The organism is Aliivibrio sp. S3MY1 (assembly GCF_028765575.1).
In the GTDB taxonomy this organism is placed as follows: Bacteria; Pseudomonadota; Gammaproteobacteria; order Enterobacterales; family Vibrionaceae; genus Aliivibrio.
This window is the reverse complement of the sequence record NZ_JARACO010000004.1, coordinates 57,444-115,114: the sequence shown is the minus strand read 5'-3', so window position 1 is coordinate 115,114 and position 57,671 is coordinate 57,444. Positions and strand designations below refer to the sequence as shown.

Genomic DNA, 57,671 nt, shown 5'->3' with positions numbered 1-57,671 from the left:
CTTTTAGTAGTTCACTGCCGCACAGGCAGCTTAGAAATACTGAGAAAATGTAGTGTATTGCTCCGTTCCGTTCACTGCCGCACAGGCAGCTTAGAAAACTCAACCAGGTATAACTAAAAAACTACTTGAGTTCACTGCCGCACAGGCAGCTTAGAAAATACTGTCGAATCATCGCATTCATTAACCAGTGTTCACTGCCGCACAGGCAGCTTAGAAAGTTCTCAAAGAAAAACTTCGCTTTTTTAACAAGTTCACTGCCGCACAGGCAGCTTAGAAACTATTGCTATCTGTTCATGCCGCACTGTCTAAGTTCACTGCCGCACAGGCAGCTTAGAAAATCGGCCCCAAAGTCCTGAAGACGGACCGCACGTTCACTGCCGCACAGGCAGCTTAGAAAAACAACGTGGTCCAAGGTGATTTTACCAATGAGTTCACTGCCGCACAGGCAGCTTAGAAAAAGAAAATTAACACCCTGATTTACATTTGTTAGTTCACTGCCGCACAGGCAGCTTAGAAATACCTCAACCGGAGTGTTTACGCCTTGCACTTGTTCACTGCCGCACAGGCAGCTTAGAAACAACGCTCATGCAGTTGTTAAGCGAAGTAACCGTTCACTGCCGCACAGGCAGCTTAGAAATTTATTCAGGTAAATTCAATCGCGCCATAGACGTTCACTGCCGCACAGGCAGCTTAGAAAGTGAATTTAAAGATCTTCAAAAGACCGTTAAAGTTCACTGCCGCACAGGCAGCTTAGAAATTGATGTATTCCGATTTCTCAGAGTATGTGAAGTTCACTGCCGCACAGGCAGCTTAGAAATGATGGAAGCAGACTTAATTCGCTTTTATACAGTTCACTGCCGCACAGGCAGCTTAGAAAACCTGAAATACCAAGCGCAGCGTTCATTAGATGTTCACTGCCGCACAGGCAGCTTAGAAAGTTGCGAGAGTGACAGTAAATCGTGAGCTAATGTTCACTGCCGCACAGGCAGCTTAGAAAACTTGAAACACTTGCAAAAGCAACACGCGCAAGTTCACTGCCGCACAGGCAGCTTAGAAAAAACAATGCATTAGTACCCGGTGTTTATATTGGTTCACTGCCGCACAGGCAGCTTAGAAAATTTGGCGTAACATTAAATTTTTCAGTTACATGTTCACTGCCGCACAGGCAGCTTAGAAAATACCTCGCGAAAACTCTGGACACCACGCCGGGTTCACTGCCGCACAGGCAGCTTAGAAAAAACGGGCGCGGTCGTGGTTGTGGTGCGTGTCGTTCACTGCCGCACAGGCAGCTTAGAAAGTGACGAACCCGAATTGCCCACCAAGCACCCCGTTCACTGCCGCACAGGCAGCTTAGAAATTGTCTCCTGCAAAATTCACAACCTCTGATGCGTTCACTGCCGCACAGGCAGCTTAGAAAAGTGGTAGCCAATGAATAAGGCGCGATAGAGTGTTCACTGCCGCACAGGCAGCTTAGAAAAATGCGTAGTTTGATTAAACGCACCATTATTTGTTCACTGCCGCACAGGCAGCTTAGAAATAACATTTCAGCTTGAGCTTCTAACTCATCACGTTCACTGCCGCACAGGCAGCTTAGAAAACGGCAACGAAGCCGAAATTCAAAACCTACCAGTTCACTGCCGCACAGGCAGCTTAGAAAAAGAGTATCGAGCTGATGCATGGGTTGATATTGTTCACTGCCGCACAGGCAGCTTAGAAATCAACAATGGAATACATCAGTAGTAAACGACAGTTCACTGCCGCACAGGCAGCTTAGAAACTTACCTGCACCAGCTGGTATTTCCTGATAGTGTTCACTGCCGCACAGGCAGCTTAGAAATAACATTTCAGCTTGAGCTTCTAACTCATCACGTTCACTGCCGCACAGGCAGCTTAGAAAAAACCAAGAACTATCCCCTATCGATGAAACACGTTCACTGCCGCACAGGCAGCTTAGAAAAACCGCCGACGTTGTGCGGAATCACCGCTTCCGTTCACTGCCGCACAGGCAGCTTAGAAATGGAGATAAGCTTCCACTTCCAGTGTGTAAGGGTTCACTGCCGCACAGGCAGCTTAGAAAAATTGTGGAGAGCTTTTTCTTCTAAGGTTAAAGTTCACTGCCGCACAGGCAGCTTAGAAAAATTCCATTTGATAGGCTTGGAGTTCAATTACGTTCACTGCCGCACAGGCAGCTTAGAAATCTTCGCGCTGAAGCTATCGACGAAGCGTTACGTTCACTGCCGCACAGGCAGCTTAGAAAATCCAACGCTTTACTTCTTCTGGCTTATCTAAGTTCACTGCCGCACAGGCAGCTTAGAAAATCCAGCGTCTACTTTGGTTTCTTTCTCAATCGTTCACTGCCGCACAGGCAGCTTAGAAAACGGGTACGCCAGGTTCATAAGGTAAGTCACGGTTCACTGCCGCACAGGCAGCTTAGAAAAGTACGCGCCATTTGGTAGGAAAATTCTTGCTGTTCACTGCCGCACAGGCAGCTTAGAAAAGCTCGAATGCTTGAATAATTAACTTGCGTTAGTTCACTGCCGCACAGGCAGCTTAGAAATCCAGAACTACCGCCTCCAGTATCTCCTCCTCGTTCACTGCCGCACAGGCAGCTTAGAAACCCAATGTTTATATCCTAATATTCAGCATTATGTTCACTGCCGCACAGGCAGCTTAGAAAACCGCCCGCAACCAATACACCAACGCCGCCACGTTCACTGCCGCACAGGCAGCTTAGAAATAATGATGAGCAACAAGTGGAAGCGGCTTAATGTTCACTGCCGCACAGGCAGCTTAGAAATGCTTAGGGTATGAAAACGCTTCAGGAGTTTTGTTCACTGCCGCACAGGCAGCTTAGAAATTGAATATCACCTACTATCCTAACCCCAACATGTTCACTGCCGCACAGGCAGCTTAGAAATACGCGTTTTAATGCTAAATAACCTTTACCAAGTTCACTGCCGCACAGGCAGCTTAGAAACATAACGAACATACGACCGTCATTTATTACATGTTCACTGCCGCACAGGCAGCTTAGAAAGTAAGCACCTTTGTGTTTTACGTCACCGTTTTGTTCACTGCCGCACAGGCAGCTTAGAAATTTAAACGTATTTCATGGGGTCGAGCCTATCAGTTCACTGCCGCACAGGCAGCTTAGAAAACAACGACTCCAGCTAGAGCAGTCCGCCAATAGTTCACTGCCGCACAGGCAGCTTAGAAATTGAAGCGAATATTGAGCTGATATCAAAGTCGGTTCACTGCCGCACAGGCAGCTTAGAAAAGGATGATTGTCGTGCGCGTTATAGAGCTCTCGTTCACTGCCGCACAGGCAGCTTAGAAAACGGCTTAACTCTCGCTCCTCCCATTTGGTTAGTTCACTGCCGCACAGGCAGCTTAGAAAAGAAACGTACAGCTTTAAATGTGAAGCATATTGTTCACTGCCGCACAGGCAGCTTAGAAAACAGCCTTTGATAATGCAAAGAATGTCTTTCCGTTCACTGCCGCACAGGCAGCTTAGAAATGATACGGTCATTATCCAGCGTATCGCTAAACGTTCACTGCCGCACAGGCAGCTTAGAAATGCACGAATGCCATAAACCGAACTGCTGAACGGTTCACTGCCGCACAGGCAGCTTAGAAAAAAAGGTGAATGGGTTGCAGTAACATCAGTAAGTTCACTGCCGCACAGGCAGCTTAGAAAGCAGAACGAAGCACAAGCAACGACAAAAGCAAGTTCACTGCCGCACAGGCAGCTTAGAAAAATAGCTCTAGCGTCATTGCCTGATATGTTTTGTTCACTGCCGCACAGGCAGCTTAGAAAATACAGAATAAAAGAGTTAACAGGTTTTGACGGTTCACTGCCGCACAGGGAGCTTAGAAAGTAATCAGAAAACCCAATAGCTTGATCGTGTAGTTCACTGCCGCACAGGCAGCTTAGAAAAAACGTAGTCCATCAACCAAGTGATTATCAAGGTTCACTGCCGCACAGGCAGCTTAGAAAGAAATTTGCTCTTTTGTATAAGTACGCTCATTGTTCACTGCCGCACAGGCAGCTTAGAAAATTACCGCCTGTTCTAATTGTGATCATCGGCTGTTCACTGCCGCACAGGCAGCTTAGAAAACGGCTCGTTGTTCCAGTTCGACGCGCGAGAAGTTCACTGCCGCACAGGCAGCGTATTTGTATCTAAAAGCACCTCTTTGAACGCAATAAACCTTACATTAAGTACGCCTTTACAATCTTTACTTTTTTATTCTGGTGAATACGAATCGTTTTCATTATAGTGGCTTTTAAATACGAACAATTATCACTTGAGTGTAAAGAAGATGAAAAAAAATATCGCTATAATGTTATTTGGTTTACTGGTTTCTGCATCAAGTTATGCTGAAACTATTACCGTTTCTCACCAATTAGGTAAAACAACGCTTGAAACAAAACCTCAACGTGTTGTTGTTATCGGAACGGGAACTTTAGACGCCATTGACTATTTTGGTATCAAACCAGTAGCGGTTACTCAAGCAACCACAATGCCTCCATATCTATTAAAATATAAAGCAAAAGAGTTTGCTTCTTCTGGTAGTTTAAGTGAGCCAGACTTTGAAACCATTTATATGCAAAAACCGGATGTGATCATTATTGGTTCTCGTGCAGTTAAAGCGTATAAAGAGTTATCTGAAATCGCACCAACAATCGTATTTACTGCGGATTCAAAAAGCTATTGGCAGAGTACACAGCAACAATGGCGTATGCTAGGTAATGTATTTGAAATTCAAGATAAAGTTGAAGAGAAAATAGCGAGTGTAGATGCAGAGTTTAAAGCGATTGCTGAGCACAACAAAGAAAACAAAATTGCGGCACTAACAGTAATGAGTGCTGGTGGTAATATCACGACGTTTGGTGCTCACTCACGCTTTTCTTCTATTTATAAAGATTTCGGATTTCAAGAAGCGGTTGACGGAATTAAAGAATCTCGCCATGGCGATTTAGTTTCGTATGAATTTATTCGTGACGTAAACCCATCAAACCTTCTTATTGTTGATAAAGATAAGTTAATTAACAAAGATAAAAGTCGCACACGTGAAGAGTTTGCTAACCCATTAGTGAAAGCTACCGATGCTTATAAGAACGACAGTTTAACTTATCTTGATATTAATGCATGGTATTTAGCTATTGCTGGTGTTACCGCAACAGACCAAATGATTGCTGATGTAAAACAGTCTATTCATCTTTAAGTTTGATCATTATTTATTTTTAATTCCACTGTAGAGCGTGCTATTTCTTTGAGATAGCACGCTTTGTGCAGGCTGAGGTTAGCTTTGAAAAAGTTATTGCTTGTTCTTATTGTGTTGAGCTTTGCTTCGGTATTTATCGGTGTGGCTGACTTATCTTTGTCCGCTATTTTTCGAGGAGATACAGAAGCTCTAGAACTCCTTGTTGTCAGTCGTCTCCCACGTTTATTGGCTATTTTATTATCTGGTGCTGGCCTGAGTATTGCAGGCTTAATCATGCAACAGATCAGCCAAAACCGATTTGCAGCCCCATCAACTTCTGGCACCATCGAGTGTGCAATGTTGGGTTATGTCTTGAGCTTAGTGATCTTTGGGCATGGCGATAACTTATTGCTAATTTTTGCAATGGCGATTGGCGGCACACTTCTTTTTATTCAATTCATTCATCGTATTCAATTTAAAAATGCTATCTATGTGCCATTAATTGGTATTATTTTTGGTAACGTTGTCTCTTCTGCAGCAACGTTCGTGGCTTATAAATATGATGCAGTACAGAACCTTTCGGCATGGACGGTCGCGAATTTCGCCAATATTCTGCAAGGTAACTATGAGTTGCTATATATTGCGGTGCCAATTTCTGTGATCAGCTATTGGTACGCGACTCGCTTATCTGCGGTTGGCATGGGGAAAGATTTTGCGACCAATATTGGGTTGAAGTACAAGAAAATTCTATTTTTAGGCATTATTTTAGTCTCTGTTATGTCAGCAACGGTAGTGATGATTGTTGGTCAATTGCCTTTTCTTGGTTTAATCGTACCAAACTTAGTTGCTCAGTTTTATGGTGATAACTTACGCAGAAACATCCCTCTAACGGCGATTGTTGGCGCGATATTAATTCTTGTGTGTGACGTTGTAGGACGTGTGATTATTTTCCCTTATGAAATCCCAATCTCTATGATCATTAGTATTCTTGGTGGAATGGTGTTTATTTTCTTTATCGTTAAAGGTAAGCAGAATGTCTGATTCAATTAAACTAACGGCATTGGCTTTCATAACCGTTTTATTCACCTTTTTGTTTATTGGTATTGGGCTTGATGCCTCCAATTATGAATACTTTCTATCGCGTCGTGTGCCTAAAGTCTTAGCGATGATCTTAGCCAGTATTGCGATTGCACAGTCATCTTTGGTATTTCAAACCATTACACATAACCGTATTTTAACGCCAAGTATTATGGGGTTTGATGCCTTGTATTTGCTTACTCAAGTATTGGTTGTGGTTATTTTTGGCAGCTTTAGTGTTTTCTTATTAAACCCTTTTGTAAACTTTGCTATGTCAGTGGTGATAATGGTCGGGTTTTCTCTGTTGTTATTTGGTTTTTATTTTAAAAAGAACAACAGTAATGTGATTACTTTATTATTGCTTGGTGTGATCTTTGGTCAGCTTTTTTCAAACGTATCTTCATCTTTTATGATGCTGATTGACCCAAACGACTTTGCTTCGATCCAATCAAGTATGTTTGCTAGTTTTAATAATATTAACAAAGACTTAGTTTATTTTTGTGTTGTCCCATTATTGCTAATTAGTGCTGTGCTATTTCGGATGTCGAACGTGCTTGATGTATTCTGGCTTGATAACGATAACGCGACCAGTCTAGGCGTTGATGTGGGTAAAATAACCAAGCAGGTGCTTATTTTAGTGGCTATCTTAATTTCAGTATCTACTGCGTTAGTTGGCCCTGTGATGTTCTTTGGTTTATTAGTGGCGAATTTAGCAAAAGAGTTTTTCCATACCTATCGTCACCGAACTTTGCTACTGGGAAGCAGCTTAATGGCGATGTCGATGCTGCTTTCAGGGCAATGGGCAATTGAGAATATCTTTAAGTTTGAAACGACATTAAGCGTAGTGATTAATTTTATCGGTGGTTTGTACTTCTTATCGCTGTTAGTTAGACAAAAAATTCAATAGAGAAACGTATGATTTCATTATCTCAACTATCAAAATCATTTGGTCAGCAAAAAGTGGTTGATCAAGCTTCTGCTTCTTTTATTAAAGGTGAAGTGACGTCGATCATTGGGCCTAATGGTGCAGGTAAAAGTACCGTGTTGTCTATGGCAAGCCGTTTATTAACCAAAGACAGTGGCAGTGTGCTCATTGAAAACCAAGAAGTGGTGGATTGGGACACAAAAGCGTTAGCAAAAAAATTAGCAGTACTTCGACAATCAAATAATTTAAACATGCGCTTTACGGTGCGTGAGCTTGTTGCTTTTGGTCGTTTTCCTTATAGCCAAGGTAAGCTAACAAAGCACGATAATGAAGTGATGGATAAGGCAATTCGCTATTTAGATCTTGAGCCTATTCAGAATAAATATTTAGACCAATTAAGTGGCGGCCAGCGTCAATTGGCATTCATTGCCATGGTGGTTGCACAAGATACGGACTATGTCTTTTTAGATGAGCCGTTAAATAACTTAGATATTAAACATTCATTACAGATCATGAAAAACATTAAAACGCTGGCTCATGAACTAGGTAAAGCGGTTGTTATTGTTATTCACGATATTAACTTCGCATCATGTTATTCAGACAATATTGTGGCGCTTAAAAAAGGCAAGGTGGTAGCCAATGGCACCGTTGCTGAAGTGATCAGAAAAGACGTATTATCAGAAATATACGAAACTGAATTTGATATCCATGAAGTTAATGGCCAACGTATTTGTATGTATTACGGACAATAAAGGATTAAGTTATGAGTAATAAACCCTCACCACGAGTATTGACTGTTTTAAAGAGTGTGCAATTTACTTCTAATATGCAGCGTATTACGTTTAAAGCGGATGACTTGTCTGATTTTACGATGGAAACAGAAGGAGGCTACATTAAGCTTCTGTTTAATGAAAATGGCGGAACCGATCTTTCTGAAATAGCAGAAGGGGCTCGTCCAATGATGCGCACTTATACTGTGCGTAATTTGAGAAAAGAGCAGAATGAACTGGATGTGGATTTTGTTCGCCATCACCATGCGAATACAGTGATGAGTGCTGAAACCGGCGGCTTTGCTTCGGCTTGGGCTCAAAATGCCGTTAGTGGTGATACGATCTCAATTGCAGGTCCAGGAAGTATTAAAGGGCTTAATCATAATGCGGATTGGTTCTTTCTAGTGGCAGATATGACAGCGTTACCTGCTTTGTCTGCGAAACTTGAAGTACTCCCTACGACAGCGGTAGGGTATGCCGTTATTGAAATTAACCATCAATCAGATAAACAGGCTTTAGTTAAACCACAAGGCATTGAGTTAGTGTGGGTACTTAAATCGGATGATCAAGATTTAACAGAGACAGTTCGAGCGCAAGAGTGGAAAGCGGGTCGAGTTTCGGCTTGGAGTGCGTGTGAGTTTAATCAAATGAGAGCGCTTCGTACGTATTTCCGTAACGAAAAAGAAATAGATAAAGACGATCTTTATATCAGTAGTTATTGGAAAGAGGGTTGTACTGAAGATGGACATAAAGTAGCGAAGCATGAAGATCAACTCGCTGAGGGCTAATTTCTTGCAGAAAATCCGTGATTAATTTTGTGTGATACGGCACATTTCTTTTGATAGATTGCTCTTATACTGAAGATAATCTGATAGAAAAGGAAGTGCCAATGCTAAATGAAAACCATGCTTTTATCTTAGATTTTCCAGAGCTTAAATTAGACATTGTTCATCTAAATCATGATGATCCTGCATTCAAAGCTGAACTTCAAAAATATCATAAATTGGATTATGACATTCGACAGTTAGAGATTTCTGGTAGCCCAATTGATGATGAGAATATGAATACACTTAAGCATCAGCGTATGGCATTAAAAGACATCCTGTATAAGCAGTTGATTAAGCACCATGAGATGGTGAGTAACTAATCATCATTTAATTATTCAGTAACAACGAACGAATAGCCACAAAAAAGCCGACGTATAAACCGTCGGCTTTCTTATATCATTTTACTATCACGATAATTACGCTTTGATAAGTAAACTTGCTTCTTGCTTGGCTTTTTTTGTTTTCACTTGAGCCAATATAACACCAGAGATGACCATTACTCCTCCCATCAAATGATAGATCTCAATCTTCTCACCTAATAAAACGGCCGCAAGAGAAACTGCGACGACAGGCATTAAATTCATGAACATGGCGCTAGATTCAGCACCAATCACATCAATCGCTTTTACCCACATCCAAGGTGCAGCAATAGAGGCAGCAATAGAGGCATACATAATTAGAGGGATAGAATCTTTTGTTGGTAATAAATTGTCACTGGTTAGCCATAGTGGTGTTAGCATGGCAACGGCAAAGATACCTTGCATGTAAATCATTTGCCAGTTAGTGATTGGCATTTTCCAACGCTTCAGTAATACACAATAGGCAGCATAAGTGATTGCCGCGATTACGATTAAGCCATCACCTTGGGTTATTGGTTGATGCATAAAGAAGGTCATATCACCATGGCCTAACATGAATGTTAAGCCTACTAACGAAATCACAGCGCCAACAATGCTTACTGCTGAGATGCGTTTTCCTAGCAATGGAACACTAAGAAAAACACTGATTAGGGGCACTAAAGAAATAATTAACGACATATTCGAAGCGGTGGTGGTTAACCCTGCGTAGTAACCTAATGATTGATTTATCACCATGCCAAGCAAGGCTAATAATGCGAGTTTAGCTAAATAAGGTCGAATAATATGGCGTGTTCTAATGACCGAAGGCAAACAAAATGGAGTCAATAAAAGCATCGCAAATGCCCAACGATAAAAACTCATCGCACTTGGCTCGATAGCGGAAGCCGCCATCTTATTGATAATTGAATTGCCGCCCCAAATAAGTACGGTGAATAGCGGTAATAGATAATACATGTGATCTGCATCTCGTTAGGGGTTAAGGAGATGCAGTTTGACAGCTACAATTAATTATATATATCTCTAATCGGACACTTTGATTTAGTGGAAAGACATTATGCTACTAAACCAGATCACGGCTACATTTTGTGTTTCATTCCTGCCATTACTTTTTTCACCGGCGCTTTAAATTGCTCTTTATCACCATTGGCAAAATTTAGGGTGACATCAATAAACTCTTCTTCTTTTAGTGGGCCTGTTAATTCAAAAAGCATAATGTGTAATCCACCCGGTTTTAGCTCGGTGTCTGCATTTTTTTTAATGGTCATTGATTCGACTTGACGCATTTTCATCATACCATCTGTTTTTATTACGGTATGAAGCTCAACTTTATTTGCGGCTGAGGTAGTGGCAGATACCAGTGTTTGATCGTTATCGCCGCCATTTTTTATGATCATGAAAATCGCGCTATTTACCGCATTGGGTGGCGTTGCACGTGCGTATGGATTTTCAATGATTAAATTGCTTTGAGCAAAAGCGCTAGCGCTAAGTAAAAGGGCACTTAGAGCAAAGGTGGTTTTTTTCATCGGATATTCCTTTAAGAAGTAATGGTCCCTTAGGGACACGAGTTATTTTTATTGTGAAAGAGATAGCATCGCTCTCACTATTGGATCAGGTGTTACGCTATGAGGCACTTTGGTGATTAATGTTCCATCTGGTTTTAAAAAGTAAAAATAAGAGGAGTGATCAATCGTATACTCTAATGCAGAGTTTTTGAGTTCGGTTTTATGGAAGGTGACGTCGTAACGCTCAGCTAACATATTGACCGTTTGCAATGAACCAGAGCTGCCTTCTATCTTTTTATGAAAGTAATGTGCGTATTCAGCAGCGTGCTCTGGTGAGTCTCTTTGTGGATCAAGCGTGATAAAAACAGGACGAAATTGAGATAATGTGGTGTCGTCTAGTTGGTTGAATGCGCCTGAGAGCATGGCTAATGAGGTCGGGCAAACATCAGGACAATGAGTAAAGCCAAAATAGACAATGCGAATACGTGGATCGTTCAGATCAAACAGAGTAATGGCATTATTGCTTTCACCATAAAGAGACACATCGTCAGTGACGTTTGCTAAGTAGAGCTGTTTTAATGTAAACCCTGAAAATACGATCGCGATAATGAGTAAGAATTTTTTCATTGCTGAGCCTTTAATGAAATAGTGACGTCTAAATTTCCATCAGTCAGGGTTCCTGTCCACATCATGGTATCTTGAGTACAAATAGGTAATAGGATCTCGCCTTCAAACGTATTGTCGTTGGTTTTGGTGAGTTGAAAAATAGGATCCCCCATTTCCATATCAACCGCTTGGAGAGAAATAAGGAGCTTTTCTGAGTGTGTATTTGGCCATTTAACAGTAATAGAGCTAGGTTCTAAAGGCGTAAGAATGTCTTTTTGGAGACGAATATCAACCCCATGTTGTGTGCAAGTCTGGCTGGACAGTTGGCAAGTATCTTCAATCGCAATGCTTGACTTCATTTGGTTTTTGACAATATTCGTCATGTCAGAGAAAAAGAAGCCGATAAGCAATAAGGCAGCAACAAATAATATGTTGAATACAATAGAAAGTATTTTCATACAGACAGCCAGCCATTCAGGAAAAAGTGCGCAAATGGTAGCATAATGATTATATGGAATAGAATACTAGTTGCGGTAGTGTGAGCTTAGTTAACTTGTCTGAGCCAAGAGGTTGTAATTATGAGTAAAAAACGTTGTGATTGGGCAGAGGTTTCTGATTTAGATAGGGATTATCATGACAATGAATGGGGTGTACCAGTTTATTCTGATGATGAATTATTTGAGTATTTAACTTTAGAAGGTGCGCAAGCTGGATTAAGCTGGTCGACTATTTTAAAAAAGCGAGAAGGGTATCGTCTTCTATTTGATCAATTTGATATTGAAAAAATCAGTCAATACGATCAAGACAAAGTAGAAGCCTTAATGTTGGATGCACGAATTATACGCAACCGACTTAAAATTAACTCTACAATTACTAACGCTCATGCTTTTATTGGCATACAAAAAGAGTTCGGCAGTTTTTCTCATTATCTATGGGGTTATGTCAATAAAACACCGATCAACAATCATTGGCAAAGTATGTCTGAGGTGCCTGCAACAACGGAGCTATCAGATAAGCTAAGTAAAGATTTAAAGAAACGTGGTTTTAAGTTTGTTGGTTCAACTATTTGCTATGCCTTTTTGCAAGCAACTGGGGTTGTTAATGATCATTTGGTTAGTTGCCCTTGTTATAATAAACAACAGTAAGGAAAAGTAATGAATAAGAAATCATTGCCTGATGTAGAAGAAAACATTATCGAAACCGTGGATGTTGACGGAACGTATCAAGAAGAGTTACGTAATAAAAAGGAACGTCGAAATTACCCTTCTAAGTCTGTTCTATATGAGAGACGGTTTAAACAAGATCGTCGTCATAAAGATAAGATAGACATCAAAATTTAAATCTTATATTTACTTAATGAGCGTGAACCATGTCACATTTTGTATTTTTTGGAAATAGTTGTAAATTTTCTCAATTTTAATGCTTTCAGACCAGAAAATTGCTTGTACTCGCTACAAAATAGGAGGATTATCCGACATTCCTATTCACTTGTATCAAAATGTTTCTATTATGAACCAGTTCGACTCTTTATTACCGCCACAAATGGCTGAACGCGCTGCTGAAGTTGGCGTAGCAAAAGCAACTAAAGACCCATTCAAATCATTTTTATTAGCGATCACTGCTGGTATTCACATCGGTATTGCTTTTATTTTTTATACCACAGTAACGACGGGTGCTGAGTCAATGCCTTGGGGTATGTCTCATTTTATTGGGGGCCTTGCCTTTAGTCTTGGTCTTATTTTGGTTGTCGTTACTGGTGGTGAACTATTTACGAGTTCAGTATTAACATTGGTTGCCCGTGCAAGTGGTAAAATTAGCTGGAAAAACCTGTGTGCTAACTGGGCTGTTGTTTATGTTGGTAACTTTATTGGTGCTATGCTACTGGTTGGTATCATGCTAGTTGCAAAGCAATACATGAATGATGGTGGCGCGGTTGGTATTAATACCATGAAGATTGCTCAGCATAAACTTCATCACGGCTTTTGGCAGGCGATTGCGCTAGGTCTTATGTGTAATGTTTTAGTGTGTGTTGGTGTGTGGATGACATTCTCTGGCCGTACATTAACAGATAAGATCTTAGTGATGATCCTTCCGGTTGCTATGTTTGTTTCTGCGGGCTTTGAGCACTGTATTGCAAACATGTTCCAAATTCCAATGGCTGTCGGTATTAAAACATTTGCATCTCCTGAGTTCTGGGCGGCAAGTGGTTATTCTGCGTTAGATTTTGCTGACTTAACATTAAGTAATTTTGTTATTAATAACCTTATCCCGGTGACGATTGGTAACATCATTGGTGGTGGTATTTTTGTTGGTATGGGTTACTGGATCATCTATCTACGTGAGCCAAACAATCATTAATTTGATGCGTTAAATTGCTTATGTAAATTTTAGATAGATATTAGATAAAGAAAAGGAGCGTATTGAACGCTCCTTTTTTGTGCCTGTTACTCAGTAGTTTTAACTAGTTACTTATCTTGATCCTAAAGAACATCGCATAAAAGAGTGGGATAACCACTAATGTCAGTATGGTTGCGAACAACAAACCAAACATAATAGTCACTGCCATGCTTTTAAAGAATGGGTCGATAAGTAGGGGAGCAACACCAAGTATGGTTGTTAGTGCTCCGAGTAATACTGGTCTTGCACGACTTAATGAGGCATCAATAATTGCATTATAAGGGGGCTTACCATTTGCTACTTCGACATCCGCTTGGTCAACAAGTACGATAGCATTTTTTACCATCATACCAATAAGACTTAAGAACCCAAGTATTGCCATAAACTCAAACGGTGTTTGGAATATGACTAATCCTATTGATACACCAATGATCGCAAGTGGTGCTGTTAACCAAATAACCAACGGTTGACGTAGCGCGTTGAACATGAAAATAACCGCTAAGATCATCGCTGCAAAACCATAAGGTGCAGAGGTAACTAATCCTTCATTGGCGTCTTTAGAGGCTTTATATTCCCCGTACCAAATTAACTCATACCCTGATGGCAGTTCGATAGCTTCAATTTTGTCTCTTACTTGTTTAAAGGCATCTGCTGTCAGTACGCCCGGAGCTGGGTCCGCTTGTACTAAAATTGTCGGCATTCTATCAATACGGCGTAGAATGGCATCTTCCCAAACTAAGTTTGATGATTCAATCAGCTGGCTTACTGAGATAAAGCTGCCAGTTGTCGGGCTAAAGACCTCTGTATTTTCTATCGCACGTTGATGATTACGCTCTGTTTCTGGTGAGCGAGCCACAATTGGAATTAAGTCATTACCTTCACGATAAACGCCAACGTTTCGTCCAGATAATGTTTGAGCGATGGCTTTATTTATCTCTTGTGTGGTTAATCCAAATTGTTGTGCTTTTTCTTCTGAAAACTGAGGGCGCAACACTGGCACTTGTTGACGCCAATCGTCTTGCACAGCAATCAATTGTGGGTCATTAAGCATAATTGCTTTTGCTTGCTCTGCTAATTGGCGCAGTACATGGCTATCTGGGCCTTTAAATCCGGCTTCAATTTTCTTACCGCCGCCGCGACCTAGCATGAATTTCCATACTTTAATCGATGCATTGGTGTATTTTGTATCCAACTCGGTTTGAAGTTCAACCAACAACGGAGCAATGTTTTTATAGTCATCAATATCAATCAGTAGCTGACCATAACTTGGGTTACGCGCTTCTGGTGAGTAAGTCAACATGAAGCGTAAGCCGCCACCGCCGACAAAACTAGTGATATTGGTGATGCCTTGTTTTTGTTTTACATCTTGCTCTATGGCCGCAATAGTTTGCTCTGTGCGTTTAATGTCTGAACCTTGTGGTAAATAAACATCAACCACAAACTGAGCACGTTGAGACTCTGGCATAAAGCCCGGTGGAATATAACGAACACCATAAATAGAAGTAAATAAAACAACCAGTAAAAGACCTACGCTAATACCGCGATGCGCTAATACCCACGTTAACAATTGACGGTATTGTTGACTAATACGGCTTGGTGGCGCTTGGTTATCGATTGGTTTTACGGTTAGAAAATCGTGGCATAGCATTGGTGTGATGGTAATCGCAAATACCCAACTTAATAGCATTGAGTATAAAATCACCCAAAATAGAGACCCTGCGTATTCGCCCATGTCTGATGGAGAAAGACCGATAGCACTGAAGGCACAAATACCTACAACCGTGCCGCCTAGAAGGGGCCACTTAGTCGCATTAACGATATCTGAAACAATCTTCTCACGGCTGTCATTTGGTGTGGTTTGTAAACGCACTAAAATACCGTCAGTGACCACAATCGCATTGTCTACTAGCATACCCAATGCGATGATCAAGGCACCCAGAGAGATCCTTTGCATTGCGATGTCTTGGATTAACATGATGCATAACGTACCTGCAACCGTCAGTAATAAAACAAAGCCAATGATGATGCCTGAGCGTAGCCCCATAAACAGCAGTAATACGATAAATACAATCACAACAGCGGCAATGAGGTTATCAATAAAGTTAGTTACTGATGCTCGAACCGAATCCGATTGCATAGAGATAACGTTAAGCTCTATCCCTAATGGACGTTGACCTTCTAGCTCTGCAATACGCGCTTTTACGGCATCACCCATATCAACCACGTTACCGCCTGATACGTTTGAAATACCAAAACCGACGGCGCGCTCACCATTGTAACGAACCAGCATAGACGTCGGTTCTTGGTAGCCACGAGTAACCGTTGCAATATCACCTAAACGAAGGACGGTATGATTATTCCCAAGGCTTACTTGCAGGTTATTTAAGTCATCAATTGAGTTAATTCCTGAATTTGGGATCACAGGAATACGCATGGCATCCGTTTCAATACTTCCGGCAACCGTTACGATGTTTTGCTTTTGTAGCACCTGATACACTTTTTCTGCAGACACGCCAAATTGCGCCATGCGCTCGCTCGACATTTCAACGAAAATAGTTTCTTGGCGTTCGCCTAGTGTTGCTGTTTTTGCAACACCAGGGACAAGCACAAGTTCGCGACGCAAATCATCCACATAATCTTGCAGTTGTTTGTCACTAAAGCCTTCGCCTGTTACGGCAAAAAATAGCGAGTACACATCAGAAAAGTCATCATTAACAATCGATGCGCTTGCCCCCGGTGGTAATAGGCGTTGTGCATCCCCAATTTTACGGCGCAGTTTATCCCACACTTGTTGCAAAGCGGCTTGGCCTTGAGCAAATTCAAGTTTGATTTCAACCGTAACTTCAGACATGCCTTGTTTAGAGACGGATTTCACTTCTTTTACTTCTTGAAGTGATTGAACGGCACCTTCAATAATGTCGGTTACTTCATCAGAGACTTCTTGAGCGGTTGCGCCAGAATAAGGGGTGTTGATGACTGCTTGGCGAATGACAAATTCAGGATCTTCAAAACGACCTAGCTTTAAATAGCTTAAGTAACCACCAAATAAGATCAGAGTGATGAGCACCCACACTGAGGTACGCTTAGTAATGGTATAACGTGCAATGTCCATTTCTATTCCCCGTGACTCAGTGCTGATTGTTCAGAATAGGGTTTTACTATCATGTCGGTTTTAATGCTGGTGACACCGGCAATGATAACGCGCTCACTCATTTGCAAACCTTGAGTAATAACCACTCGGTTTGCCAATAATTCACCGCTATTAACCGCGCGTTGCTGTACTTGGTTTTGAGCATCAACCACCCATACAAATTGTCCGCCTTTATTATCAGGAACGATAGCGGTTAAAGGCACGGTAATAAGTGTGTTTTCGTCTGCTGAATCTTTTGGATACACAGGCGTTACTTTTACTGTCATGCCAGGTAATACATTAAAGCCGCTTAATTCTTTAAACGTTAGTACTACTGGGTAGGTTTGAGTTATTGGATCCGCTTGGGTGCCATAAGTACTTAACACAAGAGGGAAGCGCTCATTAGGTACTGCGCTAATTTGAGCTATCGCTTCTGAGCCTTTTAATTCACCTAACATGACACTGTCTGGAATATTGATAAGCACTTCTAAGTTATCAAGATCATGAATGGTGAATACTGGGCTATTAGCTTGTATTTGCATATGATTGTCGATCATCTTACGGCCAACAATGCCATCAAAAGGGGCGGTTAATCGGGTGTACTCTAATTGACGTTTTGCCTCTTCTAGTCGATTTTTAGCTAGGTTATAGCGAGTGCTTAGTGTGTCTAAATCACTTTTAGCAATGGCTTGGCTTTTTTCATAAATCGCTTTGCCACGGTTGTATTCTGCTTGGCTATTTTTATATTCAACGCGGGCTGACTCTAGTGCTGTTTTTACATCACGAGGATCTAATTGCGCCAGTAATTGTCCTTTTGTTACCTGTTGGCCTTCTTCTACAAGCACGTTAATAACACGTCCATTCATTCTAAAAGCCAAATCAGCACGCTCGGCAGATCGTACAACACCGTTAAAACGTAATTGCGCATTAATACTTGGGCGAACTACTTCAATAAGTGCGGGGCGAATAGTGTCGACTTTTGTTGCTTCTAATTGTGTATCGTTTGAATCACACCCAGAAATCATGAGTGTGCCAATCGCAAGGCTTACAGCCAATACGGTTTTCTTCATTAACATAACAGTCGAAATACGTGAGCTCATTGACTCATTCCTCATGAAAAGAGTGGTTGGTTGAAGATAAAATAGTCGAGAAAATCATTTTTTAATTACAAAGTTAACTCGTAAATTTATTTTATGTGTAAAGTTTCATAAAGTAAACTCGCGAGTGTACATTTTTATTTTGAACGAGTAGAATGGCCTAAATTTAGTGATGGAGGGACTATGAAAAAACTGACACGCTCACAGCAAAAGCACCTTGATATTATCAATGCGGCGAAAGAAGAATTTATTGAGAATGGTTTCCTTGCTGCGAATATGGATAGAATTACCTCATCGGCTGAAGTGTCTAAGCGTACCCTTTATCGTCATTTTGAAAGTAAAGAAGTGTTATTTGAATCGGTATTAACGATTATTAATGACTCAGTTAATGAAAATGTTTCTTATCTATTTGATAAAGAGAAAAGTACCGAAGAGCAATTGAATGATATCGCTTATAAAGAGATAGAAATACTTTATCAAACCTATGGTATTTCTCTTGCTCGTACCATCGTAATGGAATTTTTACGCCAGCCGGATATGGCTAAACATTTAATTAAAAATATTTACAGTATTCGAGCGATAACGCAGTGGTTTAATGCGGCTATTGAGGCTGGTCGATTAAAGAATGTCGATTCCAAATTAATGACGGATGTGTATGTGAGTTTGTTTCAAGGGCTGCTATTTTGGCCGCAGGTAATGAATTTAGATACTGAACCGACAAGCGACGCGGTGAAGAGTAAGGTGGATACCGTAACGTCTATTTTTATTCAATCTTATGGCATTAACTAAGTGTTTCCAATTTAGAGGAACCACGAAACAGATAGCCAATAAAAATGGCGGTGAAGATAAGGCGTATTCCCTTTTCTTTCACCGCCATTTTTGTCTCTATAGTTTGTTCAAAAATACGTATTACTTGTTGTTTTTGTTTGCGTACATTTCTAAACCAACCACTAAACCGATACCCAAAACCACCCCAACAACAGCAAAACCAATAAGCGCAGGTTGTTGTGTTACTTGCTCATAGTCAAATGGAGATAGGTTGTGCTCAATTAAAGGGGTTTGTTCACCTTTTGAGTTCACGCGCCATTCAATCACCTCTTTCCAAGGCCAAATTTTACCTAGCGTACCGACCATTAACCCCGTTAAAAAGATTAAGGTAATATCACGGAATTTTCTTAATAAGAAAGATAAAACATGAGAAAAACTTAATAGACCAATGACACAACCTGAGGCAAATAGACCCATTGTGCCTAAATCAAGAGATTTTACTGCATCAAGGACAGGGCTATACATACCAATAAGCAGAAGAATGAAGCTGCCTGAAATCCCCGGTAGAATCATGGCACAAATGGCTATTGAGCCAGCAAGGATATAAGTAAAGGTTGATGGTGTCATTGTCATTGGGTTTAGTACCGTAATGCTATAAGCAAACGCGGCCCCTGCCAATAACATAACAAAGCGATCTAATGACCATTTCTCAATTTGTTTTGCGATATGAATGATTGAGATGATGATCAAACCAAAGAAGAAAGACCACAGTGGAATAGGGTGCGTGTGCAGCATCCATGTGATGAATTTTGCGAGTGTTAAGATGCTCGTCAAAATGCCAGCAAAAAGAGAAATAAGGAAAAAACCATTAATGTGTGCAAATGCTGCTTTAAATCCTTCACGTTTCCATAACCCTAAAATAGAAGGATTAATGCGACGAATGCTTTCTAAAAGCGTGTCATAAATACCAGTAATAAAGGCAATCGTACCACCAGATACACCAGGAACAACATCAGCTGCACCCATTGCCATCCCTTTAAAAAATGTCGTTAAATAGTTCATTTTAGCTCTATATAGATGAAAAAAAACTTATGCATAATGCACGAAGGTACGTGATTATACATAAGTTTTGTATAAAAAATGATTATCGTAAGATCATTAATGAGATAATAGTTAGAGTCATTTATTATTTCATCATACTGACTAGCTCATCTGCCATGGCAATCGCCGCTTTTCTATTCGCTAAATTTAGCTTTTGGTATAAATTGCGAATGTGGGTTTTGATTGTTGTTGGTGCCACATCAAACTCTGCGGCAATTTGCTCATTACTGAAACCTGAGTAAATTAATCCTAATACTTGCCATTCTCTATGAGTAAGAGGGCTTGCTTTGATCAGCTCTGGGATCTCTGGATTATTAATCACTTTTTCAATAAAAGTTTCGTCAAAATGGGCGGAGCGAGAGCGTTCATTATTTGATAATGCTTTTTGTAATTGCTCAATACGATGCTTTTCAAGTTCGGTGATATGTCCTTTTTGTAGCAATTTGGCTAAGGGTTTTAGAATGTCTTTACCCGCCATTAAAAAACTACCAATAATACCCGTTTGATTTGATTGCTTTATCGCAAGATGCATGGCTTCGATTGACTCATTAATTTGCTTATTTTCATAAAGTAAAACGGATTCTATTACGGCATTACGGTTAATATCGGTAATCAATTTATGTTGTTGTGCAACGGTCTGTGACTCTTGTAAGGTGATAATCGCGGCATCTATCTCACCTAAGTGATACTGGGCTCTTGCTATGTTACGCCATTGCAGTTGAGTAAAGTGGTTACAACGGGTCTCTGGCTTTTCTGTCTGAGTTAGCCAATAACGGATAGCATCGATATTGCCTTTGGCTTGCCAATAGAAAAGCTGGGCAGAAGACGCGTTGGCTTTCCAATCGATATGGTAATCAGCTTGGCTCAATAGTTGTTGGCATTTTTCTAGATAGCGCTTCGCTTTGTCTAGTTCACCGCGAGCGACGGCTAATCGAGCTAACATTGAATACCCATGCAGGTGTTTGGTTTCATCAAAGGGGGAAAGAACGTCTAATCCTTTCCAGGTGTATTGCTCTGCTTCATCAAAACGAAACCAGAACCAGTAGATCTGCGCACGTGAACGTAATAAAAATTCATGCAAAGGTAGCTGGCCTAAATCTTGGTCTTCAATCAGCTTGAAACCATTATCCTGTAAATCAAAAGCCGCTTGCATAAAGCCCTGCGCCATTAATATTTCACTTTGTTGTAAAATAGCCCAGAGTGCTTGGTGATAAATACCATAAGTCATGGCCATTTTTTCAGTTTGCTGCATTAAAGCAAGCGCTTGTGCAAGGTTACCTGAAACGTGATGGTATTCGCCAATCACGGATGTGGCGACAATACGGCTGCGGTACTTATTGGTATCTAACTCTTCGAGGGCTTTTTCTGCAAAGACAAGAGCGGCTTCAGGCTCATTTTTGTTGATAGCAACTTGAGCGCGTAAAGCATCGAGTTCACCCTGCATCTGTCTATCTAACGCAATATTACGTGCAGACATCTCTTTTTGCCCTTCAGACAGTAGATCATCTACTTGTAAGTAATTGTGCTGGCTTTGTGCTAACCATGCACGGATGATGACTAATCGTGGAGAAGTAAATAACACCTCGGGATCTAATTGCGTAATCGTTGATTCAAGTAACGTAAGCTCGCCATTATTGAATAGGTGCCAGCCATACTGCGTTAAGATCTCTGCGACTAATTGGTCATCTTTAGCATTTTTAGCGTGGCGAAGTGCGTGATAAATATTCTTTTGTGATAACCAAGCGTGTGCGGCTTTCTGCTGCAGTAGCACTTCTTCCTGTGCTAAGTAGTTTTGGCGTTGATGTGTTAAAAATTCGGCAAATAAATTATGAAATTTATACCAGTCTTCTTTATCACTATCACTATCACTATTAATAAATAGACCGAATCGATTTAGATTTTCAATGAGTAGCTGTGCATCGTTTCGGCCTGTCACACTGACAAGTAACTGAGTACTAAAGTGTTCAAATACCGCACAACGCATTAAAAATTGTTGGGTTTCTTTATCTAAATGATCAAATACTTCTTCAGCAAGATAATCCCATAAATGGGCATGATTAAGTTGAGCCATCGCCTGTGTTGAATTACTTAAAGGCTGATTATGTTGAATACTATGTAGGGCTATGAGCTGCAAGGCTGATGGCCACCCTTCAACGTGTTTACGAATATTGGTAATTGATTCTTGGTCAATTTCACCGTTAAGACGTTGGTTAAAGAAAAGAGAGGTTTCTGATTGATCAAACGCTAAGCTTTGATTATCAATTTCAATTAATAGATCTCGAACTCGCAAATTGGCCGTGTTTAGTGGTGGCTGAGAGCGACTGGTAATAACCAGAGTGAGATTATCAGGCAAGTGCTTAAGGAAGAACTTTAACCCAAGATGAATCGCTTCATTGGTGATTAAGTGATAGTCATCGAGTACGAAATAGGCTTCTTCTTGAAATGGGATCAGTTCAGTAAATACTTGAGAAAATAGACTGGATAAAGAGGCAAATTGACGTTTATCTGTTAATGCTTTGGAGTGAGGAAGATCCAGTCCGGTTGCATTACTAATGGTTTGAATAAAGTACTTAGCAAATTTAAATTCATCATTGTCGCCGTCATCTAGGCTGTACCAACCTGTTGTTTTTTTATCAGAAAGCCACTGTGCAGCCATGGTTGTTTTGCCATAGCCAGCTGGAGATCGAAATAAGACCAGTTTGTAGTGAATGGCATCTGCAAGTGTATTAAGTACACGCTGTCTTATGATGGCGTTATGCAAACGTCTAGGAAAATGTAACTTCGATGGTATTAACATAATTATTGTTCTTCTTAAAAATACTGAGAAGATTATCCATAATATTAGAAAAGAATGTCTCATCTACGCCCCATTAGTGTGATCTATGTTTCTTTTTAGTTACTGTTTGTTTTGTAAATCAATTGGTTCTATTGCGTTGTATGATGTAATTTTTGAAATGTTCTAAATTGTGATCTTGTTATCATTTTGCATTTAATACCGCAAAATTGTGTCAGTTATCACGTCAAACTAGCCTGTCAGCCTACAAAGTTTGAGTTATATCACGCTAAATTATGGTCGTTTTTACTACGCCTTTCTTGATTTTAGTCTCCACCCCCAAAGAGGAGGATGCGCTATTATCTGAAACAGGCAGGATTACTCACAGTTGATTTATGAACCTTTGTGAGAGAGACAAGATGAAAACGAATAACGTCAAAGATTTTGATAAAGTGGCATTTAAAGCTTCTGTAACGCAGCATTTAGTAACAACATTTGGTGCTGATGAAAAAACGGCCACTTCTAAGGTATGGTACTTAGCGATGGGTAAAGCCTTGGCTGAACTGACCACATTTGACCTTGTTGGCACTGAAAATGATGAGAAAATTAAGAACGCACGTAGTGTGAACTACTTATCTTTAGAGTTCTTAATTGGCCGCCTAACCGGTAACAACCTTATTAGTATGGGACTTTACGAAGACATTACCGCTGCTATGGGTGAGTTAGGGCATAACTTAACGGATTTATTAGAAGAAGAACGAGATCCTGCATTAGGCAATGGTGGCCTTGGTCGTCTAGCCGCATGTTTTATGGATTCATTAGCAGCGCAAGAGTTCCCTGCGATTGGTTATGGCCTACATTATGAATATGGCCTGTTCCGTCAATCTTTTGATGATTGTCGCCAACAAGAAGCTCCTGATGCATGGCGTGGAGTAGAAGGTTACCCGTGGGAGATTGCTCGTCCTGATTTTGCACAAAACGTTGGTTTTTACGGTAAAGTTGAAACGTACACTGACAACGGTGAAGAGAAGCGTCGTTGGGTTCCGAGCATGTCAGTTGAAGGTATGCCTTGGGATTTACCAATTGTTGGTTATGAAAGTGAGACGGTTTATCCACTACGCTTGTGGGAATGTCGTGCAAAAGCACCGTTCAGCTTAGCTAGCTTTAACAATGGCGATTACTTTGAAGCGCAGCATGCTCTGATTGATGCGGGTAACGTAACGAAAGTCTTGTACCCTAATGATAACCATGAGAAAGGTAAAACACTGCGTTTAATGCAGCAGTACTTCCACTGTGCATGTTCGATTGCGGATATTTTGCGTCGTCATGATGCGGCGGGGCATAAGATTGACGATCTGCCAAAATACGAAACAATCCAACTAAACGACACACACCCAACGATTGGTATCCCTGAATTAATGCGTATTCTAGTTGATGAGCGTGGCTTAACATGGGATGCAGCGTGGGCCATTTGTTCAAAGACATTTGCTTACACTAATCACACATTACTTCCAGAAGCTCTAGAAACATGGAGCGAATCGTTAATTTCTCGTTTGCTTCCTAGACATATGGAAATCATTTATCAGATTAACTATCTATTCTTAGAAGGCGTAAAACTGAAATGGCCGGGTGATGTAGATAAACTACGTAAGCTATCAATCATCCAAGAAGGTACTCACCGTATGGTGCGCATGGCAAACTTATGTGTGGTTTCTTCTTATGCGGTAAATGGCGTAGCGGCACTTCACTCTGAGTTAGTTAAGCGTGATTTATTCCCTGAGTTTAATGAATATTTTCCGGGCAAATTAACCAATGTGACGAATGGTGTAACACCTCGCCGTTGGTTGAAGTTCTGTAATCCAGGGCTTTCAAATTTAATTTCTGAAAAAATTGGAAACGAGTGGCCAGCAGATTTAGACCAGTTACGTGATATTGCAAAATTTGCCGATGACGCGAAGTTCCAAAAAGACTTTATGGCGGTTAAGAAGCAAAACAAACAACGTCTTGCGGATTGGGTTCAAGAGAACATGGGTATTGAACTCAATACTGATGCGATCTTTGATGTGCAGATTAAACGTCTGCATGAATACAAACGTCAGCATTTAGATCTGTTGAATATTCTTTCTTTATACCACCGTATTTTGAATGAACCTGGTTTTGATATGCACCCACGTGTGTTCTTCTTTGCTGCAAAAGCGGCGCCGGGTTACCACTTAGCAAAAGAGATCATCTTTGCTATTAACAAAGTGGCTGAGAAAGTAAATAACGACCCTCGTGTATCTGACTTCTTAAAAGTGGTTTTCATTCCTGATTACCGTGTAAGTATGGCTGAAATCATCATTCCAGCAGCTGACGTTTCTGAGCAAATATCTACCGCAGGTAAAGAGGCATCAGGTACGGGTAACATGAAGATGGCCCTAAACGGTGCGTTGACTGTCGGTACAATGGATGGCGCAAACGTTGAGATCCGTGAAGAAGTTGGCGACGAAAACATCTTTATCTTCGGTCTTGATGTTGATGAAGTTGAAGCGCTAAAAGCCTCTGGTTACAACCCATATAAATATTATGAAGCCGATTCATTACTGCAAGCGTCATTAGACCTATTGGCAGGTGATGAGTTTACTCCGGGCAAAGTAGGTCTGTTATCTGCGACGCGTGACAACCTGCTTTATGGCGGTGACCCGTACCTAGTACTGGCTGACTTTGCAGATTATGTTCGTGCTCAAAATGACATTGACGCGGCATATCGTGATCAAAAACAGTGGGCGAAAATGGCTATTTTAAACACTGCTCTTGTAGGCAAATTCAGCTCTGACCGTAGTATCCGAGATTATGTAAATAACATCTGGAAACTAGAAGCAGTAAACCGTTAATTAAAAATATAATAATGAGGGCAGTGTTATGCTGCCCTTGGAGATAAGCGATGAAAGATAATAATAATGTACTACATCAGGTCGCAAAGCAGGCTGGGCTAGCAAATAGTTACGTAAGTGCTTGGGGCAATGAAGAAAAAGTCAGTGATGATACCTTAATTCGTTTACTGGCTTCTTTGGGTCATGATACGAAGAATGAAGAAACATTGCAGCGTTCTTCTGAAAAAATGCAGAAGCAAGACGTGTTAGCTCCTGTGTCTGTTATTCGTGATAACGAGCCACTCCAAGTTTCTATGCAGTTAGGTAAAAGTGCTCGCATTAGTGAGTTCAGTTGGAAAGTAACGACTGAAAATGGCGAGATCCTTGAAGGTTATCTGCAATCTCAAATTGTAGCAGATGAGCGTGAAAATGGCGGGGTATTACTATTTTCGTTACCGACTCTACCTTGGGGTTACCACACATTAGAAGTGATTCGTAAGCGTCGTAAAGCACCTTATGTAATGACATTGATCGTGACACCTCAAGCGTGTTTTAAACAAGACGCGATCACTCAAGGCAAAAAAATGTGGGGCCCAAGTGTTCAGCTTTACACGTTAAGAACCGCGCATAACTGGGGTATCGGTGATTTTGGTGATCTTAAGCAATTAGTCGGTGATATTGCAAACCGTGGTGGTGACTTTGTAGGTTTAAACCCGATTCACTCACTATTTCCTGCTAACCCTGAAGGAGCGAGTCCGTATAGCCCATCTTCTCGTCGTTGGTTAAATATTCTTTATATTGACGTGTGTTCAGTACCAGAATTTGCATTGTGTAATCAAGCGCAAGAGTTGGTTGGCAGTGCGGAGTTCCAACAGCGTTTAGTTGAAGCTCGCCAGTCTCATTGGGTAAATTATACTGAAGTCTCTGCGCTAAAAATGAGTGTCCTTCCTTCGTTGTTTGCTGAGTTTAAAACACGTCATTTAGATAAAAACAGCGCTCGCTCTGATGCGTTTCTTGCATTTGTCGAAGAGGGCGGTGAAAGTTTACTTCATCAAGCGGCCTTTGATGCGCTGCATCATTCACTCTATACCAAAGATCAAAGCATTTGGGGCTGGCCTGTATTCCCAAGAGAATTACAGCATTTTGATAATAAGCAGGTGCAGCAATTCATTAAAGATAATCGCGATCAAGTTGATTTGTACATGTACCTACAATGGATAGCCTCTACGCAAATCAATGATGTTCAGCAGTTTGCCGAGAAAAAAGGCATGGACGTAGGTCTGTATCGTGATTTGGCTGTGGGGGTTGCTGATTCTGGCTCTGAAACATGGGCAGATCACGGAAACCTATGCTTAGATGCGAGTATTGGTGCTCCACCTGATATTTTAGGCCCTCTAGGTCAAAATTGGGGGCTACCACCATTAAATCCACATGCATTAAAAGCAACGGCTTATGAAGCGTACATCGAATTACTTCGTGCCAACATGAAAGCATGCGGTGCATTGCGTATAGACCATGTATTGGGATTATTACGCTTGTGGTGGATCCCTAAAGGTGAAGACGCAACCAAAGGCGCATACATGTACTATCCAGTAGAAGACATGTTGTCTATTTTAGCCTTGGAAAGCCATCGTTATGAGTGTTCTGTGATTGGTGAAGATTTAGGTACTGTTCCTGATGAAATCGTTGATTTACTGGCTGATGCTGGCATTCACTCTTATAAAGTGTTCTTCTTCGAAACCGCAGAAGATGGCGGTTATTACTCTCCAACACATTACCAAGAGCAATCAATGTCTGCGTTGTGTACGCATGATATGCCAACCTTGCGCGGTTTTTGGCATTGTGATGATTTAAAAATGGGCGAAGAAATAGGCCTATACCCAGATGCTGATCAGCTAAAAGCCTTATTTGAAACACGAGCGGAATCTAAGCAAGAGATTTTAAACAGTGTTGATTTTCATGGCTTCCTTCCTGAAGGCATTGGTCGTGATGCGTCTTATGTTCCTATGGATAGACACTTAAGTGATGCGTTGCAGTGTCATTTGGCAGCAGGATCGAGCACGCTTCTCAGTTTACAGCTTGAAGATTGGCTAGAAATGGATAAACCAGTTAACATACCGGGAACTGTTGATGAATATCCAAACTGGCGTCGTAAGTTATCTATTACTTTGGATGAGATCTTCAATCGTCAAGAAGTGAATGAGTTAACTAAGCGTTTAACTGACATCCGTGCTCAAGCTAGCCGAACATAATAGGAGTATTTACGTTGAACTTACTTGTTGAACGTAAAGAAAAGGACATTTACATGCAGCTCGAAATGGCTGCATTTTCAGATCCATTTTCTTTTCTAGGTCCACAATATCAATCTACTGACATTGCATTGCGTGTTTGGCTTCCGGGAGCCACTTCCGTTAGTGTACGCCTTTCTTCAAACCAAAAAAATTACGTATTACACACTGAACCTTCTCAAGAGGGGGTGTTTATTCTCAATGAGCCTCTCGATTTAACAGATCAACATTATCAGTTAGTGGTTAATTGGAACGGCATAGAGCAAGTAATTGACGATCCTTATCAATATCATGATATTGCTCCAAATGATGCTCAAGCGCATACACCAAAAGAGATGTATAACCACCTAGGTGCACATATTATGACGGTTGAACGTTGTGGTGAATCAGTGCAGGGTGTGCGTTATGTCGTTTTTGCTCCGAATGCATCAGCGGTGAGTGTGATTGGTGATTTCAATCAATGGGATGGTCGTCGTCACCCAATGCAGCGTATTGATAATGGGCTTTGGGCTTTGTTTATCCCTGAACATATAACAGGGGTAAAATATAAGTTTGAGCTTAAAGGACCTAAAGGAGAAGCGCTGCCTCATAAAATGGACCCGTTTGGCGCTCATAATGAACAGTACCCCTCTTTTGCTTCGGTGGTTTATGATCAGGCAAGTTATCAATGGCAAGATTCTATCTGGCAAACACGCCCTGTAACGCAAAAACAAAAAGAAGCACTCTCTTTCTATGAACTTCATGCGGGATCTTGGAAGCGAAATGAGCAAGGAGAGTTTCTGACTTATCGTGAATTGGCTGAGCAGTTAATTCCATACATGGCTGATATGGGTTATACCCATCTTGAGTTAATGCCTGTATCTGAGCACCCATTCTATGGCTCGTGGGGTTATCAACCGATAGGCTTATTCTCACCTACGAGTCGATTTGGTACGCCTGACGATTTCAAATATTTTGTTGATCAATGCCACCAAGCGGGTATTGGGGTGGTATTGGATTGGGTTCCTGCACACTTCCCATCTGATTCTCACGGCTTAGCGAACTTTGATGGTACATCATTGTTTAATGATCCTGACCCTCGTCGTGGTTGGCACAATGATTGGCAGAGTTTTATTTATAACTATGACCAACAGCATGTGCGTGAATTTTTAGTATCAAATGCACTGTATTGGTTTGAACACTTCCATATAGATGGTTTACGTGTTGATGCGGTTGCGTCGATGCTTTACCTTGATTATTCACGTGAAGATGGTGAGTGGATCCCTAATTGGGATGGCGGAAATCATAACCATGGTGCGATTGCTTTATTGAAATGGATGAACGAAGAGATTTACTCTCATTATCCAAATGCAATGACTATTGCTGAAGAATCAACCGCATATCCTGGCGTTTCTGCACCCACGTTTGATGGTGGTTTAGGTTTTGGTTTTAAATGGAATATGGGCTGGATGCATGACAGTTTAAGTTATATTCAAGAAGACCCAATCCATCGTCGTTATCATCACGACACGATTACTTTCCCTATGGTTTACGCTTTTAGTGAAAACTATGTATTATCACTTTCTCACGATGAGGTCGTGTATGGAAAAGGATCTATTTTAGATAAAATGCCGGGTGATGAATGGCAAAAAACCGCAAATATGCGAGCATACATGGGGTATATGTATGGTCAGCCAGGTAAGAAACTGAACTTTATGGGCGCTGAAATTGCTCAAAGTGCGGAGTGGGATCACGACAGTCAACTGCAATGGTACCTAACAGAGTTTGAGCGTCACTCTGGTATGCAAGCATTAGTGCGTGATTTAAATAAATTGTACACCTCACAACCAGCGTTGTATCAAAATGATTGTAGCCCGTGTGGTTTTGAATGGCGCTTACAAGATGAAGCTGAAATGAGCGTATTAGCTCATGAACGTTTAGGTGATAACGGTGAGCGTATTTTGGTGGTAAGTAATTTTACGCCAACACCAAGAGAAAATTTCCGTTTAGGTATGCCTGTTTCTGGTGAGTATGAGCTATTACTTAATAGTGATGCGCATTTCTATGGCGGCAGTAATTACGATGTGGTTAGTGAAGTGAAAACGGAAGCCATCGAATCTCAAGGCTTACTTCAATCTATTTCAATCACTTTACCGCCACTTTCAACGGTATTTTATCGTTTAAAGTAAGCGGTTTAAAAAGAGTAAACTAATAAATAGCCCTGAATGACGATGGTGATTCAGGGCTATTTATTATGTATTTTATTCTGGTAATAAATACTCATCAAAGCCAAGTTGAGTAAGGTTTTCAAACGCTTCCCATACTTCTTCAGGAATATCTTGTGCTTCTTGGTAGCCTAGTGATGGATAGACTTTTAATCGATGTAACTCGCCTAAAATAATACTAGCCACATGATCAAAAGTAATATCTGTAGTTGGGTAATTGATAAAGCTAATATTAGGCGAGCTGATACAGAACTCTATATTGTTCCAGTTTTTTAAGAACGTTGCGAGTAGCCTTCTTTCCATATAAGGTTTCTGAACTAAAAGCAGTGATCTCACAGTGATATTTTTTTGTTTTAGCAGTGCTTGAGTAAAGAATATATTTTCGCCCGTATTTGTTGCTTTGGTTTCCACAATAATGGCAGAAGAGGGGACGCCCATATCCTTGGCAACATTGGCAAAGGTTTCAGCTTCGCTTAAATTGAACAAATCTCTTGTAGCACGTCCTTGATCCCCTGAAAAGATAAGTAAAGGCGCATAGCCATCGAGATAAAGTTGAGCGGCATGTTCGGCAACACGTAAATCGTAGCTGCATAATACAAAGATAGCATCGCTTTTTTTTATTGGTTGATTTAAAAGATGATAATCCCAAATAAGTTGAAGCTGCGGAAACAAATGAAGTGACATGTAATTATCCCTACTAAACGATATTATGAAATAATTGCACTGCCTTAAACAACTTTCAATGTCTATTTTATAGAATGATAATCCATATAATGGTTTGGTAAATATAATGTTAACTGATTGTGTTGCTTTGGCTGGAAAGATTGAACTAAAGCACACTCTAGGATGAATTAATATTGAAAATAGATATAAGCTTAAATTTTCGCAATTTTGTAAATTAAATATGTTAAGTTAATCTCAAATAATGATTAAAAGCACTATTAACTAATAGTGATTATATTAAAAATAATCTCAAGGAGAGAAAATGGCTGGTGTATTAGGAATGATTTTGGCTGGTGGGGAAGGGTCACGTCTGCGTCCGTTAACAGAGTCCCGTACAAAACCTGCAGTACCGTTTGGTGGCAGTTATCGTTTAATTGACTTTGCATTAAATAATTTTGCTAATGCGGATTTGATGCGAATTTATGTATTAACTCAGTTTAAGTCGCAATCATTATTCCAGCATATGAAAAAAGGTTGGAATGTAAATGGAATTACGGATCGCTTTATTGACCCTATTCCTGCGCAAATGCGTACAGGTAAGCGTTGGTATGAAGGTACCGCCGATGCGATTTATCAAAACATCAGCTTTATTGAAGCATCAGAGCCTGAACATGTATGCATCTTTGGTTCGGATCATATCTATAAAATGGATATTCGACAAATGCTCGATTTCCATAAGAAGAAAGAAGCAGCTCTGACGGTGTCTGCACTTCGTATGCCAGCTAAAGACGCGACGGGTTTTGGGGTTATCGAAGTCGATGAACACGGAAAAATGATTGGTTTTGAAGAAAAACCAGCAACACCAAAATGTATTCCTGGCCATCCAGGTATTGCTCTTGTATCAATGGGTAATTATATTTTTGAAGCTGAAAGCTTATGTAAAGAGCTTAGATATGATGCAGAGCTTACGGACTCATCACATGACTTTGGTAAAGACATTATACCAAAGATGTTTCCTGAGGGTAATGTCTATGTTTATGACTTTAGCACCAATCATATTACGGGTGAAAAAGAAGAAGTTTATTGGCGTGATGTAGGTACGATTGAGTCGTACTGGGAAGCGCATATGGATCTTCTTAAGAAAGATGCTCCATTCTCTCTATACAACCGTAAATGGCCTCTTCATACCTATTATCCACCACTTCCACCAGCGACATTCAGTGACTCTGACAACGGTCGTGTTCAAATCATAGATAGTTTAGTGTGTGGTGGTAGTTATGTTCGTGGTTCTCGTATAGAGAAATCCGTACTTGGTTTCCGTAGTAACATTGCCTCTGCTTGTGATATTAGTGAAAGTATTCTTCTAGGTGATGTGAAAATAGGAAAGGGATGCGTTTTACGCCGAGTTATCATTGATAAAGGTGTAGACATTGCCCCTGGAACTGAAATTGGTGTTAATCTTCAGGAAGATAAGAAGAAATACCATGTTTCTGATGAGGGTATTGTAGTTATCCCTAAAGGAGAGAGAATTGGTTACTAAGACGCTTTCAATTTTATTTGTAGCATCTGAGGTCGAAGGATTGATCAAAAGTGGGGGCTTGGCTGATGTAGCTAAGGCTCTGCCTAAGTCCCTTAATGCATTAGGGCATCGAGTAAACATTGCGATGCCAGCTTACAAAAGTATTTCAGGTCGAGACGATGCAGAGATCTTATTAGAGACAAATTTAGAACACTGGCCACATACACCTTATCAGGTAAGAGCCTTAGAAGTAGACGGTGTTTCTGTCTTTGGTATTGAGTGTTCTCAGTATTTTGATCGTGCAGAAATGTACGCTGAAAATAATCAAGCTTATACTGATAATGGTGAGCGTTTCGCTTTTTTTAGTGCGGCCGCACTTGATATGCTGCCAAAGCTTAATGTGAAACCTGATGTCATTCATGCCAACGACTGGCACACTGGTTTAGTACCATATTTACTGAAGAAGCGTTACAGCAATGACGCATTTTTTGCACAAACTCGCAGTGTGCTTTCTGTTCATAATGCGGTGTTTAAAGGTATCTTCCATTATGATGAGATTGAATGCCTTTCTGAGTTTAAATCACATTCTGTACCAGAAGCGGCGGTCAGTCATAGTCATGTCAGTTTGCTTAAAGCAGGGGTATTGTGTGCGGATAAAATTAATGCAGTCAGCCCTACGTATGCCAAAGAGCTGCTGACAGAGCTTGGCTCTCATGGTATGGCAAGTGAATTCCAAGCAAGAGAATCGGATTTATTTGGTATTTTGAATGGTTGTGATTACAGTGAGTGGAATCCTGAAGTAGATAGCTTTATACCTAAACAGTTTAAAGCAAATCGTATCAGCATGGTTCGAGGAAAAAAAGCGTGTAAAGCGGCTTTGCAAGCCGAAGTAAATCTTCCTCAAAAAGACGTTGCTGTATATGGCATGGTTTGTCGTTTGACTAACCAAAAAGGCATTCATTATCTATTACCAATTTTGGAGCAGTTCTTAAAGAATGAAGTTCAAGTCGTTATTGTGGGTACTGGAGACCCCTTTTTGGCGAACCAACTGGCTGAGATTTCAGCGATTCATAGCGATAAATTTGCCTTTGTTGAAGCTTACAGCAATAAGCTAGCCCATTGGATTGAAGCTGCCGCTGATTTCTTTTTAATGCCTTCAGAATTTGAACCTTGTGGATTAAATCAAATTTATAGCATGGCTTATGGCACATTACCGATTGTACGTGAAGTTGGTGGTCTTAAAGACAGTGTTATTGATTATGATACTGACTCTGAAAATGCGACAGGCTTTAGTTTTAAAAACCCCGATCCAATAGAATTACTGTTGGTACTAATGCGTTCATTATTACTTTACAGCCAAAATCTAAATGAAATTAAGCGTGTGCAATTACATGCAATGACGCAAGATTTTAGTTGGGATGAATCGGCTGAAAAATATGTGACAATGTATTTATCGTAATTTGAATAAAACGGTTAATTAAACATATTTAAAGGAAAGACATCGCGGCTTTCCTTTTTATTGAGTTTAGATAAGCGTACAGAGTCAGATAAGTTTTGCTGAAACTGTATCTTGACGTTACTTGGGTATAGAATAACGCTCTTTACTGACTAGGTATCGCATCGTGATTTCAAAACTACCTAAATGGGTCGAATACGGCACCTTTTTTCTCGCTCTTTTAGCTGGGATCACTAACTCAGTAGGTCTATTGGGTTTTCAGCATCAATCTATCTCTCATCTTTCAGGAACGGCAACGTTACTTGGGATTCAATTGCTTGGGTTCAATGAAACAACATGGCATTTATTCTTTATCATTTTTAGCTTTATCTTAGGCTCTTCATTAAGCAGCTTAATTGTAGGCTGTACGGCATTAAAATTAGGGCGACGATATAATTTTGCACTGTGTATTGAAAGTGTTTTGCTGTTTGTTGCAATGATTATTTTAGGCGAAGGAAGTCAATGGGGGCATTATTTTGCTTCTGCGGCTTGTGGGTTACAAAATGGTTTGGTTACTACTTACAGCGGCGCAGTGGTGCGAACTACTCATGTAACGGGTGTGCTTACTGATCTTGGGATAATGTTAGGCATGAAGTTAAAGGGAGAGCCGATTCATCGTCGTCGTTTAGCATTGTATCTATTTATCGCATTAGGCTTTGTATTTGGTGGTATGATTGGTGGTTATTTCTATCCTCTTCTTGGGATAAATACATTAGCTATTCCTGCAACGTTATGTGCGCTATTAGCGGTTTCTTATTCAGCTTATCTATATCAACATAAAGATCATTAGCTGTTCTTACTTCAGGTTATTAAATAAAAATGGCCGCTCATTCAGCAGCCATTTTAGTTTCAGCTATGATTAAATCAATATTAAGAATTTGATGGTTGAACTAGTGGTTTGTATGGGTTATCCGCTTTACGACAAGCTGCAGTAGTAAAGATAACATCTGTTGAGCTGTTTAATGCAGTTTCAGCTGAATCTTGAACTACACCAATGATGAAACCAATAGCAACGACTTGCATTGCAACTTCGTTTGGAATACCAAATAGGCTACATGCTAATGGAATGAGAAGTAATGAGCCACCAGCAACACCAGAAGCACCACATGCAGATACTGCAGCAACTAGACTAAGAAGAATGGCTGTTGGTAAATCTACGGTTACACCGACAGTGTGAACGGCAGCAAGGGTAAGTACTGTAATAGTAATCGCAGCACCGGCCATGTTAATTGTTGCCCCCAGAGGGATAGATACAGAGTAAGTGTCTTTATGTAGATTTAAGCGCTCACATAATGCCATATTTACAGGAATATTTGCTGCAGAGCTTCGTGTAAAGAATGCCGTTACACCACTCTCACGTAGACATAAGAACACAAGTGGATATGGGTTACGTTTGGTGATGATAAATACAATTAATGGATTTACAATTAGCGCGATAAACGCCATAGAGCCAAGCAGTACCGCTAATAGGTGGGAGTAACTTGCTAATGCATCAAAACCGGTTTCTGCGAATGTGCTTGATACCAAACCAAAGATACCAATTGGAGCGAAACGGATCACAACCGTTACGATATCGGAAATACAGTTAGATAGGTCGATAAATACTTTTTTCGTAGCATCAGATGCAGAGTGTAGTCCTAGGCCTAACGCAATAGCCCAGCCTAAAATACCAATGAAATTACCTGTCATTAATGCATTGATTGGGTTATCAATGATTTTAAACAGTAAAGTATGAAGGACTTCTGTAATCCCTTCAGGAGCGCTGTTTGTTGCAGCATCTGTGACTAAAGTAAGGGTTGTAGGAAAAAGGAAGCTCATAACCACAGCGGTTAATGATGCACAAAAAGTACCCACTAAATATAAAACGATGACAGGCTTCATGTTTGAATCTTGTCCTCGTTTTTGGTTGGCGATAGAAGAGGCAACTAAAATGAAAACAAGGATAGGAGCAATGGCTTTAAGTGCGCTAACAAATAACTGACCAAATAATCCCGCAGAAGTGGCGATATCTGGGGATAAAATAGCAAGTGCAACACCTGCAATAATACCAATAAGTATTTGAATTATGATGTTTGTATTCATCATACGAACGAGTAGGGGCTGGGCTTGCGACATATAAAATTCCTTTAAATGAGTACTACATGCATCTTATCTGATGCTTATGCGAAGAATGGTAACATTATTGTCTATTTTTTTGCACTATCTTGTTAAAGACTTCTCGAAAAATGCCGATAATATAGAGAATTAATGAGTTATCAAACCAATAGTTGACTATATTATCAACGAAAATAATAAAATGAGCGATATATATGAGTGGAATGTTAAATAGTGTTGACCAACGTACTCAACTTGTAGGTGAAAATCGGTTGGAATTGTTGCTTTTTAAGCTTAATACAACTCAAATTTTTGCTATCAATGTATTTAAAGTTAAAGAAATTCTGAAAGTACCAAAGTTAACGAAGCTTCCTGGATCTCATTATCATATTTCAGGTGTTGCGAGTTTACGTGGTGAATCAGTACCAGTGATTGACTTGCGTGGCGCTATTGGTATGAAAGCGATGGGTAATGATGAAGAAATGAACTTGATTATTACCGAGTACAACCGAACGATTCAAGGGTTCTTAGTTGGCCAAGTACAAAATATTATTAATACCACATGGGCAGACATACAGCCGCCACCGAAAACGGTTGGGCGTCATAACTATCTTACAGCAATCACTCAAGTTGAAGTTGAACCAAATGTTACTCGTATCGTTGAGATTATCGATGTAGAAAAAGTACTGGCAGAGATCATTGAGTATGATATTACTATTTCTGAAGGTGTATTAGATGAGAAGCTTCTTGCCCACATGCCTGGACGTAAAGTGCTTACTGTTGATGATTCAAGTACGGCTCGAGCTCAAGTTAGAAGTACGTTGCAGCAGTTGGGCTTAGAAGTTATTGAGTGTAGTGATGGGCTTCAGGCTCTGAATTTACTAAAAAGATGGTGTGACGAAGGAAAAGTGGTTACGGATGAGATCTTATTAATGATCACAGACGCTGAAATGCCAGAGATGGATGGCTATAAACTGACACATGAAATTCGAAACGACCCTCGTATGAGAGATCTTTTTATTACTCTAAATACCTCGTTAAGTGGCAGTTTTAATGATGCCATGGTTCAGAAAGTAGGGTGTGATCGCTTTATCTCTAAGTTTCAGCCGGATCTCATTGTTGGTGTAGTGCAAGATCGCCTTGCTCAAGTTATTAAATAGCAGATAAATAAAAAAGGAGGCTTATGAGGCTCCTTTTTTATTGTTATCTATCACAATGTTAGTCATTATCTTTTGACTTATTTAGCATTAAATATCGCGATTGATAGTGGTGATAGGCTGTAATCAAAAATAAGCTGCTTTGCTTGGATTTTTGTATCTTGAGTATTGCAGATTAAAGACCAGCGAGAGTATTTTTGCGGCTTGGGTAATTCAAAGCGTGTTGGCTCATTTGATTGATTAATAATAATCAGTAACTCTTTTTCACCATTATAGATATTAAGGTGAAGGCATAAAGATTCAGCGCCATGCCAATCACTGTGTGTCATGTTATTGCCTTTAGATGTATACCATTCAACTTTTTGTTTTGTTCTATTTGTACCGCTAAATGCATTTATAATGGGTACCATATGAGTTTGTCTAGCTTGGATCATTTCTGATAACCAGGCTTTAAACTCTTGTGCTTCTCTATTTAGCGCCCAATTTACCCAGCTAATATCACTGTCTTGGCAGTAAGCGTTGTTATTACCTTGTTGAGTGTGTGAGCAAGCATCAGCAGCCAGAAGGTGAGGGATCCCAAAGCTAAACAATAACGTCGTCATCATATTGCGTTTTTGTTTTTCACGAAGTGCAATAATTCTTGGGTTGCTTGTTGGTCCTTCAACACCATAGTTATCAGAGCGATTGTCACCATGACCATCTCTATTTTCTTCACCATTAGCGTAATTATGACGCTCTTTATAGCTCACAATATCTTGAAGAGTAAAACCATCGTGGTAGCTAATATAGTTAACTGGCAGTTTATGTGGCCAGCGAGAAGCACTAACTAGATCTCTAGAGCCCATCAGGCGGGTTGCAATAGATTTTAGGTAATTTTGCTCACCGCGCCAGAAGCTCTTAGCGGTATCTCGAAACTTATCGTTACACTCATTCCATCCATCAGGAAACTGACCAACTTGGTAGCCGTTAGGGCCGATATCCCATGGTTCGGCAATCAATTTTATCTTTCTAAGGATAGGATCTTGGGCAACCGCTTTGAAGAAAGCATTGTTAGGATTAAATTGGTCATACTCACGACCTAATGTCGCTGCTAAATCAAATCGGAAGCCATCAATATGGTAGTGCTCAACCCAATAACGTAAAGTATCCATAACTAGGTTTAAACTTGCTTGATGTGTAATGTCTAGTGTATTACCACAACCGGTATAGTTAGTGTAATTACCGTGATGGTGTAGGTAATAGTCTTGGTCTAAACCTTTTAAATTAAAGACAGAACCGCCATTACCACCTTCTGCTGTATGGTTGTACACCACATCTAAGATCACCTCAATATTATTTTTATGTAATTCTCGTATTGCTGTTTTTAGCTCACGAACGGCATCATTTTTGGCGTAGCGAGGGTCTGGTGCCATAAAGGAGATAGGGTTATATCCCCAATAATTGACCATGTTCATTTCAAGTAAATGTGGTTCATGCATACAAGCGGCAACAGGGAGTAATTGTACGGTTGTGATCCCTTGCTGTTTTAAGTGAGCGATACTTGCAGGATCCGCTAAACCAAGATATGAACCTCTTACATTCTCATCAACTTCTGGGTTTAACAGCGTAAAGCCTTTTACATGAGTTTCTAATAAGATAGTTTCTGCACGAGGGATCATTGGATGCACTGTATTTTGCCAATCAAATTGATCGTTGATAACCACTGACTGAGCGAGTGTCCAACTTTGTTCTGCAGTGTAAGGCACTTGGTAATGAGGTGTGTTTTTTAGTGCTTTTGCATAGGGGTCAAGTAGAAGAAGGGCTTCTTGATCTTGAATGATTTTAAAGCCATAGGCTGTATTTTCTGTAATTCCCTCGATAAAAGTATATTTTATTGAGGCATATTCTGCGGTGAATGGGTATTCACAATATGTACCATCATCATTAAAAATGATTAATGAAACAGGAGATGCGGAGCTGTGGTGTACTGAAAAATTACAACCATCACGAGTAAGAGTCGCCCCTAGTGGGTACGGAAAGGCATGCTGTATGTTCACAATATTCCTCGAATAAACAACAAAAGCCCAATTGATGGTTGGGCTGTTAAAAATAAGATCATTACGATTAATGTAATATTTATTGAGCGCCAGCTTCTTTATAGAGCCTTTGGCACGCTTTTCCATCATTATGAAATAAATGACATCGATGTGCGGGAATTCCGACAGAGAAGACATCTCCTGCTTCAACTAACGCAGTGTCAGAGACACGGTATATCATATCGGCATCGGCATCTTCAATTGTTAAATAAATTTGTGTTTCATATCCCAATTTTTCAACAACTAAAACATTCCCCTTAATAACAGTGTCCCCATTTTCTGCTGATACTAAATGCTCAGGACGAACGCCTAATGACATTCTTTCACCGCGAGTAACATTTGTGCCATCAACCGGGATCCACAGTGTCGAGCCATTTTTAAATTGGACCTTAACTTGATCCTTCTCAACATCGTCAATGAAGACACTAATAAAGTTCATTTTAGGAGATCCAATAAAGCCAGCCACAAAACGGTTTTTTGGATAATGGTACAGTTCTAATGGCGCACCAACTTGAGAGACATACCCTCCATCTAGCACCACAATTTTTTCAGCCATTGTCATTGCTTCGACCTGATCATGGGTAACGTAAATCATGGTGCAACCTAGTTTCTTATGCAGTTTGGCAATTTCGATACGCATTTGAACACGTAATGCCGCATCAAGGTTTGATAAAGGCTCATCAAGAAGAAAAACGTCTGGTTGAGACACCAAAGTACGACCGATAGCCACACGTTGACGTTGACCGCCAGAAAGCGCTTTTGGCTGACGTTCTAGTAAGTGCCCTAGTTGTAGGATATCAGCGGCGTGATCAACACGTTTTTTGATCTCGGCTTTGTCGGTTTTCGCTAATTTGAGACCAAACGACATGTTATCAAATAAGTTTAAATGCGGATAAAGCGCGTAAGATTGGAATACCATCCCAACCCCACGTTTAGAAGGTTCGACATCATTCATTCGCTTATCACCCATGTATAAGTCACCAGAAGTAATGTCTTCTAACCCCGCAATACAACGTAATAATGTTGATTTACCACAGCCCGATGGGCCAACAAAAACAACAAACTCACCAGAGTTTATATCTAAATCAATATTCTTCGAGATTTTAACGTCGCCATAGGATTTGCAAACGTTACGTAAAGTGACACTCGTCATTGTGTCTATCCTCATCTAATTTTAAATAATTTTTACCAACTAGTTATCCAGCCTTGGCATTAGCTATGCGCTTTTATAGGGTTATTCTTATGTAAAAGGAGGCATTCGTCATCCTCCTCCAACCTCTTTTTTTTGGGGGAGTAGGGGGGAGGAGTATTTAGGTCACGTTTTTAAGAAATATCGACGGAGTTCAAAGTTTTTTTAAAATTCAACGTGAATAAGATCTCATTTTGGAGGGGTTTTGTGAGGTAGCTCAACTCTAATCTAGATTAAGATCACGCTTTTAAATGACAAGTGAAAAGGCGTAGAGAGTAGGAGGATGATTAAAGGGGCGTAATTACCGAAAATACACCCTGAAAATTGAATCATCACCTATTTTTACCTAACCCTACGGATGATTCGCTAATTATAAAGGAAGGATTCACAATGAAAAAAGTCCTCAGCACTGTCGCTTTATGCACAATGGCAGCTCTTGGTTCAATCAATGCTTCTGCAGCAATCGAAGAAGGTCAACTAACGATTTGGGTGACAGGTGATAAAGCCTACGAAGGTATGACTGAAGTAGGTAAACGTTTTGAAGAAGATACTGGGATTAAAGTGACGGTTTCTTTCCCAGAGAAAGCGGAAGAGAAATTTCCTCAAGTAGCGGCAACCGGTGATGGTCCAGACATGATCTTCTATGCGCATGACCGTTTTGGTGGTTTTGCTGAGGCTGGTTTGTTAGCAGAAATTAAACCATCGGAAGAATTGAAATCTGAAATTGTGGACTTTGCATGGGATGCCGTTGAATACAAAGGTAAAACAATCGCCTATCCAGTGGCGATTGAATCAGTCTCTCTAATTTACAATAAAGCATTAGTAAAAACGCCACCAAAAAACTGGGAAGATATTCCAGCGTTAGATAAAGAATTAATGAAAAATGGCCAAAAAGCAATCATGTGGCCTTTACGTGGTGGTGCTTATTTCACATGGCCTTTATTAGCGGCTGACGGTGGTTATGCCTTTAAGAAAACAGCCGATGGCTATGATGTTAAGAACGCAGGTGTAAACCAAAAAGGCGTTCAAGATGCAATGAGCTTTATTGAGACCATGGTAAAAGAGAAAACGATTTCAGCAGATATGGATTATTCAGTAGCAGAGTCTGAATTTGTGAAAGGTAACGTTGCTATGATGATCAACGGCCCTTGGGGCTGGGCGAATGTTGAAAAAGCAGGCATCGATTATGGTGTAACAACGCTGCCTAAGTTCCACGGACAAGCGTCTAAACCGTTCGTTGGTGTTTGGGTTGGTGGTATCAGTGCGGTTTCTCCAAACAAAGATCTAGCCGTTGAATTTTTTGAAAGCTACTTATTGACAGATGAAGGTCTAAAAAGTCTGAATGATGATAAGCCACTAGGTGCAGTAGCATTAAACTCTTTCCAAGAGCAACTCGGTAACGATCCACGTATCGCAGCAACAATGGACAATGCAATGAATGGTGAAATTATGCCAAACATTCCACAGCTCACAACGTTCTGGTACAGCATGGAAGAAGCGATTGGTAATGTGGTTGATGGTCGTCAAATGATTGGTGACGCACTAACGGCTGCTGAACAACGCATGACAAAATAAATAGCATAATTTGAGAGAGGGAGGAGCCTGTCTCTCTCAAATAATGAAATATCTCTTCTCATTAACGTATACCACTCTACTAAGTTTGTTAAACCATGAATTGGCTTACTAGGTTGGTATTTTAAAAAAGGTCTTGGAGCTTATGACAACAGCAGTCGCTTCGTATACGAATTATAAATCATTAGCAAAGTGGGGGTTATTATCCGCTATTGCTGCAATAAATGGCTATGTATGCGTACTTATGTATTCTCGTGGTGAAACGGCATTTGCAATGTTAACGTTAGTATTAACATCGCTAGCCGTTTATGTGTTTGGCAGTAAAAAAACGTATGCTCACAGATATACCTTTCCTGGTATTGCAGGGATGATTTTATTTATTATTTTTCCATTGGTTTACACTATTGGTTTAGCGTTCACCAATTACAGTGCCACGAACCAACTCACGTTAGAGCGAGCACAAACGGTACAGCTTTCAAAAACATTCCAAAGTGGAAAGAGTTATCAATTTCAGTTAATAAATCAAGGTAATGGTTATGCGTTAACCGTTAAAGATTCAGGAGAGTTATTTGCAACTGAAACGTTTGATTTAGCCAATGCGGTTGAGCGTGATCTGGTATTAGCTCCTGTTGAGTCAATACAAGGCAAGAAAGTAAAAATTAAAGAGATCATTGCGAAGCGCCCGAGCTTGAACTTAATTACACTGTCTTTGCCTTCAGGCGAAAGCATTAAGATGAGTGGCTTACGTAAATTTGCGGCAGTAGAGCCTTTATTTGTTCTGCAAGATGATGGCGAAACACTTTATAACAACAAAACAGAAACCTATTTTAAAGCAAATCATGAAACGGGCTTCTATCAAGAAGTGAACGATAATGATGCTTTCGTTGGTGATCCTATTTCTCCTGGTTTTGTTGTTAATGTTGGTGCTGCTAACTTTGAACGAATTTGGAAAGATGATGGTATTAAAGAACCTTTCATTAGTATCTTTATTTGGACGGTGATCTTTGCTACTTGTACCGTTGTTTTCACTTTAGCAATAGGTTTGGTTCTTGCTGCGGTAGTGCAGTGGGAAGAGCTTAAAGGTCGTGCTGTTTACCGTTTGTTACTAATTCTTCCTTATGCGGTTCCGGCGTTTATTTCTATCCTGATTTTCCGTGGTCTCTTTAACCAAAGTTTTGGTGAGATCAACATGCTGCTTGATAGTATGTTTGGCATTCAACCTAATTGGTTCTCAGATCCGTTCACAGCCAAAACAATGGTATTGATTGTAAATACATGGTTAGGTTTTCCTTACATGATGATCTTATGTATGGGTTTATTGAAATCAATCCCCGAAGATTTGTATGAAGCGTCTGCGATTGATGGCGCTGGGCCAATTCAAAACTTTTTCAATATCACTGTGCCAATGATGGTTAAACCATTAACACCGTTATTGATTGCTGCTTTTGCTTTTAACTTCAATAACTTTGTAATGATTGCGCTATTAACTAAAGGTGGTCCAAATATGATTGGAACCACAGAGCCTGCAGGTTATACCGATTTATTAGTAAGTTACACCTACCGAATCGCTTTTGAAGGCAGTGGTGGCCAAGACTTTGGTTTAGCAAGTGCAATTGCAACGCTTATATTCTTATTAGTTGGTGGCTTAGCGTTACTAAACCTACGCTTCACTAAATTATCAAATAACTAGTCGTTAAAATAATAAATAAGGATTCATTGATATGCCAATGGTTCAAGGAAAAAACTTAAAATATCGTATTTGGGCAACTCATGTAGCTATGTGGATTTTTTTAGCGATGATCATTTTCCCATTACTAATGGTTATTACTATTTCATTCCGTGACGGTAACTTTGCAACAGGGAGTATCATTCCTGAAAACCCATCATTAGAACACTGGAAATTGGCGTTAGGTATTGCGGTAGAGCATGCTGATGGCACAACGACCCAACCTCCATTTCCTGTTTTAACTTGGTTATGGAACTCAATTAAAGTTGCTGCGATAAGCTCTGTGTTGATTGTTGTATTATCTACAACCAGCGCGTATGCCTTTGCTCGTCTACGTTTCAAAGGAAAAGAAACTATACTGAAAGGAATGATGATTTTCCAAATGTTCCCTGCGGTATTAGCGCTTGTTGCCTTATATGCTTTATTTGACAAATTAGGCCAATACATTCCATTTTTAGGGCTTAATACTCACGGTGGGCTTATTTTTGCTTATCTTGGCGGTATAGCACTGCACGTATGGACAATTAAAGGCTACTTTGAAACTATTGATAACTCATTAGAAGAGGCTGCTGCGTTAGATGGAGCCACACCATGGCAGGCATTCCGTCTGGTGTTGCTTCCTCTGTCTGTGCCAATTTTGGCGGTTGTGTTTATTTTGTCTTTTATTGGGGTAATAACTGAGGTTCCTGTAGCATCTTTACTACTTTCTGATGTAAACTCGTACACATTAGCAGTAGGTATGCAACAATATTTATACCCTCAGAACTACTTATGGGGTGATTTTGCGGCCGCTGCTGTATTATCAGCATTACCTATTACATTGGTTTTCTTACTTGCTCAGAAGTTTCTTGTGGGTGGTTTGACAGCCGGTGGTGTAAAAGGATAACGATAATTATACGGACCCGACACATTTTGGGCAGGGTCCATTTGTGTGAAGAGCTTTATGATGGTTTGGTCGTCGATCGGAAAGTGTTCAGCGCAATATTGGCATTACGCATAGCTGGGTAAGTGTTGCAGGATGCAACTTTACTTCTTGTAATCAGAGCCTGAGTATTATCACTCAGGCTTTTTTCTATCTAAAATGTAGACATAGGAAGGGGGAGGGTTAGCTTAACTCTGAGCTATAAATCGTAGATTGATTTCTGCCGTGCTGTTTGGAGTAATAGAGTGCTTTATCCGCCCTCTCTAACCAGATTAAATAGTCATCATTTTCTTCGGATAACTCGCAGATACCTAAACTTATTTTATAAGTTATAGGAGAAGCAATACTATCATATTCAATCGTTTCCATTTCGATACGTTTACGTAGTCTTTCTGCGAAGTAGAGAGCTTGATCTGCATTGGTACTAGGAAGAATAACGGTAAACTCCTCACCACCATAACGTCCGCAAATATCGGTATTACGAGAGGTCTTACGTAAAAAATCTGCTGCGTTTCGAATGACATCATCACCGACAGTGTGGCCATAAGTATCATTAACTTTTTTAAAATGGTCGATATCAAAGATAACGACAGAGGATGTAGTTCCTGATATTTTTGCCTGTTCAAATTCTCTTTTTAAGCATGACTCCCAATAGGCACGATTAAATAGTTTGGTTAATCCATCGGTTTTACTTAGATCAGATAATTGATGATTTGACTCTTGTAAATGAATCTTATTTTGGGCGATACCAGTAACGTCATTAATTACTAAACTGATGTGAGAAACTTGACCATTTAATGAAGTTAGTGGTGAAAAAGTAATGTTTTGACGCATTTCAGGCAAACTATTAGAAAATGGGGTGAAATTCTTAAACTTGAATAAATAAGGCCTATCTTCCCAGCATGAGAAACCACGAGAGTTTAAAGTAAATGAAGCATTTATTTTTCTTCGTAGCCATTTCTCAGGTAGTTCTGGGATGATATCAAAAATAACACGTCCTAGGATCTTATCTGAAGTTATACCGCTGTAGGATTGCATGAAGCCATTCCACGCACATACTTGAAAATTTTTGTCTAATACAATTAACCCAGCATCTAAATCACCAATGACTTGCATTGCCCAGTGAAAGTCACCCATATCTGTCGTTATCATAATACACTCTCCAAAATAGACTTAATGGCAGTTAAAGAGTCGTTATCCATTAAAAAAATAACCTCGCCCCTTAAATCGATAGTCTTTGCTGAGTAGACAAATTCGATAGTGAAAATGTCACTCTCATACTCTTTAAGAAAAGAGGGGGGGTGCTTCAATGCCACTTTTAATTGCTCTGTTTCTAATACAATAGGCTTACGTACTGAAATGTTGGTATCTAACTGTTTATTGAATGAAGAAAGAAAGGTGGATACGAGCAGGTTAGATATATCCAAAATAACTTCATTGGTTGTTATTTGTTCATCTCCATTATCAACGTTTAATAATTCAGATAAGTCGTTACCATACAAACAAACAAGAGCCTCACCATTAATACCGTTTCCTACAAACCGTTGTGAGATGGCATGATATTCTGAATTATTTACAATATCTTGCAGTGTCATCTGTAATTCAGAGTGATGTAAAGAAGCTACATTTGGCAATGGCATGTCAATAAAACGGTTAAATTGCTCAGAGATAAGAGCGGCACTAGCGCCTATAGCCACATTACTGATCTCTTTAATATGGGCAATAACTTCTGAAAAAGAGAGGGTGTTGCTAGAGTTGTGATGGGCTAATTTAGCGCTTACAGGGATAGCATAACGATGAAGAAGAACCGCCATGACTTCAGGTTTAAATGGCTTTTCAAGAAATTCATGTGCGCCAAGATCATAACAGCGCTGCTTTGCTTTTTTTTGAATATCTCCTGAAATTACAATAATTTGAGTTGACTTAGAGTTAGGCGGAAACTGCTCAAGAACATCAAACCCATCCAATACTGGCATGGTCAAATCAAGAAAGAGTACATCAATCGAATGCTGTTTTAATATAGCTAAACATTGAGCACCATCCTCAGCGTAGTGAAGCGTAATCTCAGAGGTAAGCATTATATGGCTTGAGAGCATTTTACGTGCGATGGAAGAGTCATCACAGATTAATATATTCATACAAAATTAGTTAAATTTTCAACGGTATGTCATTTTTATTGTTATTAGGAGCTAAATCAATGATTTAATGATAAAATTTAGTTGTAACAGGATCTACTTAACACTTTTCATTATTTAGATTGAGGCCGGATAGCTGCCTATATTTGCGAATGTTGATCTAGAATAAGGAATTGATAAATAAAATATGAATAAACAAAAACAAAAGTTGAATAATTAAAAAAAAGTTGAATAATAGACGGGTAACAAAAGGCACAGATCTATGTGCAACCTACAGATGTATAATAATAGAGAATAATGATGAACAACGAATACGTATTAGTTATCAATTCAGGCAGCTCTTCACTAAAGTTTGCTGTTATCGATTCTGCTTCTGGTGATGCAGTATTAAGTGGTCTTGGTGAGTGTTTTGGCCTGGAAGATGCTCGTATGAGCTGGAAGTATCAGGGACAGAAAACAGAAATCGCCATTGAAGGCGAAGAGAACCACCATAAAATTGCAATTGGCAAATTAGTAGGGTTGACTGAAGAGTTAGGCTTTACTGATGGTATCGTTGCTATTGGTCATCGTATTGTTCACGGTGGTGAAAAATTCACACAAACAGTACGCATCTCTGAAGAAGTAACTCAAGAGATTGAAAGCCTATCAGATCTTGCACCATTACATAACCCAGCTGGTGCCATTGGTATCCGAGCTGCTGTTGAAGCCTTCCCTTCTCTTCCTCAATTTGCGGTATTTGACACAGCGTTCCACCAAACTATGCCAAAACGCGCATACACAGGTGCTATTGCTAAAGAGTTATATACTGATTTTGGTGTTCGTCGTTACGGTTTCCACGGTACAAGCCATTATTTCGTAAGCCGTGAAGCGGCGAAAATGATTAACAAGCCAATCGAAGAATCTAGCTTTATCTCTGTTCACTTAGGTAATGGCGCATCGGTTTGTGCAATTAAAGACGGTAACAGTATTGATACGTCAATGGGCTTTACCCCGCTTTCTGGTCTAATGATGGGGACTCGTTGTGGCGATTTAGATCCAGGCATCATTGAGTATCTACTTAAGAAAGGTTGGTCACAAGAGCAAGTGTTTAACTCTCTAAACAAAGAGTCTGGTTTCCTAGGTGTGTCCGGTCTAACAAGTGATGCTCGTGGTATTCTTGAAGCGATGGAAGAAGGTCACGAAGGTGCAACACTCGCATTCCAAGTGTTCACATACCGTGTAGCTAAGTACGTAGCTTCTTACCTAGCAGCGTTAGATTCTCTAGATGGCATTATCTTTACTGGCGGTATCGGTGAGAATTCATTACCAATTCGTCGTGAAATCTTAAACAACCTTAAAATTCTAGGATTTGTTGAAGATGTTGCTGGTAACGAAGCCGCTCGTTTCGGCGCTGATGGCATTATTGCTAAATCAGAAATGCTGAACGCTGTTGCAATGGTTATCCCAACCAATGAAGAGTTTGTGATCGCTCAGCAGTCTGTTGAATTGTTATAAATTATAATAAAAACATAGATTTAAAAGCGAGCTATGATGGTTCGCTTTTTTGTTTCTGGGGTTTGTGATTGCAACAATTAACGCGGGTTTGACGGAAAATAGCCACCTCCGTCATTTAAATTATTCATGTAAAGCGTTGCCAATTTAATAATATGGCCCAACACTTTTACTTGCGACAATTGGCTAACATTTCAAGAGTTTCTATGGCAGCGAGCATTTTAGAGCGAGCAGAGGGATTTGAGCTATGTATAGAAATAATACTTGGTGGTTCATAGCCATGTATTACAACATGTTCTTCTATCCAAAGTAGCACGGTATATCCCGTGCCTATACCTTCATCATCACCTAAATCATGATCGAGGCTAAGAGCTGTCACATTGTGTGTTCTCAATATATCGATGGTTTGTTGTGGAGTATATGTCCTCGTCCAGCCACTTGGGGTAGGTCGGCAATCATCAAGATAAACTTTCATAAAATCACCGTTGATAATTCAAAATGTGTTTGCCATTGAACATCAGGTAAAACTGAATAAGTTGATTTTGTCACAACAGTTAACAGTAACTCCCATGTTGGAAATTGGTTTGATGTAATTTTTGATACCAATGCATTGTCCGATAAATAGACAATTTCGCCCTTAAAATACCGTTGTCCATCATAGTCATAGAGAGGTATAAGTTCAGGTGGTTGAAAGTGCATTAACTCGAACTCAATAAGTTGGCTCGCAATGGTAAGCAAACTATCTCCGCAAGAAGTGAATTCAAATTTTTCAATTAAATGAGATAAAAATAAACATTCAGTTACGGACTCTCCATACTTCTCATATAGTCTGGAAATATCTTCACCGTTGTGAGATATCTGGTGTTGAATTGCAATATAGTGCTCAGCTAAGTGAAAGGTGTAAGTTGGCATAAAATTCCCTCCTTTGGTTTGGAGAGAGTATATGGTTGTTATGCGACAGATTCTGTCGCTTACTTTTATAAGATACCTTGCATCATAATGAACTAAAAAATTAAGTAATCGCTTAAAAATAGTATTTGTGGAATGAGGACTAAAAATGAATAAAGAACAAATTTTCAAGTTATTGCATGAGTTTATTCAACAACCCCGTATTCAAAGCACTCTTTCAACGATCAAGGAGTGTGATATCTCAGGGTGGGAAGGATAGCTTCAGGTTGAGTTTGCTCACTATGTACAGAATGAAGTTTACAACAAGAAAAAATTTCAATTTTCTTGGTATCGTGAGTATCGGAGGCCGTAAATCTATTTCGTTTAGACGACATAGCTATCACCTTAAGTGCATAGATGGCATTGAGGGCAACCTCGAAATAGGTATTCACAGGAAGTGTGACGACAATGCAACCCGCTGCGCTATCGTCACACTTTTGCTTCGCAAAAGATGCACGGTAGCTGCGGGCAAGAGGTAATCCTCTTGACTCCTAGCCCACCATGGTGGGCATTTCGTAGAGCATTTCTTCCCCTTAAATGAATTACTCACTTTCGTCATTATCACCTCTGTAAAACACATATTTAATGATATATCCCATTAAATACAACTCATACTCAAATTACATATACATTTAGTTAAAACACCTATTATTTCAGATAATTTGAAAATGAAAGTTAGAATATAATTGACCAATAACCATAAACTATAAAGGGTCAATATGGCAGTAACGATAAGTGCAAATGGACTCAGCATTGTTCACAAAAATTCTGATGGCAAAGCACATGCAACACTTCCAGATGTCTGTTTGACCACCGTAGGAAACGCTGTTGTTCCTATTCCTTATGGCAACTCAGCTAAATCGGCAGACTTGGCTAACGGAAGTAAAACCGTGACCGCTGATGGAGGAAACAGTATTGCGATAAAAGGCTGTTCATTCACAAAGAGTACAGGTGATTCAGGTGGTGATAAGAAAGGTATTGCATCAGGTACGATTGAAGGGGAAGCGAAATTTATTACTTCTTCTCCGACAGTTAGAATTGAAGGTAAAGGAGTGTGTCGCCTTTCTGACCAAATGACAATGAACAAAGCTAATACAATGTGTCTGGGCGGAATAGATCAAGATTCTGTCAACGTATCTACAAAAGAAGAAGGTGATTATACAATAGACATACATTGTTCTTACCCTCGTGATGGAAAACCATTTTCTAATGCGCCTTTTAAGCTAATCAGTAACGATGGTGTGATTATTCATGAGGGTAAACTTGATGCAAAAGGAAAATGTACGGTATCTTCATTGGCAAATGACTATTGTCATGTTCACTTTGACGAAAGTGAAGCGGATTATGCACTTGTAAACCGCAGAAAGAAGAACAATCGTTATAATTCAGCGCTCGATGATGCCGTATTCTTTGATAAATTAGTTAATCATGAAAGGGCATTCTGGTTACTATCTACAAATACCTCTAGGAATAATATTTGGGGTATTATGGGCTCTAATTTATTGAGCGATAAATATTTTATTCAAATTTTAGAACTCGAAATTCAATCTCATTTTGAATTAGCAATCAATGCAAAAGAAAGTCAGATAATGGCTCAGTTATTTATTAATGCACTTTCTCCTGAGGCAGGCTCGGAGCAAAGAGTAATTGATAATTTATTAATTGCGGCCTCGCCTCCAACGTATCAACTTGGGGCTATTATCGCGTTATTTATTCAATACCCAGAGAAGCAGTCTTACCATAACCTGTTAGCCAGATTGCGTGATTTAGGCAGAGGCAACCCAAAGGCATTTATTGATAATTTTGATTGGGTGTCATCAAAACAGCAAATCGCCACAGCGCTTGATTCACTCCTTTCAAAGCTTATCAACCGAATTGAGTTTCTGAAAACACAAGCTGACTTAAAACGTTATACTCCTCTGGTTAATATATTTAATTCACATATAAGCCAGCTAAAAACCTTTAAACGAACACTGACTGATGACATCACTACGTGTTTTAAACACACAAAAAATAAAATAAATCAGATATCTACAGACAATGATGATGTGTTTGTCGTTAAAACAGATAAAGTTGGGCATTCAATTGAAGCTAATGCCTTTGTTCATGTCGTACACACATTAAATGAAACCCCTGAACCACTTATTTTGCAATTAAGCTATGATGATCTGGAGAAAACTCCAGCGTCCAATATTCCATTTAAAGTCACTTTTTCTAATGAGCAAGTCTTTAAAGGGGTATTAAATCCAAATGGCTATGCACAAGTATGGGGAGGTCCGAAATTAACGGCGCACATTGAATTTGGTGATAAAGAGAAAGCACAAGAGGCAAAAGATAAGTTGCCAGATAGCTATAAAGCGCTTGATGTTGCACTGGATAAAATTGCCAAAGAAACAGCTGTAACATTACTTGATAATGCGAATGAAAAACCCGCGTCAGCGTTCGTCGTCGCCCAATTTAAAGAGCTGGTTGATGAACACCTTGCTGAACTCAATATACAAAAAGAAAATTTTAATAACTTAAGCTTTCTCGAACAATCATGGCAACAAAGTCAACATGCATTCTCTGGTATAAAAACTGGTATAACGGAATATGTTCCTGATTTGGGGGAGTTCGGAGAGTTAATGACATTAGCAAATATCGACATTACCAGTCTAGTGAATGCTATCGCATTTGGGGAAGTTGATGAGTTAGAAAAGAGTTTCAAAGACTGGAAACAACGTAATCAAGAGCAGCTCAGTGAAGCGTCAGAATCGATGGAAATGTTGATATTAATTGTATCAGACCCTGAAGCTCGACAGATTTTGGCAAGTTTACCGAAGAAAATTCTTGAAGCGATGCCTGCGGATAAAGTGACTGAAGTATTAGCTTCACAAGTTAGCCAAGCTGGTGTTGATTCTGTTGTTATTACGGGGAGCACGGCGGCAGGGGCATTTGCAGGCGGTGTCGGCGCACCAATAATGGCTGCAATTACTGTAGCGGCTACCACGGGTAGAAAAGCAGGAAAACTACTGGAAGAAGTCATTGATATTATCAGTGATATTGGCAAGTTAAATAAAGATAAATTTAATACACATGATAAAGTGCCGCATCAAGAAAAGAGTGAAACCAAGCTCCCGAAAACGTGCCCTATTTGTAACGATGTGAGTTGCAAAAACGAAACAAAACCGAGCTTAGGTAAAGGAGAAAATACCCGTAAAAACTCAGCTCTTTATGCGGGTATTCGCAAAAAAGTACCTGGTTATCCAAAAACTCACACATGGTATACAGGCGATCGATCACTGGAAGTTCATCATGTCATTCCCTGTGAATCGGTTGAAGATGATGACTGGGAAAAGATATTTAATCAATTCAGCTATAACATCAATGGCCCTCACAACAGCGTAGTGTTACCTGCACAAGCCATACTTGCTTGCGAACTCAATGTTCAGAGGCACAAAGGGAGCCATGATCAAGGAATGGCATTAAATATAGATGAGCGTGTTTTATCTGCACTGAATACACATGAGAAAAACAACAACAATAAAAAAATACTGGTATTTCAAGATACGCTTTTTGCTAAGAATAATGGGGATGATTTTCGCTACCCTAAAGCAGCGACAAAACTAATTAAGAAAGTTAAAGATTTGGTTGAGAAAGGTGATTTATGCAAATATGCCGACAACCCTAAAAAAATGAAATCTGAGTTTGAAAAGCGAATGACAGAGCACAGCAAAAAAATATTAGGGTATATCGATAGCTTTGAGTGGACAATTGCTTGGGACAGCCGTGATTATAAACCAAGCAGTAAATTGGGTTGTTGTGACAATAAAGGTATTGAAGCTAAGCGAGAAAATAATAACAGGGCAATAGAGTGCCCAGACAAAAGAAATCATGGGTTAGGTAAAGGTAAATTTAATGGCAAATTGGAACTAGGAGAATAGTATGAAATACGATGATGAATATTATGTATTAACAGAGCAAGGTGCGTCGGGGCAATACATGCTTGGAAAAATAAAAGGCAGTGATGATGGATTAAGCCGACTACTTTCACAGCGTTCGATAAAGAGATTAGTCAGAGGCCCAGGTAAGGTTCGCGTTAATAGAGGCGACAAAGCACGTTTTAGTCCTTGTGACTATCATGATACAGGAGATGATTTAGTTTCTGAAAAGTTTAAGCAAGTGATAGAAACCTTTACACCTCAACATGTTGATTTTTATCAAACGGATATCATTAATGGTGATCAGGTGTGGAGTGAGCATTATTTCATGCACATCTGGAATCATTATCGAGTTATGCATCATGGACGATCTAAAATTGATGGAACTTATGTGGATGATCATTTCATATTGGAATCGTTCTCATTGGATGAAAACGTGTTGGACAAAATCCCTCTTCAAGAGCGATTAATATTTAGGTTATCAGAAGATCCACAATTTCTTTTCCATGAAACCGTGGTAGCCGCATTAAAAGCAGCGAATTTAACGGGGGTGGGTTTTAAAAAAGTGAAAGACTGGGGAATAAGCAGTGGGTTTGATGATGATTTTTACGCTGATTTGTAAGTTATAATCTTATATCTAAGAGATAAGACGCTCATTTTTATGCTTATCTCGTCATCCGAATTAGATAAAACGTCTAACTGCGCTTTATCTAATTCGACATAACAAAACAGAGTGCATATTCTAGTAAGACTTCGTGCAAAAGTTAGTTAGAAACGTTTGTTCCGAACAAACATTCCGAACAAACAAACTTACTGAACATTGACCGATGTACCATCAAACATATAATACAAACAATCCGCAGATCCACTAATTTACATATAGCACCGCAAACATCAGATAAATAATCGGATTTCCTTGACGGTTAAATTTATTTTTGAGAAAGATAGCTAACTAACTGTAATTACAGCACTTTTATTTGATAGGTGTAGCATTTAGCTACCTAATCCCTATAAACCGTAAAGAGACAGCATTAATGAATAAAGGAATATGCAAAAATAAAAAGCAGCACAAAAGTTTATTAAAGAGACTCAGAATTAATTTGCAATACTTTACCAACTCCAACCAACGAAGAGTTCGTAATTGCTCAACAGTCTGTTGAATTGCTGTAAATCATAATAAAAACATAGATTTAAAAGCGAGCTATGATGGCTCGCTTTTTTGTTTTTGGGGTTTGTGATTGCGGCAATTAACGCGGTTTTGACAGAAATGGGGTTATACTCATTACTTGATGGGTATAAGGTTCTAAAAATGTATTCGGAACCGCCGTATGCGACCCCCACTTGTACGGTGGGGTGAGAGGACGGAGGCCTCCTCCTACTCGATAATATGTTGATTCAACCATCACGAACGATACTTTCTTCGTATAGTCGTTCTTCGAGTCAACGAGGTAGAGTTGACTTATTTATGCCCCATTCTTTGTTTCGACTGATTCAGCACATACATTACCAAAGCTTCATCTGGCATATTTTTTCTAATCTAACAATGTGGTCAAATTTACTAATCCGCCACATAGCCATTAGCTAAGCACTATAAGTAAAGATAAGTCGATATACTACCTAATATCACGCAAGACGAAATAGGTTCTCATTCATCCTGATTGGTTACAAAACAATTAGAGTTAAAGTGAGATTTGAATTTATCATAAATCCATTGCATTACAGGCCCTTTGACATATTCTATATGTTTTATTAACTTAATTTCCAAAGGCAAGGTAGTATTTAACTTATTATTGTTAATGCTTACTAAACCATCATTTATACCTGACATCAAATTAAACACACTTTCAGGAATAACCGACCAACCTATTCCTAATGAAACAACGCCAGAAATATTAAAGTAACTCGTTAAATGCCATGTGCTTGATGCGTATTGCTTTTCATTAATGTCTGATATAAATCTGATTTCTCTGTAATTACTCAAGTCCGCAATTGTAGGTGATTCAATTTTTGATAATGGATGTTTTTTAGATACGACAAGTAATTGTTTAACATGCCCAAAATGTTGATTTTCTAACAAATCTGGGTAGTAAGATGGACTTATTGTTATTGCTAGGTCAACCTCTTTGCAAATTAACAGATTAATAATTTCCTTATGGGTGGAATTAATGATTGTTAATGATAAATATGGGAATACCGCAGAAAGTTCTTTGAGTATTTTATCAATTCTATCTAATGGAACCCCATCTTCAATTGCGATAGATAACGAAGCTTCCATTCCAAAGGAAATATTTATCATATCGCTATTTGTTTGTAAGCATTTTGCAATAATTGATTTTGCGTAATCATAAAATCTTTTCCCTTCTGCTGTAGGTATAGGTAACTTCTTTGTCCTAAAAAATAGTTCAACGCCTAGAATCAACTCTAAGTCAGAGACTGAGTTACTTACTTTTGATTGAGCAATCCGTAATTGCCTTGCTGCGGCAGAAAACGAACCTTGCTCTACAGAGGCGACAAATATCTCAAGTTGCTCTATTGTCCATTGAATTTTGTTCATCTATCTAAATTTCATATAGGTTCTATCTTGATGGAATGTTAGTTAAAGATAAGAATGTATTCAATTAAAACTTTCAAGTTATCATCAAGAGAATAGAATGATTAAATATATAAAAAACTCACGATTTATTGCAATTGTCTACGCTATGTTTCTCAGTGGATTTATACAACCAACATTTGCAGAAGATGAAGTGTCTAAAAGAGCATCAGGTGATTGGTATAAAGTAAGTCAGATCTCTGATAATACATATATGATAGAAGAGCCACAGAGCAGTCAATATAATATTAGTTATTTAATAATTGGTAGTGAAAAGGCTCTCATGCTAGACACTGGTTCTGGTGAAAATAAAAACAAAAGCAAGCAAACAATTTCAACCGTAATTAAAAGTTTAACAGACAAGCCAATTACATTGTTAATGACACATTTTCATTTTGACCACAATGCTAACATTGAAGAGTTCGACAATATAGCTTTTGCAAATATTAAAGATATTCGTGACAAAGCAATTGATGATAAAACGTATTATTTTTCATCTAAAGAGTTAGCTTTTGGATCCTATCCAGAAAAAACAACTGTTCATGAATGGATAGATCTTGATACAAATATTGACTTAGGGAGTAGAATTATCAAGATATCGAGAGTTAGAGGTCATACTGATGATAGCATAATCGTAATTGATGAAAGCAGGGAACTTGTTTTTACAGGGGATACTCTTTATAACGGGCCGTTGATTGTCATTGGCAAAGAAAATTATGACCCGTATATCAACACAATCAACATAATGAAAGAAAATTTTAATGATTCATTCTCATTTTATGGTGCACATGGTGATTCAAATTTAGGTGGGGGAATGAACTACTCCTTGTTGAATAAGGTTGAAAGCCTCCTTAGATGCGCAAAGATAAACACATGCGAACATACGGAAACAATTTCAGAGACTTTAAGCGGTCATCTATTGAATGGAGATTTCTTCCTCAATGACGGCGTATCTTTAATTATACTGGATACACACTAATTCAGACCAGATCTGACTGTTACACACTTTTCGACTTGGTGGCTGTCAGATTATATTTAGGTATGTAGTAGCTGAATGAAATTGGCCACTATATTAGAGGTTTTGCAATACCTCGGCTAGTCTGTTAACTGCTAATTTAGATAAAACGGTAGCTCATAAATGTCCAAATCCGTGTTAGTAGGTGCAATACTAATAGGTTGCCAACCAATGAAGAATTCGTAATTGCTCAACAGTCTGTTGAATTGCTGTAAATCATAATAAAAACATAGATTTAAAAGCGAGCTATAATGGCTCGCTTTTTTGTTTCTGGGGTTTGTGATTGCAACAATTAACGCGGGTTTGACGGAAAATAGCCACCTCCGTCATTTAAATTATTCATGTAAAGCGTTGCCAATTTAATAATATGGCCCAACACTTTTACTTGCGACAATTGGCTAACATTTCAATAGTTTCTATGGCAGCGAGCATTTTAGAGCGAGCAGAGGGATTTGAGCTATGTATAGAAATAATACTTGGTGGTTCATAGCCATGTATTACAACATGTTCTTCTATCCAAAGTAGCACGGTATATCCCGTGCCTATACCTTCATCATCACCTAAATCATGATCGAGGCTAAGAGCTGTCACATTGTGTGTTCTCAATATATCGATGGTTTGTTGTGGAGTATATGTCCTCGTCCAGCCACTTGGGGTAGGTCGGCAATCATCAAGATAAACTTTCATAAAATCACCGTTGATAATTCAAAATGTGTTTGCCATTGAACATCAGGTAAAACTGAATAAGTTGATTTTGCCACAACAGTTAACAGTAACTCCCATGTTGGAAATTGGTTTGATGTAATTTTTGACACCAATGCATTGTCCGATAAATAGACAATTTCGCCCTTAAAATACCGTTGTCCATCATAGTCATAGAGAGGTATAAGTTCAGGTGGTTGAAAGTGCATTAACTCGAACTCAATAAGTTGGCTCGCAATGGTAAGCAAACTATCTCCGCAAGAAGTGAATTCAAATTTTTCAATTAAATGAGATAAAAATAAACATTCAGTTACGGACTCTCCATACTTCTCATATAGTCTGGAAATATCTTCACCGTTGTGAGATATCTGGTGTTGAATTGCAATATAGTGCTCAGCTAAGTGAAAGGTGTAAGTTGGCATAAAATACCCTCCTTTGGTTTGGAGAGAGTATATGGTTGTTATGCGACAGATTCTGTCGCTTACTTTTATAAGATACCTTGCATCATAATGAACTAAAAAATTAAGTAATCGCTTAAAAATAGTATTTGTGGAATGAGGACTAAAAATGAATAAAG

43 protein-coding genes and 1 CRISPR repeat array (1 of these 44 only partly in view) are annotated in these 57,671 nt (G+C 39.5%); of the genes, 24 read left to right on the top strand and 19 right to left on the bottom strand.

Annotation, left to right across the window (positions count from 1 at the left end):
* Positions 1-4,177: a CRISPR direct-repeat array (repeat unit 28 nt; unit sequence GTTCACTGCCGCACAGGCAGCTTAGAAA); it reaches 2,271 nt to the left of the window's first position.
* Positions 4,178-4,320: 143 nt separating this feature from the next.
* The 6 genes from PVK62_RS04325 to PVK62_RS04300 all read left to right on the top strand — a co-directional run bounded on the left by PVK62_RS04325 (position 4,321) and on the right by PVK62_RS04300 (position 9,124).
* Positions 4,321-5,226: a siderophore ABC transporter substrate-binding protein gene (locus PVK62_RS04325; protein WP_274443003.1), complete on the top strand. Its 906-nt coding sequence runs from the start codon at positions 4,321-4,323 to the stop codon at positions 5,224-5,226.
* A gap of 84 nt (positions 5,227-5,310) precedes the next feature.
* Positions 5,311-6,246: an iron chelate uptake ABC transporter permease subunit VctD gene (gene vctD / locus PVK62_RS04320; RefSeq protein ID WP_274443002.1), complete on the top strand. Its 936-nt coding sequence runs from the start codon at positions 5,311-5,313 to the stop codon at positions 6,244-6,246.
* Entirely contained in the window at positions 6,239-7,189 is a 951-nt protein-coding gene (locus PVK62_RS04315) for an iron chelate uptake ABC transporter family permease subunit (RefSeq protein ID WP_274443001.1), read from the top strand. Before vctD ends, PVK62_RS04315 begins: the two co-directional genes overlap by 8 nt.
* Before the next feature lie 8 nt (positions 7,190-7,197).
* Positions 7,198-7,959, top strand: a complete 762-nt coding sequence (vctC, locus tag PVK62_RS04310; protein WP_274443000.1) for an iron chelate ABC transporter ATP-binding protein VctC — start codon at positions 7,198-7,200, stop codon at positions 7,957-7,959.
* 11 nt (positions 7,960-7,970) lie between these two features.
* Positions 7,971-8,765, top strand: a complete 795-nt coding sequence (locus PVK62_RS04305; protein WP_274442999.1) for a siderophore-interacting protein — start codon at positions 7,971-7,973, stop codon at positions 8,763-8,765.
* 101 nt (positions 8,766-8,866) lie between these two features.
* Complete coding sequence (locus PVK62_RS04300; protein WP_274442998.1) at positions 8,867-9,124, top strand: YdcH family protein; 258 nt, start codon at positions 8,867-8,869, stop codon at positions 9,122-9,124.
* A gap of 96 nt (positions 9,125-9,220) precedes the next feature.
* Here PVK62_RS04300 and PVK62_RS04295 read toward each other — a convergent pair whose 3' ends face one another.
* The 4 genes from PVK62_RS04295 to PVK62_RS04280 form a co-directional block, all read right to left on the bottom strand.
* A complete protein-coding gene (locus tag PVK62_RS04295) occupies positions 9,221-10,117 on the bottom strand; it encodes a DMT family transporter (protein WP_274442997.1) in 897 nt (298 codons plus the stop codon).
* Positions 10,118-10,239: 122 nt separating this feature from the next.
* A complete protein-coding gene (locus PVK62_RS04290) occupies positions 10,240-10,686 on the bottom strand; it encodes a copper chaperone PCu(A)C (protein ID WP_274442996.1) in 447 nt (148 codons plus the stop codon).
* 48 nt (positions 10,687-10,734) lie between these two features.
* Positions 10,735-11,292 carry an SCO family protein gene (locus PVK62_RS04285; RefSeq protein ID WP_274442995.1) on the bottom strand — a complete coding sequence of 186 codons (558 nt, stop codon included), beginning with the start codon at positions 11,290-11,292 and terminating at the stop codon, positions 10,735-10,737.
* Positions 11,289-11,729: a hypothetical protein gene (locus tag PVK62_RS04280; protein WP_274442994.1), complete on the bottom strand. Its 441-nt coding sequence runs from the start codon at positions 11,727-11,729 to the stop codon at positions 11,289-11,291. The genes PVK62_RS04285 and PVK62_RS04280 overlap by 4 nt, the downstream gene beginning before the upstream one ends.
* 120 nt (positions 11,730-11,849) lie before the next feature.
* Between PVK62_RS04280 and PVK62_RS04275 the strand changes: the two genes are divergently transcribed.
* The 3 genes from PVK62_RS04275 to focA all read left to right on the top strand — a co-directional run bounded on the left by PVK62_RS04275 (position 11,850) and on the right by focA (position 13,629).
* Complete coding sequence (locus tag PVK62_RS04275) at positions 11,850-12,416, top strand: DNA-3-methyladenine glycosylase I (protein ID WP_274442993.1); 567 nt, start codon at positions 11,850-11,852, stop codon at positions 12,414-12,416.
* Positions 12,417-12,425: 9 nt separating this feature from the next.
* Positions 12,426-12,611, top strand: coding sequence for a hypothetical protein (locus PVK62_RS04270; protein ID WP_274442992.1), 186 nt, complete (start codon positions 12,426-12,428; stop codon positions 12,609-12,611).
* Positions 12,612-12,780: 169 nt separating this feature from the next.
* A complete protein-coding gene (gene focA, locus PVK62_RS04265) occupies positions 12,781-13,629 on the top strand; it encodes a formate transporter FocA (RefSeq protein WP_151653897.1) in 849 nt (282 codons plus the stop codon).
* Between the two features lie 103 nt (positions 13,630-13,732).
* Here focA and PVK62_RS04260 read toward each other — a convergent pair whose 3' ends face one another.
* Both PVK62_RS04260 and PVK62_RS04255 read right to left on the bottom strand, forming a co-directional pair.
* Positions 13,733-16,780 (bottom strand): efflux RND transporter permease subunit, encoded by a 3,048-nt coding sequence (locus PVK62_RS04260; RefSeq protein WP_274442991.1) that lies wholly within the window; start codon positions 16,778-16,780, stop codon positions 13,733-13,735.
* Positions 16,781-16,782: 2 nt separating this feature from the next.
* Positions 16,783-17,898, bottom strand: coding sequence for an efflux RND transporter periplasmic adaptor subunit (locus tag PVK62_RS04255; RefSeq protein ID WP_274442990.1), 1,116 nt, complete (start codon positions 17,896-17,898; stop codon positions 16,783-16,785).
* A gap of 180 nt (positions 17,899-18,078) precedes the next feature.
* Here PVK62_RS04255 and PVK62_RS04250 point away from each other — a divergent pair, with 180 nt between their 5' ends.
* The gene (locus PVK62_RS04250) at positions 18,079-18,684 is read left to right on the top strand and encodes a TetR/AcrR family transcriptional regulator (RefSeq protein WP_274442989.1); all 606 of its coding nucleotides are present in this window, start codon (positions 18,079-18,081) and stop codon (positions 18,682-18,684) included.
* Between the two features lie 120 nt (positions 18,685-18,804).
* Here the strand turns inward: PVK62_RS04250 and PVK62_RS04245 are convergent, their stop codons facing one another.
* Both PVK62_RS04245 and malT read right to left on the bottom strand, forming a co-directional pair.
* Positions 18,805-19,725, bottom strand: a complete 921-nt coding sequence (locus PVK62_RS04245; RefSeq protein ID WP_274442988.1) for a DUF368 domain-containing protein — start codon at positions 19,723-19,725, stop codon at positions 18,805-18,807.
* A 124-nt stretch (positions 19,726-19,849) separates the two neighbouring features.
* The gene (malT, locus tag PVK62_RS04240; protein ID WP_274442987.1) at positions 19,850-22,561 is read right to left on the bottom strand and encodes an HTH-type transcriptional regulator MalT; all 2,712 of its coding nucleotides are present in this window, start codon (positions 22,559-22,561) and stop codon (positions 19,850-19,852) included.
* A 395-nt stretch (positions 22,562-22,956) separates the two neighbouring features.
* On the opposite strand from malT, the gene PVK62_RS04235 reads away from it, so the two are divergent.
* From PVK62_RS04235 to glgB, 3 genes are read left to right on the top strand one after another with little or no spacing between them, the layout of a single operon-like run.
* A complete protein-coding gene (locus tag PVK62_RS04235) occupies positions 22,957-25,410 on the top strand; it encodes a glycogen/starch/alpha-glucan phosphorylase (RefSeq protein ID WP_274442986.1) in 2,454 nt (817 codons plus the stop codon).
* 50 nt (positions 25,411-25,460) lie between these two features.
* Positions 25,461-27,641, top strand: a complete 2,181-nt coding sequence (malQ, locus tag PVK62_RS04230; RefSeq protein ID WP_274442985.1) for a 4-alpha-glucanotransferase — start codon at positions 25,461-25,463, stop codon at positions 27,639-27,641.
* A 53-nt stretch (positions 27,642-27,694) separates the two neighbouring features.
* Positions 27,695-29,845, top strand: coding sequence for a 1,4-alpha-glucan branching protein GlgB (gene glgB, locus PVK62_RS04225; RefSeq protein WP_274443083.1), 2,151 nt, complete (start codon positions 27,695-27,697; stop codon positions 29,843-29,845).
* Positions 29,846-29,917: 72 nt separating this feature from the next.
* On the opposite strand, the gene PVK62_RS04220 is transcribed toward glgB, so the two are convergent.
* Positions 29,918-30,565: a YdcF family protein gene (locus PVK62_RS04220; RefSeq protein WP_274442984.1), complete on the bottom strand. Its 648-nt coding sequence runs from the start codon at positions 30,563-30,565 to the stop codon at positions 29,918-29,920.
* 301 nt (positions 30,566-30,866) lie between these two features.
* Between PVK62_RS04220 and glgC the strand changes: the two genes are divergently transcribed.
* The 3 genes from glgC to PVK62_RS04205 all read left to right on the top strand — a co-directional run bounded on the left by glgC (position 30,867) and on the right by PVK62_RS04205 (position 34,348).
* On the top strand, positions 30,867-32,084 hold the full coding sequence (gene glgC / locus PVK62_RS04215; RefSeq protein WP_274442983.1) for a glucose-1-phosphate adenylyltransferase: 1,218 nt from the start codon (positions 30,867-30,869) through the stop codon (positions 32,082-32,084).
* The gene (glgA, locus tag PVK62_RS04210) at positions 32,074-33,522 is read left to right on the top strand and encodes a glycogen synthase GlgA (protein ID WP_274442982.1); all 1,449 of its coding nucleotides are present in this window, start codon (positions 32,074-32,076) and stop codon (positions 33,520-33,522) included. Before glgC ends, glgA begins: the two co-directional genes overlap by 11 nt.
* A gap of 163 nt (positions 33,523-33,685) precedes the next feature.
* The gene (locus PVK62_RS04205; RefSeq protein WP_274442981.1) at positions 33,686-34,348 is read left to right on the top strand and encodes a YoaK family protein; all 663 of its coding nucleotides are present in this window, start codon (positions 33,686-33,688) and stop codon (positions 34,346-34,348) included.
* Between the two features lie 80 nt (positions 34,349-34,428).
* On the opposite strand, the gene sstT is transcribed toward PVK62_RS04205, so the two are convergent.
* Positions 34,429-35,673, bottom strand: coding sequence for a serine/threonine transporter SstT (sstT, locus tag PVK62_RS04200; RefSeq protein WP_274442980.1), 1,245 nt, complete (start codon positions 35,671-35,673; stop codon positions 34,429-34,431).
* Between the two features lie 194 nt (positions 35,674-35,867).
* Between sstT and PVK62_RS04195 the strand changes: the two genes are divergently transcribed.
* Positions 35,868-36,812, top strand: coding sequence for a chemotaxis protein CheV (locus PVK62_RS04195; protein WP_274442979.1), 945 nt, complete (start codon positions 35,868-35,870; stop codon positions 36,810-36,812).
* A 77-nt stretch (positions 36,813-36,889) separates the two neighbouring features.
* On the opposite strand, the gene glgX is transcribed toward PVK62_RS04195, so the two are convergent.
* On the bottom strand, positions 36,890-38,845 hold the full coding sequence (glgX, locus tag PVK62_RS04190) for a glycogen debranching protein GlgX (RefSeq protein WP_274442978.1): 1,956 nt from the start codon (positions 38,843-38,845) through the stop codon (positions 36,890-36,892).
* A gap of 79 nt (positions 38,846-38,924) precedes the next feature.
* Positions 38,925-40,037 carry a maltose/maltodextrin ABC transporter ATP-binding protein MalK gene (gene malK, locus PVK62_RS04185; RefSeq protein WP_274442977.1) on the bottom strand — a complete coding sequence of 371 codons (1,113 nt, stop codon included), beginning with the start codon at positions 40,035-40,037 and terminating at the stop codon, positions 38,925-38,927.
* A gap of 426 nt (positions 40,038-40,463) precedes the next feature.
* Here malK and malE point away from each other — a divergent pair, with 426 nt between their 5' ends.
* The 3 genes from malE (at position 40,464) to malG (ending at position 44,257) form a co-directional block, all read left to right on the top strand.
* A complete protein-coding gene (gene malE / locus PVK62_RS04180) occupies positions 40,464-41,648 on the top strand; it encodes a maltose/maltodextrin ABC transporter substrate-binding protein MalE (protein ID WP_274442976.1) in 1,185 nt (394 codons plus the stop codon).
* A gap of 142 nt (positions 41,649-41,790) precedes the next feature.
* Positions 41,791-43,335, top strand: coding sequence for a maltose ABC transporter permease MalF (malF, locus tag PVK62_RS04175; protein WP_274442975.1), 1,545 nt, complete (start codon positions 41,791-41,793; stop codon positions 43,333-43,335).
* Positions 43,336-43,366: 31 nt separating this feature from the next.
* Positions 43,367-44,257, top strand: a complete 891-nt coding sequence (gene malG / locus PVK62_RS04170; RefSeq protein WP_274442974.1) for a maltose ABC transporter permease MalG — start codon at positions 43,367-43,369, stop codon at positions 44,255-44,257.
* 219 nt (positions 44,258-44,476) lie between these two features.
* Here the strand turns inward: malG and PVK62_RS04165 are convergent, their stop codons facing one another.
* Both PVK62_RS04165 and PVK62_RS04160 read right to left on the bottom strand, forming a co-directional pair.
* The gene (locus tag PVK62_RS04165) at positions 44,477-45,445 is read right to left on the bottom strand and encodes a sensor domain-containing diguanylate cyclase (protein ID WP_274442973.1); all 969 of its coding nucleotides are present in this window, start codon (positions 45,443-45,445) and stop codon (positions 44,477-44,479) included.
* Positions 45,442-46,431, bottom strand: coding sequence for a response regulator (locus PVK62_RS04160; RefSeq protein ID WP_274442972.1), 990 nt, complete (start codon positions 46,429-46,431; stop codon positions 45,442-45,444). The genes PVK62_RS04165 and PVK62_RS04160 overlap by 4 nt, the downstream gene beginning before the upstream one ends.
* A 297-nt stretch (positions 46,432-46,728) precedes the next feature.
* Between PVK62_RS04160 and PVK62_RS04155 the strand changes: the two genes are divergently transcribed.
* Entirely contained in the window at positions 46,729-47,922 is a 1,194-nt protein-coding gene (locus PVK62_RS04155) for an acetate/propionate family kinase (RefSeq protein WP_274443082.1), read from the top strand.
* 166 nt (positions 47,923-48,088) lie between these two features.
* Here PVK62_RS04155 and PVK62_RS04150 read toward each other — a convergent pair whose 3' ends face one another.
* Both PVK62_RS04150 and PVK62_RS04145 read right to left on the bottom strand, forming a co-directional pair.
* Positions 48,089-48,394, bottom strand: coding sequence for a cyclic-phosphate processing receiver domain-containing protein (locus tag PVK62_RS04150; protein WP_338000106.1), 306 nt, complete (start codon positions 48,392-48,394; stop codon positions 48,089-48,091).
* Positions 48,391-48,831 carry a hypothetical protein gene (locus PVK62_RS04145; protein ID WP_274442970.1) on the bottom strand — a complete coding sequence of 147 codons (441 nt, stop codon included), beginning with the start codon at positions 48,829-48,831 and terminating at the stop codon, positions 48,391-48,393. Before PVK62_RS04145 ends, PVK62_RS04150 begins: the two co-directional genes overlap by 4 nt.
* Positions 48,832-49,586: 755 nt before the next feature.
* Here PVK62_RS04145 and PVK62_RS04140 point away from each other — a divergent pair.
* Entirely contained in the window at positions 49,587-52,790 is a 3,204-nt protein-coding gene (locus PVK62_RS04140; protein ID WP_274449346.1) for a PAAR-like domain-containing protein, read from the top strand.
* 1 nt (position 52,791) lies between these two features.
* Entirely contained in the window at positions 52,792-53,409 is a 618-nt protein-coding gene (locus PVK62_RS04135; RefSeq protein WP_274449345.1) for an imm11 family protein, read from the top strand.
* Positions 53,410-54,432: 1,023 nt separating this feature from the next.
* On the opposite strand, the gene PVK62_RS04130 is transcribed toward PVK62_RS04135, so the two are convergent.
* Entirely contained in the window at positions 54,433-55,341 is a 909-nt protein-coding gene (locus PVK62_RS04130) for a LysR family transcriptional regulator (RefSeq protein ID WP_274449344.1), read from the bottom strand.
* A gap of 97 nt (positions 55,342-55,438) precedes the next feature.
* On the opposite strand from PVK62_RS04130, the gene PVK62_RS04125 reads away from it, so the two are divergent.
* On the top strand, positions 55,439-56,356 hold the full coding sequence (locus tag PVK62_RS04125; protein ID WP_274449343.1) for an MBL fold metallo-hydrolase: 918 nt from the start codon (positions 55,439-55,441) through the stop codon (positions 56,354-56,356).
* 417 nt (positions 56,357-56,773) lie between these two features.
* Here PVK62_RS04125 and PVK62_RS04120 read toward each other — a convergent pair whose 3' ends face one another.
* Positions 56,774-57,079: a cyclic-phosphate processing receiver domain-containing protein gene (locus tag PVK62_RS04120; RefSeq protein WP_338000267.1), complete on the bottom strand. Its 306-nt coding sequence runs from the start codon at positions 57,077-57,079 to the stop codon at positions 56,774-56,776.
* The gene (locus tag PVK62_RS04115) at positions 57,076-57,516 is read right to left on the bottom strand and encodes a hypothetical protein (protein ID WP_274449341.1); all 441 of its coding nucleotides are present in this window, start codon (positions 57,514-57,516) and stop codon (positions 57,076-57,078) included. The genes PVK62_RS04120 and PVK62_RS04115 overlap by 4 nt, the downstream gene beginning before the upstream one ends.
* Positions 57,517-57,671 lie beyond the last annotated feature (155 nt).

Coding starts and splice junctions, on each gene's coding strand:
- PVK62_RS04325 (WP_274443003.1), top strand. CDS start 4,321: ATGAAAAAAAATATCGCTATAATGTTATTTGGTTTACTGGTTTCTGCA.
- PVK62_RS04315 (WP_274443001.1), top strand. CDS start 6,239: ATGTCTGATTCAATTAAACTAACGGCATTGGCTTTCATAACCGTTTTA.
- vctC (WP_274443000.1), top strand. CDS start 7,198: ATGATTTCATTATCTCAACTATCAAAATCATTTGGTCAGCAAAAAGTG.
- PVK62_RS04305 (WP_274442999.1), top strand. CDS start 7,971: ATGAGTAATAAACCCTCACCACGAGTATTGACTGTTTTAAAGAGTGTG.
- PVK62_RS04300 (WP_274442998.1), top strand. CDS start 8,867: ATGCTAAATGAAAACCATGCTTTTATCTTAGATTTTCCAGAGCTTAAA.
- PVK62_RS04295 (WP_274442997.1), bottom strand. CDS start 10,117: ATGTATTATCTATTACCGCTATTCACCGTACTTATTTGGGGCGGCAAT.
- PVK62_RS04290 (WP_274442996.1), bottom strand. CDS start 10,686: ATGAAAAAAACCACCTTTGCTCTAAGTGCCCTTTTACTTAGCGCTAGC.
- PVK62_RS04285 (WP_274442995.1), bottom strand. CDS start 11,292: ATGAAAAAATTCTTACTCATTATCGCGATCGTATTTTCAGGGTTTACA.
- PVK62_RS04280 (WP_274442994.1), bottom strand. CDS start 11,729: ATGAAAATACTTTCTATTGTATTCAACATATTATTTGTTGCTGCCTTA.
- PVK62_RS04275 (WP_274442993.1), top strand. CDS start 11,850: ATGAGTAAAAAACGTTGTGATTGGGCAGAGGTTTCTGATTTAGATAGG.
- PVK62_RS04270 (WP_274442992.1), top strand. CDS start 12,426: ATGAATAAGAAATCATTGCCTGATGTAGAAGAAAACATTATCGAAACC.
- focA (WP_151653897.1), top strand. CDS start 12,781: ATGAACCAGTTCGACTCTTTATTACCGCCACAAATGGCTGAACGCGCT.
- PVK62_RS04260 (WP_274442991.1), bottom strand. CDS start 16,780: ATGGACATTGCACGTTATACCATTACTAAGCGTACCTCAGTGTGGGTG.
- PVK62_RS04255 (WP_274442990.1), bottom strand. CDS start 17,898: ATGAGCTCACGTATTTCGACTGTTATGTTAATGAAGAAAACCGTATTG.
- PVK62_RS04250 (WP_274442989.1), top strand. CDS start 18,079: ATGAAAAAACTGACACGCTCACAGCAAAAGCACCTTGATATTATCAAT.
- PVK62_RS04245 (WP_274442988.1), bottom strand. CDS start 19,725: ATGAACTATTTAACGACATTTTTTAAAGGGATGGCAATGGGTGCAGCT.
- malT (WP_274442987.1), bottom strand. CDS start 22,561: ATGTTAATACCATCGAAGTTACATTTTCCTAGACGTTTGCATAACGCC.
- PVK62_RS04235 (WP_274442986.1), top strand. CDS start 22,957: ATGAAAACGAATAACGTCAAAGATTTTGATAAAGTGGCATTTAAAGCT.
- malQ (WP_274442985.1), top strand. CDS start 25,461: ATGAAAGATAATAATAATGTACTACATCAGGTCGCAAAGCAGGCTGGG.
- glgB (WP_274443083.1), top strand. CDS start 27,695: ATGCAGCTCGAAATGGCTGCATTTTCAGATCCATTTTCTTTTCTAGGT.
- PVK62_RS04220 (WP_274442984.1), bottom strand. CDS start 30,565: ATGTCACTTCATTTGTTTCCGCAGCTTCAACTTATTTGGGATTATCAT.
- glgC (WP_274442983.1), top strand. CDS start 30,867: ATGGCTGGTGTATTAGGAATGATTTTGGCTGGTGGGGAAGGGTCACGT.
- sstT (WP_274442980.1), bottom strand. CDS start 35,673: ATGTCGCAAGCCCAGCCCCTACTCGTTCGTATGATGAATACAAACATC.
- PVK62_RS04195 (WP_274442979.1), top strand. CDS start 35,868: ATGAGTGGAATGTTAAATAGTGTTGACCAACGTACTCAACTTGTAGGT.
- malK (WP_274442977.1), bottom strand. CDS start 40,037: ATGACGAGTGTCACTTTACGTAACGTTTGCAAATCCTATGGCGACGTT.
- malE (WP_274442976.1), top strand. CDS start 40,464: ATGAAAAAAGTCCTCAGCACTGTCGCTTTATGCACAATGGCAGCTCTT.
- malF (WP_274442975.1), top strand. CDS start 41,791: ATGACAACAGCAGTCGCTTCGTATACGAATTATAAATCATTAGCAAAG.
- malG (WP_274442974.1), top strand. CDS start 43,367: ATGCCAATGGTTCAAGGAAAAAACTTAAAATATCGTATTTGGGCAACT.
- PVK62_RS04165 (WP_274442973.1), bottom strand. CDS start 45,445: ATGATAACGACAGATATGGGTGACTTTCACTGGGCAATGCAAGTCATT.
- PVK62_RS04160 (WP_274442972.1), bottom strand. CDS start 46,431: ATGAATATATTAATCTGTGATGACTCTTCCATCGCACGTAAAATGCTC.
- PVK62_RS04155 (WP_274443082.1), top strand. CDS start 46,729: ATGAACAACGAATACGTATTAGTTATCAATTCAGGCAGCTCTTCACTA.
- PVK62_RS04150 (WP_338000106.1), bottom strand. CDS start 48,394: ATGAAAGTTTATCTTGATGATTGCCGACCTACCCCAAGTGGCTGGACG.
- PVK62_RS04145 (WP_274442970.1), bottom strand. CDS start 48,831: ATGCCAACTTACACCTTTCACTTAGCTGAGCACTATATTGCAATTCAA.
- PVK62_RS04140 (WP_274449346.1), top strand. CDS start 49,587: ATGGCAGTAACGATAAGTGCAAATGGACTCAGCATTGTTCACAAAAAT.
- PVK62_RS04135 (WP_274449345.1), top strand. CDS start 52,792: ATGAAATACGATGATGAATATTATGTATTAACAGAGCAAGGTGCGTCG.
- PVK62_RS04130 (WP_274449344.1), bottom strand. CDS start 55,341: ATGAACAAAATTCAATGGACAATAGAGCAACTTGAGATATTTGTCGCC.
- PVK62_RS04125 (WP_274449343.1), top strand. CDS start 55,439: ATGATTAAATATATAAAAAACTCACGATTTATTGCAATTGTCTACGCT.
- PVK62_RS04120 (WP_338000267.1), bottom strand. CDS start 57,079: ATGAAAGTTTATCTTGATGATTGCCGACCTACCCCAAGTGGCTGGACG.
- PVK62_RS04115 (WP_274449341.1), bottom strand. CDS start 57,516: ATGCCAACTTACACCTTTCACTTAGCTGAGCACTATATTGCAATTCAA.